General features: G+C 62.8%; 49 protein-coding genes (1 of these 49 running past the window's edge). 14 read left to right on the top strand and 35 right to left on the bottom strand.

The window, feature by feature from the left end; all coding sequences use genetic code 11:
* The 4 genes in view from HMPREF3157_RS00450 to HMPREF3157_RS00435 are tightly spaced (at most 59 nt apart) and all read right to left on the bottom strand, a layout consistent with a single transcriptional unit that may run on beyond the window.
* Positions 1 to 748, bottom strand: the 5' portion of a protein-coding gene (locus HMPREF3157_RS00450; protein ID WP_070435208.1) for a hypothetical protein. The gene continues 179 nt to the left of window position 1, outside the view; the window shows 748 of its 927 coding nt (coding positions 1–748); the start codon lies at positions 746 to 748; its stop codon lies beyond the left edge, outside the window.
* A 33-nt stretch (positions 749 to 781) separates the two neighbouring features.
* Positions 782 to 1,675 carry a hypothetical protein gene (locus HMPREF3157_RS00445; RefSeq protein ID WP_061211475.1) on the bottom strand — a complete coding sequence of 298 codons (894 nt, stop codon included), beginning with the start codon at positions 1,673 to 1,675 and terminating at the stop codon, positions 782 to 784.
* 59 nt (positions 1,676 to 1,734) lie between these two features.
* The gene (locus tag HMPREF3157_RS00440; protein ID WP_070435207.1) at positions 1,735 to 2,565 is read right to left on the bottom strand and encodes an SGNH/GDSL hydrolase family protein; all 831 of its coding nucleotides are present in this window, start codon (positions 2,563 to 2,565) and stop codon (positions 1,735 to 1,737) included.
* A gap of 1 nt (position 2,566) precedes the next feature.
* A complete protein-coding gene (locus HMPREF3157_RS00435) occupies positions 2,567 to 2,878 on the bottom strand; it encodes a cell division protein CrgA (protein ID WP_083287988.1) in 312 nt (103 codons plus the stop codon).
* Between the two features lie 199 nt (positions 2,879 to 3,077).
* On the opposite strand from HMPREF3157_RS00435, the gene HMPREF3157_RS00430 reads away from it, so the two are divergent.
* Positions 3,078 to 3,773 (top strand): class E sortase, encoded by a 696-nt coding sequence (locus HMPREF3157_RS00430; protein WP_070435206.1) that lies wholly within the window; start codon positions 3,078 to 3,080, stop codon positions 3,771 to 3,773.
* Positions 3,773 to 3,952: a hypothetical protein gene (locus HMPREF3157_RS00425; RefSeq protein WP_016663347.1), complete on the top strand. Its 180-nt coding sequence runs from the start codon at positions 3,773 to 3,775 to the stop codon at positions 3,950 to 3,952. The genes HMPREF3157_RS00430 and HMPREF3157_RS00425 overlap by 1 nt, the downstream gene beginning before the upstream one ends.
* A 64-nt stretch (positions 3,953 to 4,016) precedes the next feature.
* Here HMPREF3157_RS00425 and HMPREF3157_RS00420 read toward each other — a convergent pair whose 3' ends face one another.
* Genes HMPREF3157_RS00420 through HMPREF3157_RS00385 form a run of 8 tightly spaced genes read right to left on the bottom strand, consistent with a single transcriptional unit; the run spans position 4,017 to position 13,594 of the window.
* Complete coding sequence (locus HMPREF3157_RS00420; protein ID WP_040386722.1) at positions 4,017 to 4,706, bottom strand: anthranilate synthase component II; 690 nt, start codon at positions 4,704 to 4,706, stop codon at positions 4,017 to 4,019.
* Complete coding sequence (gene pknB, locus HMPREF3157_RS00415; protein ID WP_141740563.1) at positions 4,693 to 6,861, bottom strand: Stk1 family PASTA domain-containing Ser/Thr kinase; 2,169 nt, start codon at positions 6,859 to 6,861, stop codon at positions 4,693 to 4,695. The genes HMPREF3157_RS00420 and pknB overlap by 14 nt, the downstream gene beginning before the upstream one ends.
* Positions 6,858 to 8,186 (bottom strand): serine/threonine-protein kinase, encoded by a 1,329-nt coding sequence (locus HMPREF3157_RS00410; RefSeq protein ID WP_070435205.1) that lies wholly within the window; start codon positions 8,184 to 8,186, stop codon positions 6,858 to 6,860. Before HMPREF3157_RS00410 ends, pknB begins: the two co-directional genes overlap by 4 nt.
* Position 8,187: 1 nt before the next feature.
* Complete coding sequence (locus tag HMPREF3157_RS00405; protein ID WP_070435204.1) at positions 8,188 to 9,633, bottom strand: peptidoglycan D,D-transpeptidase FtsI family protein; 1,446 nt, start codon at positions 9,631 to 9,633, stop codon at positions 8,188 to 8,190.
* Complete coding sequence (locus HMPREF3157_RS00400) at positions 9,630 to 11,039, bottom strand: FtsW/RodA/SpoVE family cell cycle protein (protein ID WP_070435203.1); 1,410 nt, start codon at positions 11,037 to 11,039, stop codon at positions 9,630 to 9,632. The genes HMPREF3157_RS00405 and HMPREF3157_RS00400 overlap by 4 nt, the downstream gene beginning before the upstream one ends.
* Positions 11,039 to 12,325, bottom strand: coding sequence for a PP2C family protein-serine/threonine phosphatase (locus tag HMPREF3157_RS00395; protein ID WP_070435202.1), 1,287 nt, complete (start codon positions 12,323 to 12,325; stop codon positions 11,039 to 11,041). The genes HMPREF3157_RS00400 and HMPREF3157_RS00395 overlap by 1 nt, the downstream gene beginning before the upstream one ends.
* The gene (locus tag HMPREF3157_RS00390; protein ID WP_016663340.1) at positions 12,322 to 12,837 is read right to left on the bottom strand and encodes an FHA domain-containing protein FhaB/FipA; all 516 of its coding nucleotides are present in this window, start codon (positions 12,835 to 12,837) and stop codon (positions 12,322 to 12,324) included. Before HMPREF3157_RS00390 ends, HMPREF3157_RS00395 begins: the two co-directional genes overlap by 4 nt.
* Before the next feature lie 7 nt (positions 12,838 to 12,844).
* Complete coding sequence (locus tag HMPREF3157_RS00385) at positions 12,845 to 13,594, bottom strand: FhaA domain-containing protein (RefSeq protein WP_051120598.1); 750 nt, start codon at positions 13,592 to 13,594, stop codon at positions 12,845 to 12,847.
* A gap of 47 nt (positions 13,595 to 13,641) precedes the next feature.
* On the opposite strand from HMPREF3157_RS00385, the gene HMPREF3157_RS00380 reads away from it, so the two are divergent.
* From HMPREF3157_RS00380 to HMPREF3157_RS00370, 3 genes are all read left to right on the top strand, one after another.
* Positions 13,642 to 14,517, top strand: coding sequence for a serine hydrolase domain-containing protein (locus HMPREF3157_RS00380; protein WP_070435201.1), 876 nt, complete (start codon positions 13,642 to 13,644; stop codon positions 14,515 to 14,517).
* A gap of 62 nt (positions 14,518 to 14,579) precedes the next feature.
* Complete coding sequence (locus HMPREF3157_RS00375; protein WP_070435200.1) at positions 14,580 to 15,764, top strand: NAD-dependent epimerase/dehydratase family protein; 1,185 nt, start codon at positions 14,580 to 14,582, stop codon at positions 15,762 to 15,764.
* Entirely contained in the window at positions 15,755 to 16,948 is a 1,194-nt protein-coding gene (locus HMPREF3157_RS00370; protein ID WP_246816466.1) for a glycosyltransferase, read from the top strand. The genes HMPREF3157_RS00375 and HMPREF3157_RS00370 overlap by 10 nt, the downstream gene beginning before the upstream one ends.
* A gap of 6 nt (positions 16,949 to 16,954) precedes the next feature.
* Here HMPREF3157_RS00370 and HMPREF3157_RS00365 read toward each other — a convergent pair whose 3' ends face one another.
* From HMPREF3157_RS00365 to hemE, 11 genes are all read right to left on the bottom strand, one after another.
* Positions 16,955 to 17,575, bottom strand: a complete 621-nt coding sequence (locus HMPREF3157_RS00365) for a hypothetical protein (RefSeq protein ID WP_016663335.1) — start codon at positions 17,573 to 17,575, stop codon at positions 16,955 to 16,957.
* On the bottom strand, positions 17,575 to 19,701 hold the full coding sequence (locus HMPREF3157_RS00360) for an NlpC/P60 family protein (protein ID WP_016663334.1): 2,127 nt from the start codon (positions 19,699 to 19,701) through the stop codon (positions 17,575 to 17,577). Before HMPREF3157_RS00360 ends, HMPREF3157_RS00365 begins: the two co-directional genes overlap by 1 nt.
* Before the next feature lie 129 nt (positions 19,702 to 19,830).
* A complete protein-coding gene (locus tag HMPREF3157_RS00355) occupies positions 19,831 to 20,352 on the bottom strand; it encodes a hypothetical protein (RefSeq protein ID WP_016663333.1) in 522 nt (173 codons plus the stop codon).
* A 4-nt stretch (positions 20,353 to 20,356) separates the two neighbouring features.
* On the bottom strand, positions 20,357 to 21,643 hold the full coding sequence (gene hemL / locus HMPREF3157_RS00350; protein WP_016663332.1) for a glutamate-1-semialdehyde 2,1-aminomutase: 1,287 nt from the start codon (positions 21,641 to 21,643) through the stop codon (positions 20,357 to 20,359).
* A gap of 25 nt (positions 21,644 to 21,668) precedes the next feature.
* The gene (gene hemB, locus HMPREF3157_RS00345; protein ID WP_016663331.1) at positions 21,669 to 22,679 is read right to left on the bottom strand and encodes a porphobilinogen synthase; all 1,011 of its coding nucleotides are present in this window, start codon (positions 22,677 to 22,679) and stop codon (positions 21,669 to 21,671) included.
* Positions 22,679 to 23,434 (bottom strand): uroporphyrinogen-III synthase, encoded by a 756-nt coding sequence (locus HMPREF3157_RS00340; RefSeq protein WP_016663330.1) that lies wholly within the window; start codon positions 23,432 to 23,434, stop codon positions 22,679 to 22,681. The genes hemB and HMPREF3157_RS00340 overlap by 1 nt, the downstream gene beginning before the upstream one ends.
* Positions 23,431 to 24,375, bottom strand: coding sequence for a hydroxymethylbilane synthase (gene hemC / locus HMPREF3157_RS00335; protein WP_016663329.1), 945 nt, complete (start codon positions 24,373 to 24,375; stop codon positions 23,431 to 23,433). The genes HMPREF3157_RS00340 and hemC overlap by 4 nt, the downstream gene beginning before the upstream one ends.
* Positions 24,372 to 25,502, bottom strand: coding sequence for a ferrochelatase (locus HMPREF3157_RS00330; RefSeq protein ID WP_016663328.1), 1,131 nt, complete (start codon positions 25,500 to 25,502; stop codon positions 24,372 to 24,374). Before HMPREF3157_RS00330 ends, hemC begins: the two co-directional genes overlap by 4 nt.
* A complete protein-coding gene (gene hemQ / locus HMPREF3157_RS00325) occupies positions 25,499 to 26,194 on the bottom strand; it encodes a hydrogen peroxide-dependent heme synthase (protein WP_016663327.1) in 696 nt (231 codons plus the stop codon). Before hemQ ends, HMPREF3157_RS00330 begins: the two co-directional genes overlap by 4 nt.
* A gap of 34 nt (positions 26,195 to 26,228) precedes the next feature.
* A complete protein-coding gene (gene hemG, locus HMPREF3157_RS00320) occupies positions 26,229 to 27,665 on the bottom strand; it encodes a protoporphyrinogen oxidase (protein ID WP_016663326.1) in 1,437 nt (478 codons plus the stop codon).
* An 11-nt stretch (positions 27,666 to 27,676) separates the two neighbouring features.
* Positions 27,677 to 28,732: a uroporphyrinogen decarboxylase gene (gene hemE / locus HMPREF3157_RS00315; RefSeq protein ID WP_016663325.1), complete on the bottom strand. Its 1,056-nt coding sequence runs from the start codon at positions 28,730 to 28,732 to the stop codon at positions 27,677 to 27,679.
* A gap of 103 nt (positions 28,733 to 28,835) precedes the next feature.
* On the opposite strand from hemE, the gene HMPREF3157_RS00310 reads away from it, so the two are divergent.
* Entirely contained in the window at positions 28,836 to 30,269 is a 1,434-nt protein-coding gene (locus HMPREF3157_RS00310) for a glutamyl-tRNA reductase (protein WP_016663324.1), read from the top strand.
* A complete protein-coding gene (locus HMPREF3157_RS00305) occupies positions 30,262 to 30,582 on the top strand; it encodes a hypothetical protein (protein ID WP_016663323.1) in 321 nt (106 codons plus the stop codon). The genes HMPREF3157_RS00310 and HMPREF3157_RS00305 overlap by 8 nt, the downstream gene beginning before the upstream one ends.
* Here HMPREF3157_RS00305 and HMPREF3157_RS00300 read toward each other — a convergent pair whose 3' ends face one another.
* Together HMPREF3157_RS00300 and HMPREF3157_RS00295 are read right to left on the bottom strand one after the other, a co-directional pair.
* On the bottom strand, positions 30,583 to 32,682 hold the full coding sequence (locus tag HMPREF3157_RS00300; RefSeq protein ID WP_016663322.1) for an acyltransferase family protein: 2,100 nt from the start codon (positions 32,680 to 32,682) through the stop codon (positions 30,583 to 30,585).
* Between the two features lie 39 nt (positions 32,683 to 32,721).
* Positions 32,722 to 34,035 carry a M18 family aminopeptidase gene (locus HMPREF3157_RS00295; RefSeq protein ID WP_016663321.1) on the bottom strand — a complete coding sequence of 438 codons (1,314 nt, stop codon included), beginning with the start codon at positions 34,033 to 34,035 and terminating at the stop codon, positions 32,722 to 32,724.
* A 96-nt stretch (positions 34,036 to 34,131) separates the two neighbouring features.
* On the opposite strand from HMPREF3157_RS00295, the gene HMPREF3157_RS00290 reads away from it, so the two are divergent.
* Both HMPREF3157_RS00290 and HMPREF3157_RS00285 read left to right on the top strand, forming a co-directional pair.
* Positions 34,132 to 35,148, top strand: a complete 1,017-nt coding sequence (locus HMPREF3157_RS00290; RefSeq protein WP_168161666.1) for a glycosyltransferase family 2 protein — start codon at positions 34,132 to 34,134, stop codon at positions 35,146 to 35,148.
* Positions 35,149 to 35,272: 124 nt separating this feature from the next.
* Positions 35,273 to 36,283, top strand: coding sequence for a glycosyltransferase family 2 protein (locus tag HMPREF3157_RS00285; protein ID WP_083287987.1), 1,011 nt, complete (start codon positions 35,273 to 35,275; stop codon positions 36,281 to 36,283).
* Here the strand turns inward: HMPREF3157_RS00285 and HMPREF3157_RS00280 are convergent.
* The 4 genes from HMPREF3157_RS00280 to HMPREF3157_RS00265 all read right to left on the bottom strand — a co-directional run bounded on the left by HMPREF3157_RS00280 (position 36,280) and on the right by HMPREF3157_RS00265 (position 42,980).
* Positions 36,280 to 37,320 (bottom strand): hypothetical protein, encoded by a 1,041-nt coding sequence (locus HMPREF3157_RS00280; RefSeq protein WP_246816464.1) that lies wholly within the window; start codon positions 37,318 to 37,320, stop codon positions 36,280 to 36,282. The genes HMPREF3157_RS00285 and HMPREF3157_RS00280 overlap by 4 nt on opposite strands.
* Positions 37,321 to 37,573: 253 nt before the next feature.
* Positions 37,574 to 38,449, bottom strand: coding sequence for a glycosyltransferase family 2 protein (locus tag HMPREF3157_RS00275; RefSeq protein ID WP_016663317.1), 876 nt, complete (start codon positions 38,447 to 38,449; stop codon positions 37,574 to 37,576).
* A 44-nt stretch (positions 38,450 to 38,493) separates the two neighbouring features.
* Positions 38,494 to 40,470, bottom strand: coding sequence for a DUF6541 family protein (locus HMPREF3157_RS00270; protein WP_016663316.1), 1,977 nt, complete (start codon positions 40,468 to 40,470; stop codon positions 38,494 to 38,496).
* A gap of 119 nt (positions 40,471 to 40,589) precedes the next feature.
* Complete coding sequence (locus HMPREF3157_RS00265) at positions 40,590 to 42,980, bottom strand: acyltransferase family protein (protein WP_070435198.1); 2,391 nt, start codon at positions 42,978 to 42,980, stop codon at positions 40,590 to 40,592.
* 113 nt (positions 42,981 to 43,093) lie between these two features.
* On the opposite strand from HMPREF3157_RS00265, the gene tgt reads away from it, so the two are divergent.
* Positions 43,094 to 44,353 carry a tRNA guanosine(34) transglycosylase Tgt gene (tgt, locus tag HMPREF3157_RS00260; RefSeq protein ID WP_141740562.1) on the top strand — a complete coding sequence of 420 codons (1,260 nt, stop codon included), beginning with the start codon at positions 43,094 to 43,096 and terminating at the stop codon, positions 44,351 to 44,353.
* Between the two features lie 35 nt (positions 44,354 to 44,388).
* A complete protein-coding gene (locus HMPREF3157_RS00255) occupies positions 44,389 to 45,882 on the top strand; it encodes a DUF3375 domain-containing protein (RefSeq protein WP_016663313.1) in 1,494 nt (497 codons plus the stop codon).
* Here HMPREF3157_RS00255 and HMPREF3157_RS00250 read toward each other — a convergent pair.
* From HMPREF3157_RS00250 to HMPREF3157_RS00240, 3 genes are all read right to left on the bottom strand, one after another.
* The gene (locus HMPREF3157_RS00250) at positions 45,860 to 46,459 is read right to left on the bottom strand and encodes a hypothetical protein (protein ID WP_016663312.1); all 600 of its coding nucleotides are present in this window, start codon (positions 46,457 to 46,459) and stop codon (positions 45,860 to 45,862) included. The two genes, HMPREF3157_RS00255 and HMPREF3157_RS00250, sit on opposite strands and share 23 nt — an antisense overlap.
* Positions 46,456 to 47,034 (bottom strand): hypothetical protein, encoded by a 579-nt coding sequence (locus tag HMPREF3157_RS00245; protein WP_141740561.1) that lies wholly within the window; start codon positions 47,032 to 47,034, stop codon positions 46,456 to 46,458. The genes HMPREF3157_RS00250 and HMPREF3157_RS00245 overlap by 4 nt, the downstream gene beginning before the upstream one ends.
* Positions 47,035 to 47,114: 80 nt before the next feature.
* Positions 47,115 to 47,720 (bottom strand): hypothetical protein, encoded by a 606-nt coding sequence (locus HMPREF3157_RS00240; RefSeq protein ID WP_016663310.1) that lies wholly within the window; start codon positions 47,718 to 47,720, stop codon positions 47,115 to 47,117.
* 116 nt (positions 47,721 to 47,836) lie between these two features.
* Between HMPREF3157_RS00240 and HMPREF3157_RS00235 the strand changes: the two genes are divergently transcribed.
* Both HMPREF3157_RS00235 and HMPREF3157_RS00230 read left to right on the top strand, forming a co-directional pair.
* Positions 47,837 to 48,595 carry a DUF4194 domain-containing protein gene (locus HMPREF3157_RS00235; protein WP_232049678.1) on the top strand — a complete coding sequence of 253 codons (759 nt, stop codon included), beginning with the start codon at positions 47,837 to 47,839 and terminating at the stop codon, positions 48,593 to 48,595.
* Positions 48,592 to 52,011 (top strand): ATP-binding protein, encoded by a 3,420-nt coding sequence (locus tag HMPREF3157_RS00230; RefSeq protein ID WP_016663308.1) that lies wholly within the window; start codon positions 48,592 to 48,594, stop codon positions 52,009 to 52,011. Before HMPREF3157_RS00235 ends, HMPREF3157_RS00230 begins: the two co-directional genes overlap by 4 nt.
* Here the strand turns inward: HMPREF3157_RS00230 and HMPREF3157_RS00225 are convergent.
* Positions 51,995 to 53,398: a phosphotransferase gene (locus HMPREF3157_RS00225; protein ID WP_016663307.1), complete on the bottom strand. Its 1,404-nt coding sequence runs from the start codon at positions 53,396 to 53,398 to the stop codon at positions 51,995 to 51,997. The two genes, HMPREF3157_RS00230 and HMPREF3157_RS00225, sit on opposite strands and share 17 nt — an antisense overlap.
* Before the next feature lie 93 nt (positions 53,399 to 53,491).
* Here HMPREF3157_RS00225 and HMPREF3157_RS00220 point away from each other — a divergent pair, with 93 nt between their 5' ends.
* The gene (locus HMPREF3157_RS00220) at positions 53,492 to 55,474 is read left to right on the top strand and encodes an Ig-like domain-containing protein (protein WP_070435197.1); all 1,983 of its coding nucleotides are present in this window, start codon (positions 53,492 to 53,494) and stop codon (positions 55,472 to 55,474) included.
* A gap of 6 nt (positions 55,475 to 55,480) precedes the next feature.
* Here HMPREF3157_RS00220 and HMPREF3157_RS00215 read toward each other — a convergent pair whose 3' ends face one another.
* Together HMPREF3157_RS00215 and HMPREF3157_RS00210 are read right to left on the bottom strand one after the other, a co-directional pair.
* Entirely contained in the window at positions 55,481 to 56,971 is a 1,491-nt protein-coding gene (locus tag HMPREF3157_RS00215; RefSeq protein WP_016663305.1) for a beta-N-acetylhexosaminidase, read from the bottom strand.
* Between the two features lie 226 nt (positions 56,972 to 57,197).
* On the bottom strand, positions 57,198 to 57,671 hold a 474-nt coding region (locus tag HMPREF3157_RS00210), incomplete at its 5' end, for a C40 family peptidase (RefSeq protein WP_141740560.1).

Here is a 57,671-nt window from a genome sequence, read left to right as displayed (position 1 = left end):
AGGGGTGCTGGCCGAAGCTCGGCTGGGCACCCGGCTGTGCCTGCTGCCCCTGCGGCTGCGCGCCTCCGTGGGTCGAGCTCTGGAAGGATCCCTGCTGCTGGAAGTGTGCGTCGCCGGCACCGGACTTCTTCTTGCGCTTCATGAACACGAGGGCGCCGATGACAACCGCCGCAAGGACAAGGAGAAGAACAACAACGACCACGATGATGACGATGAGCCAGGGGAAGCTGCTGCCCTCGGCCTTGATGTTGATGTCTGAGAAGTATTCTTTCGTGTCGGTGATGTGGACCTTGTTGCCGTCGATCTTGCCGACGCTCGATTCGGTGACCTTGCCGGGGAAAACGAAGGTGAAATCAACCTTGAAGCCGGCAGCCGCCGCCTGGTCGCCAAACGACCCTTTGGAAGCTTCCTTGTAGGTGTAGGTGTCCGATTCCTTGTCGTACTTCAAGGCATCGCCCATGGGGTTTTTTTCATCCGTTTGGCCAGAGAAAGTGCACACGACCTCGTCGTCTTTCTCCTCTAGCTTGAGATCTGGCTTGGTCTCGCCAGTAAATTCCTCAAGAGCTTCATCGCCGCAGAACTGAGAGGGGGTCATGCCGATTTCCTCGAGCGAGGATTTCTTTATTGAGACGACACCCTCGAGGGTGATCTTTTCGGGGCTCTCGATGGTGACCGTCGCGTCGAGCTTGCCGCAGCCCGCAACGACGAGCATGAACGGGATGAGCATCAACGCTGCGATCTTCTTCAAAGGATTGGCCTTTGGTGCTGTCACAAGGAACCTCTACTTTCGTGGAATCCGGAATGTGGTGGACAAATCTGTGGGTACTTCAGCGGCCTGCGGAACCGGGGCTTGGGGGTCGCTATCGATACTGGCCTGACCTTTGTAATGTCGAGAATCGGCGCCTTCGGGACTTCGGTAGTTTGGCTCGCGTATCTCGGGCTGCTGGCCTGGCCTACTTTGTTGCGTAGATGAGCCGTTTTGAAACGTTTGGGCGTTTGCGGCAGGGCTCTTTTTCCTTTTGCGAGCGATGACAATGAGAGCCGTGATGGCGAGAGCCGCAAAGAAGAGGAGCGCAAGTGCCACCGCGATAATGATGACGACAATGAGCCACGGGAACCCGGGGCCCTCGGACTTGATCTCGTAGTCCGAGAGAAAACTCTCGATACTGCTGATTTGAACCTTGTTGCCGCTGATCCTGCCGACGTTCGATTCAGTAACCTTGCCTGGCATGACGATGGTGACGCTAGTCATGAAGGCGCCGAGAGAGAGCCGCTCGGCGATTTCAGGGGCAGGCATGATCCCCTTCAGTGTGTAGGTGTTCGAGTCCTTGTCGTAAGTGAGGATCTGCTTGAGCTGTTCGGGATCCTCTATCGTACTGGTGAATTCGCACTCGAAGATGTCGCCTGTTTCGGTCAGCTTGGTCTTGAGTGTGCCTTCGAAGGCTGGTCCACCAGCACCCGTCGTATCTTTCGAGGTACAAACATCCGCGGGTTTCATGCCGTATTTTTCAAGCACCGAACTGTACCCCCGAGCAACGCCTTCGAGGACAACTTTGTCGGCGCTTTCTACTGTCATGGTTGCTTTGAGGTCCCCGCAACCGGCGATGAGGAGGAGAAAAGGAATCACTAAGAGCGCAGCGAACTTTCTCAGGGGGTTCGACTGAGTCGTCGTCATGGGGAGACCTTGCGTGTAAAGGGACGGGCGCGACTGCACCCTATCGCACAACCATGGTCTTATTCTTCGCCTTCCCGTGAAGCCGAACCAGGCGGCATACCTTCGCCGAAGACGGGGGAGGCTTCGGGGCGTTTAGGATGCACGGCATCTCCCGAGCTTTCGCCGCGGATACGCCGCATGACCCAGGGGCCGAGGTGATCGCGCGCCCACACGAGGTCCTTTTCTGCTGCCTGGCGCCACGTGCGCTGCGGCGGGTCGTGGGGCGTAAATTCGCGGAGGCTGTTCGGGACATCGAGAACGGCGAGGACTTCGCGCGCAATCGTGTGGTGCCCAAGAGGTGAAAAATGCAGGCGGTCCTCGGCCCACATGCTTTCGTGAACAAGCTGGCGCGCAGCCCACAGGTCTACGACGAACGCGTTGTATCGTTTGGCGATCGTGCGCATGTTTTCGTTGTAGATCGCGGAGCGCCCACGGATGAGGTTGAGAACGGGGGTGTTGCCGACGTCGGGCCCGGTCCACAGGATGATGTCGGTGCCTGTTTCAGCGAGGCGCGCGACGGCGACGTCGATTTCGGAAGCGATCTCGTCGGGATCGCCGCGCCGGATCACGTCGTTGCCTCCCGCAAAGAAGCTCACGAGATCCGGCTTGAGGTCGATCGCCGGCTCGAGCTGCTCCTCGATGATTTGTTTGTAGAGCCGGCCGCGGATCGCGAGGTTCGCGTAGGCGAAATCGGGGCACGTGCGCCCGAGCTCTTCGGCGACGCGATCTGCCCAACCGCGAACCCCTCCGGGCACGTGCGGATCGGGATCACCGATGCCTTCCGTGAATGAGTCACCGATGGCGACGAATCGCCGCCACGGGTGAAGGGGGGTGGTTGGGACACTGCTCATGCTACCTCCAGAAGGTCAGGAGCCCGCCGCCCGCGAGAAGGATGCCGATGCCAACGGCGAGGTTCCAGTCGCCAATGGGGAGCGGGAACTGGGCGCTCGAAATGTAGTACACGACCATGTATAGGATTCCGAGGATGAGGAGAGTGACGGCGGTGGGCACCAGCCAGGCTGGGCTTGGCTTGTAGGCTTCCGCGGCGCTTTCTTGAGCGCGGCGCGAGCGGCGGGTTTCGGCCTCGGCGCGAGTCACTCGATCCCGTGCAGGCTGGTTCTTCTGGGTGGGGATGGTCGAGGAACGCCGAACTTTCTTGGCCATGGGGTACCTTTCACAACGGTCACGGATGCGCCGGGCCGCCCCGAGGGGTGGGTGCGGTGCCGGCAACGGCATATATTAGGGTACAGTGCGCGAAGGAATAGGTTGGTGTTATTCCGACGCCCGCCGATTAACCCCCTGCCGAATCGGAGACATTGTGCCTTCTTCCCGCCATAGGCGAGCGCCCGAGCGTAAACGGAGCGTGGTCTCGAGCATTATTGGTGTGCTCGGCGAACTGTTGATTACCGTCGGAGCTTTCCTCCTTCTTTTTGTTGTGTGGCAGCTGTGGTGGACGGATGTTATTGCTGACCGCGAGCATGCCGTCATCATCCAGGAGCTCCAGTCGAAGTGGGGCGGGCCCGCGCCGAAGAAGATCGCACCCCCCGAAAAGGGCGAACCGCCGAAGATCGAGAATGTCAAAGAAAACGAGGTGTGGGGCGAGCTCCACGTGCCGAAGTTCGATAAGGCCACGTCTCCCATGGCCGAGGGCGTGAGCATGGAGAAGGTCCTTAACGTGATCGGCAACGGGCACTACCCCGACACAGCCCTCCCGGGTGAAGTGGGGAACTTCGCGTTTGCGGGCCACCGTTCGACATACGGGCGTCCACTGCACGACATCGCGCGGCTTCAGCCCGGTGACCCGGTCATCGTTGAGGGGCCGAAGGCCTATTACGTGTACTACGTAACGGGATCGGAAATTGTGAAGCCGAACGATGTGCAGGTGATCGCCCCGGTTCCGAATAAGCCGGGGGAGGAGCCAACGGAACGGATGCTCACCATGACGGCGTGCCACCCCATGTATTCGGTTGCGGAGCGGTACATCACGTACGCGAAGTATGACCACTGGGTTGATCGCAGCAAGGGAATCCCGAAAGAGCTCGCGGAGGTTAAGAAGTAATGTACGGCTGGCTCTACCGGATTATTCCTGGCCCGTGGTGGGTCAAGGTCTTGGTGCTTTTGATCGTGTTCGCGGCGATTGTCGTGCTGCTCTTCGGGTGGGTGTTCCCCGTGATCGCACCGTACATGCCGTTTAACCAGGTCAACCAGGGTACGATTTCAGCGCTCGGCGCCCTGTAGCCGCGGCGTCGACAACGGCATAGGCAGTCCCTGCTTTACGGGGTCTACCTCCCTTTCCTCCCCCTCAGTGAGGGGCCGCAGAGGTGAGCAGCGGCGCGAGAGTGCGGGCTCGCTCGCCAGCCCCCGTTCCGTCTCGACCTTCTGCGAGTTCGAGGAAGTGCGCGAGGATCGTGTGCCCGCCGTTAGTAAGCACGCTCTCCGGGTGGAACTGGACACTGTGGAGCGGGAGGCTCCTGTGTGAAAGCCCCTGGATGCTGCCGTCGTCGGCGCGAGCCGTGATCTCGAGAACTGCCTCGTCGACCGTGTCGGGCACGACAGCGAGCGAGTGGTAGCGGGTCGCCTGAAACGGTGAGGGCAGCGACGCAAACGGCCCTTGGCCTTCGTGGTGGATGAGGCTTGTCTTGCCGTGCATGAGCTGCGGCGCATGCGTCACGGTCGCCCCGAAGTAATGGCCGAGACACTGAAGCCCGAGGCATACCCCAAACATAGGAGTCGACGTGCGGGCACATTCACCGATCACGTCGAGGCTTCGCCCGGCGGTGAGGGGGTTGCCAGGACCTGGGGAGATGAGAACGCCGTCAAATCCCGAAAGATCGGGGACGCCGGACGAGGTTTCAGATACTGCGTCGTTGCGGACAACTATGCACTCGGCACCCATCTGCTCGAGATACCCGATGATCGTGTACACGAACGAATCGTAGTTATCGACCACGAGGATGCGGCACGAGGTGCCGGTGGGGTCAGTTGCCGCCATTGCCGCGGCCTCGCCCGTTGCCGGCTCCATTTCCATTGCCATTTCCGTTGCCGTTGCCATTGCCGTTTCCTTCACCGTCGACCGGAGTGACCGAAGGCGCGGCGGGGGTTGTCGTCGCGGTCGGCGTGGGGGTAGGCGTGGGCTCAGGGCCCTTCGACACGATGATCGTGACGCTCGACCCGGACTTTACCTCGGAGTTGACCTCCGGATTCGTGCGGATCACCCGGCCCTTTTCAACAGTCGGGGAGAACTCCTCCTGCACCTGCGTGCCGAGATTAAGCTCAGGGACGCTCAAGCGTGTGCGCGCTTCCTCGAGAGTTTGACCCACGACATTCGGAATGGTCACGGGGCCGGCTTCAGCCGCGACGACGAGGCGCACGGTCGAGCCCTTCATTGCGGTGCCGTCGGCGGGCGTCTGTTCGAGAACGGTGCCGACGGTTTCCCCATCCTTTGCCTCGCGGCTCGCCACGGTGACCTCGAACCCGGCATCCTTGAGAGCCTGTTCGGCGTCGGCCTGAGTGAACCCAACCACGCTCGGGACGGTGAGCTGACCGCTCGAAATCCAGACTTTAACGGCGCTGCCTTGCGGGGCGCTCGCGCCGTCGCCCGGCTCGGAACGGATCACAACATCCTTATCGAACTCGGTTGAATCTTCGGTGCCGGCAACGGTCATCGTGAAGCCGGCGTCCTCGAGAGCCTTCTGTGCCTCATCCTTCGTGAGCCCTTCGAGCTTAGGCACGCTGGCGGAGTCCGGGCCGCTCGAGACTACAACGTTGACGGTAGAGCCCTTGACGACCTGGGCCTTTGCTTCAGGATCGGTTGAGATGACGAGCCCTTCGTCAACCTCTGTGCTCGCCTTTTCAGTGAACTTCGGGGTGAGCCCTGCTTCGGTAAGGGTGCGCTTCGCATCGTCTTCCGCCATGCCCACGACCGACGGTACGCTCACCTGTTCGGGCTCGCGATTCTGCTGCGCGATGAACCACCACGCGGCGCCCGCCACAATAAGCAGCAGGAGGATCAATCCGGCGACCCACGCGCCCACGTGGCGTTTCTTTTCCTCTTCCGGCGCAATCTCATCGAGCGCGCTTCTCGGCCCCTGCGGCGTGGGCGACGCTTCCGCCGCGCCTGCAGGAGCGGACGGGGCCATCGGAGCCGTATGCGTGGGAATGACCTGGGTTTCCTGGTCCTGGAACGCCGTCGTGTTCTCAAACTCCGTGGGGCTCAGCACCTGGGTTGCCGCTTCGGCACTAGCGGGGCCCGCAGCGCCTGCGGCAAGGGTGCCAAGAATCCGCGGCTCGCGGCCCGCCGCAGCGTCGCTAATATCCTTCGCGAAATCAGAGGCGCTTTGATACCGCACCTCGCGGTCCTTCGCGAGGCCGTGGAGCACGACGGCATCCATGAATTTGCTGATGTTCGGGTTGTAGGTCGAGGGGACCACCGGAGTTTCGCGCACATGCTGGTACGCGATCGACACCGGCGAGTCGCCCGTGAAGGGCGGGCGACCCGTGAGGAGCTCGTAGAGAACAACTGCCGCGGAGTACACATCGCTGCGCGCATCCACCTGCTGGCCACGCGCCTGCTCCGGCGAGAGGTACTGTGCAGTGCCCATGACGGCTTGCGTCTGGGTCATGGCCGCGGTCGCTTCGGATACCGCGCGTGCGATACCGAAGTCCATGACCTTGACCTCGTTGTTCTTCGTGATCATGATGTTGCCGGGCTTGATGTCCCGGTGAACGATTCCCGCGTTATGTGAGTACTGGAGGGCGCCCAGCACACCCCCCATAATCGCGCACGCGCGTTGCTCGCTCATGGGGTTTTCCGCCGAGATGAACGATCGAAGCGTGTCGCCCTCGACGTACTCCATGACGATGTAGGGGATCGTCACCTCTTCGCCCGTGGGCTCAGTGCGGTGGTCCTCGCCAGTGTCGTAGACGCCCACGATCGTGGGGTGGTTGAGACCCGCGGCCGACTGTGCCTCACGGCGGAAGCGTTCCTGGAAGTGGGGATCGCGCGCGAGGTCCGAGCGCAACACTTTGAGGGCGACCGTGCGATGCAAGCGCGTGTCGCGCGCAAGATACACCTCAGCCATGCCGCCACGCCCAAGGAGACGCCCAATCTCGTAGCGGTTACTGAGTAACATGCGGTCTTCGCTCACGATGCCACCGTAGCCTTCCTCAAGAGTGCGCTCACATCAGCGCCCGTCCATTCTAATGAGTGTGTGCTCGCACCAAGGGATACCGTTCCGGTTGCCACGAGAATCGCCACAATAATGGCGATCGCAACGACGGCGATCACGATCAGAAGTGGCAAGCTGACCCTACCGACACTCTGTCCCGTGGATGTTCCGCGCCGCGCTGCTGCCCTGTGATCACGACTTGCGCTACTCGCAGAGTTAGCGCTCGCCGCCGAACGCGCGCTCGGTGCCGACGCTGCCGTTGACGAGGACCTGATGGTGACCGGCTTTGAGCCGACGCCCGCGAGCGGCATCGCCGCCGTTCGGGTTCCAGTGGGCGAAATCGGGTTCGCCGTGCGCGAGTTGGCTTTCGAGGTGATTTTGCGGCTCGAATGGCCGCCGTCGCGCTTGGAGGCGGAGGCGGAGGCATCGGAACGCCCGCCAGAGGCGCGCACGCTGCTCGTCCCGAACCGGGGCTCCTCGCCTCGTTCGATCGAATCGAGAATGCGGGCGACAACCGCTGCCGACCTAGGGCGATTGGCGGGCGCTTTCGCGAGCATCATCATGACGAGACGGCGCAGGTCCGGGTTGATGCGCTCGGGAAGCTCCGGTGGCGCCTCCTTAACCTGGGCCATCGCAATCTCGACTTGGCTCGTGCCCGTGAATGGGCGTGAACCGGTCAGCATTTCGTAGGCGACGATGCCGAGCGCGTAAATGTCGGAAAGACTCGTAGCTTGCTTGCCCATGGCCTGCTCGGGAGACAGGTATTGGGCGGTGCCCATGACCAGACCGGTCTTCGTGAGCTTCGCCTGGTCGTTGGAGCGGGCAATCCCGAAGTCGGTGATCTTGAGCGCCCAGTCGTTCGTGTCGTCCACGAGAACGTTCTCCGGCTTGACGTCGCGGTGGACGACGCCTTTGACGTGCGCGGCATCCAGCGCTTTCGCGAGTTCCTTGAGCACGGCGATCACGCGATCTTCGTCGAGGCCGTCTGGGTTTTCTTCGATGATGTCGGAGAGAGGGCGGCCCTTCACGAGCTCCATGACGATATAGGCGCGCCCGTCAAGCTCTCCGTAGTCATAGAGGCCGGCGATCGCGTCGTGCGCGAGCGCGGCGGTATGGCGCGCCTCGGCGCGGAAACGCTTGAGGTAGCCCTCTTCGCCCGCGAACTCTTCGCGCAGAACCTTGACGGCAACGGGGCGGTCGAGCTCCTGGTCCTTGCCTTCCCAGACCTGGCCCATGCCACCCGTGGCAATGAGGCGAGTGAGTTCGTAGCGTCCTTCGAGAACGAGTCCTTTACGTGTTTTCATGCTATTCCTCGATCACTGCCTTCATGAGGTCTCGCGCGATGGGGGTGGCAACGGCGCTTCCGTAGCCACCCTCCTCGACGACAACGGCCACCGCCACCTTCTTATCGCCCTTCATGGCATAGCCAACGAACCACGAGTGCGGCTTTTTCCCTTTCGCCCACTGCGCCGTTCCGGTTTTCCCGCCGACCTCGGCGCCGTCGATCTGAGCGCGCTTTGCCGTTCCATCCGTCACCGTTGCTTCCATCATTTGCCGCATCTGCGCGGCGTGAGCGGCGGACAGCGGCTGGCTCTTCTCGCGCGGAGCGAGTGCCTTGACCTCTTTGAGGTCGCCCGTGCGAACAGACTTGACGAGCTGGGGTTCCATGACGATGCCGTCGTTGGCGAACGAGCCCGCCATCATCGCCATTTGGAGCGGAGTTACTTTGTCCTCGTATTGCCCGATCGAGCTCAGGGCGAGTTGGGCATCGTCCATATCGGAGGCCATCGACGAAGGAGTCACCGAAAGCGGGATCTGCATTCTCGTGCCAAATCCGTATTCCTCGGCCTTTTTCTTCAGAGCGTCTTCGCCGAGCTGGACGCCGAGCATCGCGAACGAGGTATTGCAGCTTTGCTGGAGCGCCGACTGCAAGCTCGACACGTCGTTCGGGCCGCACGGGGAAGTATCGCCGTTCGGGTGGTTCGACATCGACGTGGACGAGTTCGGGAGCTGATAGCTTCCGGGCCCGGGAATTTCCGATTCGGGAGTGTAGCTGCCGGATTCGAGCGCTGCCGCGGCGACGAGGAGCTTAAACGTCGAGCCCGGCGGGTAGAGGTTACCCGCAATCGCCCTGTTATTCAGAGGCTTATTTGGGTCGTCATTGAGTTTGGACCACGCCTTGCGGACAGACTTCGAATCGTGTGAAGCCAGGGCGTTCGGATCGTAGCTCGGGGTCGAGACCATCGCGAGAATCGCTCCTGTATCGGGGTCGATTGCGACGGCTGCGCCGCGGTGGTCGCCGAGGGCGTCGTAGGCGGCCTTTTGCGCCTTCGCATTGATCGTGAGTTCGACTTGCGCGCCCTGGGGGTCGTGGCCCGAAAGTACGGTCATGAGGCGGTCGTAGAAGAGAGAATCGGCCTTGCCCGAAAGCTCTTCGTTCATGGCTTTTTCCATGCCGCCGAAGCCGTACACGACGCTGTAGTAGCCCGTGACGGGTGCGTACAGGCCCGGCTCAGCGTATTCACGCTTGAGCCCGTAGCGGTTGTTGACTTTCGTGCTGGAGGCTACGGCAACGCCGTCGACGACGATCGGCCCGCGCGGCCGCCCAAATTCGTTGTAGATCGTGCGCGCGTTGCGGCCGTTCGCGTTGAGTTCTTCCGCTTTGATGACCTGGAAATAGGTGGTGGAGCCGAAGAGGAAGAGGAACAATACGGTGAGCACGAGCGAGACGTGGCGAAGCGGTTTGTTCATGCTGTGACCTCCGCACTCATCGCGTGCGGCGCGCGTTGATCGGCCGCGATGTGCTTTTCGGTTTCGCCGAGGCTGCGTGCCGCGGGTCTTCGTGCGGCGTCGCTCAGTTTCATGAGGAGCCCCACGATGATCCAGTTGGCCACGAGGCTTGAGCCACCCGCGGCCATGAAGGGAAGCGTGAGGCCGGTCAGGGGGATCACGCGCGTCACGCCGCCCACGACGATGAACGTTTGAAGGCCAAGAGTGAATGAGAGGCCGGCCGCGATGAGTTTTCCGTAACCGTCGGAAATCCCGACCGCTGAGCGTAGCCCGCGCTGCACGATGATTGCGTAGAGCGCGAGAAGCGCGAACACGCCCACGAGCCCAAGCTCCTCGGCGACTGACGCGAAAATGAAGTCGGACTGCGCGAACGGGACGGTGTCCTGGCGGCCTTCGCCGAGGCCGACGCCGAACAGGCCGCCGTTCGCGATGCCGAAGATCCCGTTGTTAATCTGCCCGCAGTTGCTGAAGTTTCCGCTGCTCATGGGGTCGAGCCAGCACTCGAAGCGGCGCTGCACGTGACCGAGCTTGAGCACGTAGTAGATTCCCGGGGGCGCGAACATGAGGGCGCCGATGATGAACCAGCTCAGGCGGTCCGTTGCGGTGTACAGCATGACGACGAAGAGCCCGAAGAACAACAGGGACGTGCCGAGGTCATTTTGGAAGACGAGGACGGCGGTCGCGCCGGCCCACGCGAACAGGAGCGGGCCGAGATCCGACCAGCGGGGCAGGGTAATGCCAAGGACGCGCGGTCCCGCGAGAGCGAGCGTGTCGCGCCTCGAGACGAGGAAGCCGGCGAAGAACATCGCGAAGAGGATTTTCGCGACTTCGGCGGGCTGGAATGAATAGCCCGCGATCCGGATCCAAATTCGTGCGCCATAGTTGGCGGCACCGATGCCGGGGGCAAGCGGCAGGAGCAAGAATAGGAGTCCGACGGCACCCGTGATCCAGGTGTAGCGACGGAGCTGACGGTGATCTCTCATGAGCATGAGAACGGCGACGACGCACGCGAGGCCGAGCGCCGTCCACATGACCTGGCGCGAGGCGAAGCCATGCCCCCAGGACGTGTATTTCTCGTAGACGAGATCCACGCTCTTGATCGTGGCGAGGCCGATGAGGTTGATCAGGAGAGCGGTGGGCAGGAGCAGCGGATCGGCATACGAGATGCGCGCTGCCGCAACGATGTACACGATGAGCGCCCCGACACCGAGCCCGCCAATCTGCCACCAGGTTGATGTGGCGATCTGTTCATTGCGCCCGAGGTCGACGAGGACGTTCGCGCCGAGACCGATCGCGAAGGCAGCCAGAATCAGAACAAGGTGCAAGATGCGCCGTGTTCGTGCCTGGTAGCTGATGACCGTCGCCATTAGCGCCCGCCGTCCGAGGGAGCCTGGCCGGTTTCGGCCCCGCCGCCACTATCGCTTGCGCCGGCCTGCGGGTCTTTCGAGAGGCGCCCCTCCGCCGCGAGCTGCGCGACGATGCGGTCGGCGTCGTCTCTGTTCTTTGCGCTGATGGTGTTTGTGACCTGGGTTTGGGTCACGGGTTGAAGGTCGCTGAGGACCACGTCGGTGACGGCCTCTTCGTGGGAGAGCGAGAGGGGGCCGAGGTCCTGCGCGATGCCCTTGTAGATGACGACCTGTGAGCCGTTGGTGCCGACGTAGTACTGATCTTGCGTCCAGTTGTAGGCGAACCAGGCACCACCGACGAGAAATGCGGCGATGAGGGTGAAGAGCGCCGCCACCGGCCAGTTCGAGCGCCGCGGGGGTTCCTCTTCGTAGTCTTCGTCTTCGTACGGCACCTCTTCGCGCGTGAGCGCGGCGGCCCGTGCGGCGGGTCCCGTCGCGGCCGTGGGGCGATGGCGGTCGCGCGCGGCGGCACCAACGACGATGCTTCCGCTCGACGGGCCGGGATCGCCCTTGTGAAGGTCGTCGATGTCGATGACGTCGGCGATGACACACGTGATGTTGTCGGGGCCGCCCGCCTTGAGGGCGAGTTCGACGAGGTGCTCGGCGCATTCATCGGGGTCGTCGATGCTCGAGAGGACGTCGCTGATGGTTTCGAACGAGACGAGCCCCGAGAGACCATCGGAGCACAGCATCCAGCGGTCGCCTGGAACGGCTGGTTTGAGGCTCAGGTCGAGTTCGGGATCGGCGTCGACATCACCGAGGACGCGCATGATCATGGAGCGCTGCGGGTGGCGTTCGGCTTCTTCCGGGGTGAGGCGCCCTTCGTCGATGAGGCGTTGCACGAACGTGTGGTCTTTCGTGACCTGGGTGCACGTGCCTTCGCGCACAAGGTAGGCGCGCGAGTCACCGATGTGGACGAGCGCGAACTTATTGCCCGCGCGCAAGAGCGCGGTGACGGTCGTGCCGAGGCCCGCGAGAAGGGGTTCTTCGCGAGCGCGCCGCAGGATGGCATCGTTTGCGTCAAGGACGGCGCCCTCGAGTGCGGCGACGATGTCGGTTCCAGGTGCGTCGGTTTCGAGCTCCGAAAGCGTGCTCACGGCGACTGAGCTGGCGACGTCGCCACCGGCGTGGCCTCCCATCCCGTCGGCGACGACGAGGAGGTGGGAGCCGGCGTAACCGGAGTCCTGGTTGTTCGAGCGTACGAGCCCGACGTCTGTTTTCGCTGCGTAGCGCAACGCGATGGTCATCGGGGGCCTCGCCTCAATTCAATCTGAGTGTTGCCGATCGTGATGGCGGCGCCTGGCTTGAAGGGAGCGGAGGCTCCTTCGAGGGGCTTGCCAGCGAGGGTCGTGCCGTTAGTTGAGCCCAGGTCCTCGACGTACCACTCGCCGTCGTGAGGGAATACGCGCGCGTGGCGGTTAGAGGCGTATTCGTCGGAAAGCACGAGGGTGCATTCCGGGGCGCGGCCGATGAGGATCGGCGAGGCCGCGAGGCGGATCGTGGTGCCGCGAAGGGGGCCTGCGGTGACGACCAGCTGGGTTTGAACGGCGTTCGGATCGGTGGTTTTTTGACCCTGCTGGAGAGCGGAAGGGTCGCTCACCGTGCGTCTCTCGGCGCCTGCTTTTCGCCCGCTTCCGCCGCGCGTGATGACCGTGGTTCCGAAGAGGTCATTGCGCAGGACGAGGAGCGCAACGATCACGAAAAGCCACAGCGCAACGACGAAACCGAAGCGCAGGACGATGAGGGTTAGCTCGCTCACGCGGACCTCACCACTCGGAGGGCGCGCCCGTAGGCAAAATGACGGTGAGACGCGTGCGCCCGATGCGGATCGTCGCGCCGTCGGGGAGCCCGGTGGGGGTCGTAATGCGCTCGCCGTTCACGAAGGTGCCGTTCGTGGAGCCGAGGTCCGTTGCGGTCATCGATGTGCCGTCAACGCGAAGTTCAAGGTGGTGGCGGCTCACGCCCGTGTCGTCGAGGATGATGTCGCTATCGCCGCCGCGGCCGATCACGGTGACGCGGCCCGTGAGGAGGTACTGCTGGCCGTCGATTTCGAGGATCGGCTGGAAGTTTTCGCCGCCCGTCGTCGCCGGTGCGAGCGAGGAGCGCTCGGTGCTCGATTCGGTTTCGAAGCGCCCGGCCTTGACGTCATCGTCGCGCTTGAGTGCGACGGTTACGTTCCCCACAAACAGGTATTTCTGCTGATCGGCGTGATCGACGAGGATCCGCTGGAGTTCATCAACGAGGGTGTCCTCCCACGAGGCGAACCGTTCGTAATCCACCGAGTTGAGGTACACGGAGTACGTGTTGGGTGCGAGCGTGCGGGCGCGGTCGAGGACCTGAATCTGATCGTCGCATTCGCGCTTAAGCCCTTGGGCGAGGTCGAGTGGCTTGATGCTGCCGCCGCGCGAGAACACGTTCGACACTCCGCGGTCGAGGCTGCGCTCGATTCGGTCGAGAAAACTCAACGTGGGTCTCCTTGGGTAAACGTCGTACGCCGCGAGTCTATCGCGTGTCATGCACGCACGATTCGTTCAGATGTAATGATGTGGTGGAGGATTGGTGTATGAGTGATGTGCACGCGAATCCCGCCCACGTTGATCCGGAGTCTCTTGAGCCGCTTCTTTCGTCCTTGAGTTTTGATTCGGCCGTTGGCCTCATCAGTTCCGACGGTCGCTTAATCACCGCGTACGGGGATCTTGACCGAGTGTTCCCGCTCGCGAGTGTCTCGAAGCTGATCGCGACGTACGCCGCGCTCGTCGCAATCGATCGCGGAGCCCTTGCCCTTGATGACGCTGCAGGTGAAGAGACTCCGCAGGGCTGCACTGTCGAACACCTGCTCGCCCACGCCGCCGGTTACGCGTTCGAGGGCGGGGAGTTCCTTGCCGCGCCGGGAAAGCGCCGCATGTACACGAATGCGGGGATCGAGCAGCTCGGGCGCGTCGTCGCGCGCGCGGTCGGAACGGATTTTGACCGGTGGGTGTGCGAGAGCGTGACGGAGCCGCTCGGGATGGAGACCGTCGAGGTAGCCGGCTCGCCCGCCAAAGATTACCGCGCAAGCATCGAGGATCTTCTTGTACTTGGCCGGGAGTTCTTGACTCCCACGCTCATTTCTTCCGAGCTCGCCGAATCAGCGCATCGCCCCCATTTCCCGGGCCTTTCCGGTGTGCTTCCCGGTTACGGCCGCCAAAGCCCGAATGACTGGGGTCTGGGTGTGGAGATCAAGGGGAAGAAGGAGCCGCACTGGACGGGCGCGCTCAACTCGGCCCGCACGTTCGGGCACTTCGGGCAGTCGGGGTCGTTCCTCTGGGTTGACCCGGAAGCGATCCCGGGTGGGCTCAGCGCGGCATTTTTGTCGTCGAAGCCGTTTGGCGAGGAGCACGCCGGCGTGTGGCCCGCTCTCAACGACACCCTCGTTCGCGCGGCGCGAGCTCGTTCCTGAACAGCAATAGTGTTCATTAGGTCACTATTGTGGAGTGACGACACGAGGCGAGAGGACGAGCAATGCAGCAGGCCATCAACGAGGCTAGGGACCGAGGGCTCCGCATTATTGTCGCGGGCGGTGACGGTTTTTGCGGCTGGCCTACGGCGCTGTACCTCTCGAAGCAGGGGCACGAGGTCACGATTATTGACTCCCTTGTGCGTCGCGACATCGATGACGAACTCGGCTCGAACTCAGTGACCCCGATTCTCCCTCTCGAGCAGCGAGTCGCCGCATGGGAGGAAGTCTCGGGCGCACGTATCGACGTTCGGATCGGCGATCTTAGCGACTACGAGTTTCTGAGCGCAGTCGTCACCGACGTGCAACCCGAGGCCTTCGTGCACTTCGCCGAACAACGAAGCGCCCCGTACTCGATGATCGACCGTGAGCACGCCATTTACACGCAGCGCACGAACGTCGAGGGGACGCTCAACGTGCTCTGGGCGATCCGCGACTACGCTCCCGAATGTCACCTCGTGAAGCTCGGGACGATGGGCGAATACGGCCAGCCCAACATTGACATCGAAGAAGGCTTCATCGAGATCGAGCATCGCGGCCGCAAGGACCGCCTGCCGTTTCCGAAGCAACCGGGCAGCTTCTACCACCTCTCCAAGGTGCACGACAGCGACAACATCATGTTCGCGTGCAAGATCTGGAATATCGCCGCGACCGACCTCAACCAGGGCATCGTCTACGGGCTCCACACGAATGAGACCCGCATGGACCCCCGCCTCGTAAATCGCTTCGACTATGACGCGGTGTACGGCACGGCGCTCAATCGCTTCCTCATTCAGGCAGCCGTCGGCCACCCCCTCACGGTGTACGGGGAAGGCTCCCAAACACGTGCGTACCTCAATATCGAGGACACCGTGCGGTGCATCGAACTCGCGTGCACGAACCCCGCGCAGCCTGGAGAGTTCCGCGTGTTCAACCAGTTCACCGAGTCCTTTAGCGTCGAGGAACTCGCCGTCAAAGTCGTCGCAGCAGCCTCGACGCTCGGGATCGATGCTCAGATCAATCACGTCGAGAACCCGCGCGTCGAGAAGTACAACCACTACTACAACGCGGTCAACACTCGCCTCATTGACCTCGGCCTTGAGCCGCACCTTCTTACGGAGGGTGTGCTCGCCGAGATTCTCGAGGTGGCCCGCACACATGCGGGGCGTGTGAGGAACGAGCTGATCCTCCCGAGCGTGACGTGGCGCTAGCAGACTCCGCCGCCCGCGGCCGGATGCGCGTGCTCCTCGTGACCGAGACGTTCGTGCCGAGCGTCGACGGGGTCGTCACGCGCCTGAGCCACCTCGTCGATCATCTCCTTAGCGAGGGGCACGAGGTGGAGATCATCGCGCCGGGGCTCGGCATCGACGAATACGAGGCAGCGTCGGACCCCAAGAACTCACGCCGGAGCCCTGGCGCCCCCATTCACGGCGCCTCAACCGTGCGCGTGCCCTTTTACCCGAGTCGGCCCTGGTCGCTCCCCACACCCTCGGTGCACCGCATGACCGAGCGAGTGGTGCGGGAGTTTCGCCCCGACGTCATTCACGCCGCTCAGCCGATCCTGCTGGGACGCGCGGCCGTTCGCGCCGCCCGCAGACACCGCATTCCTCTCGTCGCGAGCTACCACACGAATCTTCCCGCCTATCCTTCGCGCTACCGCGCATGGGCGTGGAGCGCACCACTCATCGCGCGCGCAACCCGCCGCATGCACCGCGATGCCCAGATCAATGCCGTCACGAGCGAGGCCATGCGCAGCGAGGCTCGTGCACTCGGGCTCGAGCACGTGCACGTCGTGCGCAGGGCAGTGGACACGCGCCTCTTCCACCCCGGTGATAGCCCGACGGCCGCTTTGCCTTGCGACAACCAAGATTCCAGGTTGCGGCTGCTTTTCGTCGGGCGGCTTGCGGCCGAAAAAGACCTCACCCGACTCGTGCCCCTCATGCACCGCCGCGATGATCTAGAGCTCACGCTCGTGGGCGATGGGCCACAGCGCGCCAACCTCGAACGCGACTTTCGCGGGACCCGCACGCGTTTCGCAGGAGTTCTCCGCGGCGAGAAGCTCGCGCAGACCTACCGCGAGCACGACCTGTTCATATTCCCCTCCGTGACCGAGACGCTTGGCCTCGTGCTACTGGAGGCGATGGCCTCGGGCCTGCCGCCGCTCGCCGCACGCTCAGGCCCGACGATGGAGCAAATTGTTGATGGCGACACGGGGTTCCTCTTTGGCGACGAAAATGAGCTTGAGCAGATTCTCGATGCCCTCGCACGCACGAGCGGGAAAGAGCTTCGCTTGCGCGTCGCAGCGGCGGCACGGGCCGAAGCCGAAAAGCATTCGTGGGCAGCCGCGAGCGAGGACTTTGTGAGCCTTTACCGACGTGCTATCCGGGGCGAGTAGAGGGGATTAGATCTTGGCCGCGTAGGTGATGACGTGCTGCGTATCGGTGCTTTGGGCAACCACGTAGCTCTCACCGGATTCATCGTGGAGGACGCGGATCAGCACCGAACCCTCATAGCGGTTAACGATCGCCGCCTCGGCGTCGTGTGGATTTGCCGCGGCGCGATCGGCGCTCGTCTCGACATCGGAAATGACCTCGCCGAAGGCCTTCATATATGCCGAGCCATCACCCGTCGGATCTTTGTGCAAGTCGAGCACCCCTTCCGGGAAGGTACCGCGGGCTGCGGAATCTTCCTCATACCTGCGCGCCCCGGCTGTCGCGTAGGTCTCCCACATTTCAGGGGTGTCCTGTGTGCGAGAGCCGGGCAGGCTCGCGGCCTCGGGCGTGAAGAGTGACTCGTCAAACTTTCCGTCTGGGTCAGCTTTTGAGGGCACGTATCCGTCACCCGGCGACGCTTCGGATTCGCTCACGCGCCCCTCTTCGGGGATAGTCGTAGCGCTTTGTGTTGCCGTGGCGCTTTCGGAACGCGAATCCGGTTCGGGTGCGGAGCCGCCCGAGCACGCTGCGCACGCGCTTACGAGCAGGGCGGCCGTTGCACACACGACCCGGCGAGTCACCTGTTGCACTAGAAGGGCCTCAGAACGTACGGGTCAGCGTTGCGACCGGGAAGGTTCCGGGTGTACGAGCGAATGTGAACGCCAGGACCCCAGGAATGCAGCATCTGACCATTGCCCAGATACATCGTCATGTGACGGATGGTGCCGCCGGAGTCTCGGTAGAAGATCCAGTCGCCGCGCTGAATCTGCGAGATTGGCACCTTGCGGAACTTCTTGGAGTTGTAGAAGTAGTGCGTCGAGAGCCAGTTTGCACCGGCATGTTGTTCGGGCGTTACCCCCGTCTCGAGACCGGCGGCATTCATTGCCTGGATAGCGATGCCTGAGCAGTCGTAGCCTAGTTTGTAGCCGCCGGCACCGCCCCAAGTGTAGGGCGAGCCTACCTGCGAACGCGCAAAATTCACCATGGTGTCGATGCGCTCTTGACGGCTTGCAGTGATTCCTACCTTGGGTTTCACAGTGAAGCCATCCGCGTACCAGCTCACGCCAGTGCCTAGCGAATCCCACGTGCGCTTATCCACGACACCGGTTACGGGCAGACCTCGCTTGCGCTGCCAAGACTTGACGGCTCGGATCGTTTTCGCGTTCATCGTTGCACTGTGGCCATTTGAGTAGATCCCGAGGCGTTTTTGGACAGCGGCTACGCGAACGCCGTTCCAGCCCTTGGTGAGGTTGTGCCCGCCGCGAGAGGTCGTGGGATTATTCGTGGGGCCGAAGTAGTAGGGATTCGCGGGCTCCCAGCCCACGACCCCTGTCCCATTCGAACGCGTCCAGTACAGAACTCCGTTCTCGAAGTTTTGGCGGAACTGCCCCTTGTAGGTGTACTCGTTCGAGATGGGAAGACCGAGGAAGCCCCGCTCAAAGCCGCGCTTGGCGTACTGGTTGAGCATGCCCGAATGGACGCCGTAGGCGCCCGTGCGCGGATGCCAGTACATCTGCCCGTTCTCGAAGTACTGGATAACGACTCCATTGTTGAGGGTGATTTCACCGGTGCGAGGCAACCCAAAGGCGCTCTTCGGCCCACCCAGGCTTACGTAGTTTGCGTGGATGGCATGCTTGGTGACCTCGGTGATGCCGTTGCGGGAGTTCCAATAGATCGTGCCGTTTTGGAAGTTCTGCGCGCGGCCGCCGCGTACCGAGTACTCCTCCGACGTGGGGAAGCCAAGTTCACCACGTTCGTAACCGTGCCGGGCCCAAATGCCGAAAATTGCACCCTTGCGGGAAATGGCATGCGCACCTGGGCGCCCCGAGTAGTACACGTGGCCGTTTTGGAAGCGCTGATAATAGCCGCCTCGAGTCTTGGTTTCGTTCCCCGTGGGCAGGCCAAGCCAACTGTTCGCCCCACCCAGTGAGTCGTAGTGGCCACCGATGCCGCCCTTGGTTACCCACACATTCTTCGTGGCGAAGTCGAAGTACAGGGTTCCCCCTGTGAATTTTTGCGTAACGCCGCCGGGCACTCGGATCTCATCGGTCGACGGGTATCCGAGCCATCCGCGGGTATGGCCGCTGCGCTTCCAGAACGTTTCGAAGGCGCCGCCGCGGTTGACGGCGTGTGCTCCACCGTTGCCCGGGGACCAGTAGAGGTCGGCATTCTCGAAGTGCTGGACGTAGCCACCGCCGTTGAGTTTTTGCTCGTTGGACGTGGGGTTACCAATCCAAGAATCCGCGCCTCCGGTCTCGTCCCAATAGCCGCGCATCGCGCCGACGATGGCGAAGCGTGGCGTGCGTTCGGGGGTCGCGCTGAACGTTTGGATGCTCGGCGCGGGCTTCTCTGCGGGCGCATCGGTGGTGGATTCCTCCACGGAGGTGGTTGTGGAGTCGCGTGGTGCGGGTGCCGATTCGCGAGGCGCAGGGGCCGGGGTATCGTCCGTGGATGTAGGGGCCTCGAGCGGCGCGTCGGTGTTGTTTTCGCTGGGAGCCTCCGTGCCGGGAGTTTGATCGGCCGGGGTTTCCTCAACAGGGGTTTCAGAGGAGGCCGGTTCCGAGGGGGTCGGCGTGGGGGCCTCGGTCGTCGAGAGGGTCGGTTCGTCGGCTGGATCGGAGGGAGAAGCCTGCACGGCGAGCGGGGTGAAGGTGACGCCGGCGGCGAGGAGGGCTGCCGAGATGCGTCGGCCGGTAAGAGAGGAGAGGGGGTACACGGGACCTCGCTTAGGGGATAGGAAACGTCTTTATGCTAGGTCACCGCTGCGCGTTTCCGGTATGAAGGGGTCCTTCTGGAGCAAATCGTAGTGAAATCGTAATAAACGAAAGGCGAAGAGGGGTGCGCGCTACTTCTTCGTGCCGTACAGCAGCCAGGTTGGGCGCGTGGTTGCGATCCAGCGCATTCCCGCGACCGCGAGGATTGACACGATGCCGAGCAGGATCGCTGGGGTGTAGTTTCGCGTTGCGGGCTCGGTCTCCGGTTGCAGCGCGAGCGTGAGCGCCACGGCAACCCCGACGGTGGCTACGCCAAGGACGATGCCGACGATCATGAACGTGCGCGCGAATGTGCGCAGCCACGCCTCGCCGTCTGCTGGGTACCCCACTCCCGCGCGGTGTTTCTTTGCGGCGATGCCCGCGATGCATCCCGCAACGAGCGCGCCAATCACCCATGCGACGAAAAGTCCGAGCGAAAGCCACCACGTGATTTGCGAGGCGGCAAGCCCTGCGAGGACGCCCGCGAGGGCGCCAAGCAGACCGAGGCGGGCGAGGAAAGCCGCGCCTTCGGCGTCGGTGTCGAGGTTCGGCGGGAAAGCCGCGAACGCGTCGGCACCGTAGCCTTGGGCGTTCCAGTCCTGCGACTCGCTCATGAGGTCATCCCTTCGGTGAGGCCGCTGCCTTTGCTGCGGCGGGCAATGCGGCGATGATGCGTTCAAGGATATCGGGAGTGTGGGCCCTAGAGACGAAATACGCCTCAAACGCGCTCGGCGGCATGTAGATGCCCTGGGCGAGCATCGCGTGGAAGAACCGAGCGAAGACATCGGTGTCCTGGGACTTTGCGTCCTCATAGCAGCGCACGTCGCGATCGGTGAAGAACACGGAGAAGAGGGTGCCGAAGCGGTTGATCGAGTGCGGCACGCCTTCTGTGCTCAGCGCGTCGTCGAATGCAGAAATGAGGGTTGTTGCCGAATCGTTGAGCTGCGCGTAAAGCGCGTCATCGAGCTGGCTCAACGTCGCGATGCCCGCGGCGGTTGCGAGGGGGTTACCCGAGAGAGTGCCCGCTTGATAGACGGGGCCGAGGGGGGAGAGGCGTTCCATAATGTCAGCCCGGCCGCCGAAGGCGCCTACCGGCATGCCACCGCCGATGACCTTGCCGAAGGTCACGAGATCCGGCACGACGCCATCGATCCCGTGGGCGCCCGTCGCGCTCGCGCGAAAGCCGGTCAGGACCTCGTCGACAATGAGGAGCGCATCGGCCGCGTGCGCCTCATCGAGGAGGAATGCATTGAAGTCGCCCGGGTCGATGACGCCCATGTTGCACGGGGCTCCCTCGGTGATCACCGCGGCGATGTTCTCTCCGTGTTCGGCGAACGCTTCGCGCACCGCCTCGCGGTCGCCGTAGGGAAGCACGAGAGTTTCGGCAGCCGTCGGATCCGTGACCCCCGCAGAACCCGGCAGTGAGAACGTGGCAACGCCCGAACCTGCCTCCGCGAGCAGCGAATCGACGTGGCCGTGGTAGCAGCCCGCGAACTTCACAATGAGATCGCGCCCCGTGAAACCGCGCGCAAGTCGCAGTGCGCTCATGGTTGCCTCGGTTCCCGAGTTCACCATGCGAAGCTTTTCGACCGCGGGGACGCGGTCAATCACGAGTTCGGCAAGGCGAATCTCGCCCTCGTGTGGAGCGCCGAAGCTCAGCGAGTGCGCCGCGGCTCCAGTGACGGCGTTCACGACGGTCGCCTCGGCATGGCCGAGAATCATGGGCCCCCACGAGCCCACGAGGTCCACGTATTCGTTTCCCTCAGCGTCCGTGAGGAGCGCACCGTTGCCACTCACGAGGTACGGGGGAGTGCCGCCCACGCTCCCGAAGGCGCGCACGGGCGAATTCACCCCGCCGGGAATGACGTGCTGCGCGCGGGCGAAGAGTTCGGCGTTCGTGGGCATCAAGACCTCCTATTTTGAGCGGTGATCAGGCGAATTCGCGAAGGTGAGGGGGAAGATCGGCGAGGAGCTTCGCCGCGTACGGCGCGTAATAGGTGAGCACGTGGGCGGCCCCCGCTCGCTTGAACGCGAGGAGAGATTCGAGCACTGCGCGATCTCGGTCAAGCCAGCCGTTCTCGCACGCCGCCTCGATCATCGCGTACTCGCCAGAAACCTGGTAGGTGCCAACGGGAACGGGGCTCGCAGCCGCAACGTCAGCAAGCACGTCGAGATAGGGGAGCCCGGGCTTGACCATGATCATGTCGGCGCCTTCGCCCAGGTCGAGCTCGAGCTCGCGAAGCGCCTCGCGCCCGTTCGCAGGATCCTGCTGGTAAGTCTTGCGATCGCCCGTCAGTGACGAATCGACGGCTTCGCGGAACGGCCCGTAGAACGCGGAGGCGTACTTTGCGGTGTAGGCGTAAATCGCGACGTTCGTGAAGCCTTCCGAATCGAGCGCGTCGCGGATAGCGGCAATCTGGCCATCCATCATGCCCGAGGGGGCAACAACGTGGGCACCCGCGCGCGCCTGAGCGAGGGCCATCTCGCGATAGACCTCGAGCGTCGCGTCATTGTCCACGCCACCATCCTGGTCGAGGACTCCGCAGTGGCCGTGATCCGTGAATTCATCGAGGCACAGATCGGCCATCACCAGCAGCGAATCGCCGAGCTCGTCACGCAGGCGCGAGATAGCGACGTTCAGGATCCCGTTCGGGTCGGTTGCGCCGGATCCGACGGCATCCTTCTTCTCGGGGATGCCAAACAGCATGATGCCGCCAAGACCGAGCTCGGCGGCTTCGCGGGCGGCCGTGACGAGGGAATCGAGCGAGTGCTGCCTCACGCCGGGCATCGCCGCGATGGGGCGAGTCTCGCTCGCACCCTCGCGCACGAATGCCGGAAGAATGAAATCGGCGCTGCGCAGGGTCGTCTCGCGATTAAGGCGGCGCATCGCGTCGCTCGCGCGAAGGCGGCGGGGGCGATGGAAGGGGCGCTTCACGGTCATTACTCGGTGTCCTTTCCCAGTACTTCGGCAACGGCTTCAGCGAGCGCGCGATCGCTTGGATCTTTCGCGACCGCTGCAACCGGGAGATTCACGCTGATCGCCGCTTCCTCGCTCGGCTTGCCGATCACGACGAGTTTCGTACTCTCGTGGATCGCGAGCTGTGAGAGAGCGCGCACGATCATGGGGCTCGTCGCGACGACGGCGCTGAAGCCGCCTGCGGCGAGATTGTCGATGACGTCGCGCGGTTGCGGGATCGTCTTGGGGCGGTAGGCGGTCTCGCGCTGGACGTCGTATCCGGCCATGCGGAGCGCGAGCTCGAGCTGCGGCGCGGCAGCGGAACTCACGGGATAGAAGATGCGCTGAGCGAGTCCGTCCCCACCCTGCTGATTGACGGGGAAGACATCGATGAGAGAGGCGGCGCTTCCTTGTGCGATTGTCTCGACCTCGAGGCCCGCTTCGCGCGCGGCAGCTGCCGTCGCTTCGCCGACCGCGGCGGCCTTGAATTCTTGGACGGCGGGAAGCTCCGACCATTCGGGCAATGCTCGAAGCGCCTTGACAGTCGTGACCGACGTGAGAAGGAGCCAATCGAACTCGCCGTGGGCAAGGTCGCTCAGGGCATCGCGCAGGTCGGCGTCCGTTTCGAACGAGAACTCCGTGAACGGAGAATGCACGGCCTCAAAACCGCGAGCGTTGAGCTCCGCGACGAGGCCAGCGCCGCGCCCCTCGGGGCGCGTCACAAGAACGGGTGCTGTCATGCTAGCCACTCCTCAGCAAGTAGATCTCGGGCGCCAGCGGCGAGCATGTCCTCCGCAAGCGCCCTGCCCGCGGCCTCGGCCGAGGCCGCCGTCACCGGTGTATCCGTGCGGCTTTCGCGAACAAGATGCGTGTTTCGACCGTATACCCCGGCCTTGAGAACGAGTCGATTATCGTCCGTGACCTCGGCGAATGCGGCGACCGGCGCAGAGCACCCCGCCTCGAGCGCGCGCAAGAGAGTGCGCTCGGCGATGGTCGCGAACCGGGTCGGACGGTGATCGAGCGCGTCGAGCGCGCGAGCGAGGTCGCTTTCGCGGTCGAGATCCTCGCGAACCTCAACCGCGAGCGCCCCCTGCGCGGGCGCGGGCAGAAACTGCCACGGATCAAACGATTCGGCGATGCGGTCCTCAAACCCGAGCCTATGCAGGCCCGCCGCGGCGAGAACAACCGCATCGAGCTCTCCCCGCTCGGCATACGCCATACGTGTCTCGATGTTGCCGCGGATCGGAACCACCTCGAGATCGGGCCTCGCGAGCATGAGCTGCGCTGCGCGTCGCGGGCTCCCGGTGCCCACGCGGCCGCCCCGAGGGATCGCGTCGAGGCTCGCAACCCCAGCGCGAGTGAGGAGAGCATCGGCGGGGTTTTCTCGCACGGGAACCGCCGCGAGGCGGATCCCGTCGGCTGGCAGCGTGGGAAGGTCCTTGAGCGAATGGACGACGACGTCGACCTCGCCGGCAAGAAGAGCCTCGCGGACGGCGGAGACGAACACGCCGGTGCCGCCGATGCGCGTGAGCGGGCTCGTGCGGTCGCGATCCCCGTGAGTGGAGACGTTGACGAGCTGGAAACCGTCGGAATCTCCCTCGCCCCCTGCTACCAACTGACGCGCAACCCACGCGGACTGCGTGCGAGCGAGCGCGGAGGCGCGAGTGCCGAGCCGCATCATGCGAACGTGCCTTCCGGGGTGCGCACGAGGCAGCACTCGAGTCCGCAGTCACCGGTGCGCTTCTCGTTCTCGAGCGCTCCGGGAAGGTCGATCACGGCTCGGCGTTCAAAGCCGGGCGTGACAGCTTCCTGAACGAGGTCGGCGAGGGCGCCGATAAAGCGGTCGTCGCTGCCCGAGGTCGCCACTCGCACAAAGGCGAGGCCCTTGTTTTCGGCGGTTTCCTTCGCCTCGGTGTCGAGGTCCCACACGACTTCGACGTGATCGGTCACGAACCCGATCGGCACGACAACGACAGCGGAGCGAGCTTCGAGCTCGTCGATGACGTCGTTGATATCCGGCTCGAGCCACGGCACGTGCGGCGCACCCGAACGCGACTGATAAACGAGCTGATAGTTTTCGGGGGTTTGCTCGGCCCCGAGATCCTCACGCACGCGGGCCATGACGTACTCGATCGCTGCTTCGTGCTGAGCGACGTACCAGCCGCCCGAGCCCTTCTCCCACGAACTCTTCGGGCCCGACACATCCGCCATCGTCGTCGGAATCGAGTGCGTCGAGAAGAGGATCTCGATCGCTTCGGGCTCGTGTCCGTTTGCGCGGTGCGCCTCCAGGGCGCTCTTCACGCCGTCGACGACGGGCTCGAGGAATCCCGGATGGTTGTAGTACACGCGGGCCTTATCGATCGCGAGCGTCCCCATCAGCCCGGTCTCGTCGAGGGCTTTGCGGAAATCCTCGTGGTACTGGTGGCAACTCGAGTAGCTCGAGTACGCGCTCGTCACGAGACCCACGACTTTCGTGTGACCATCGTTGTGCATGTCGCGGACGGTATCGGCGACGTAGGGCTCCCAGTTGCGGTTGCCCCAGTACACGGGAAGGTCGATGCGGCGGCGCTTCAACTCTGCTTCGAGACGCGCGATGAGGGCGCGATTTTGCTCGTTGATCGGGCTCTTCCCGCCGAGCGCGCGGTAGTGGGTCGCGACCTCTTCGAGGCGCTCATCGGGGATGCCGCGCCCGCGCGTAACATTGCGCAGGAACGGGATCACGTCCTCGTGTTTTTCGGGCCCGCCGAACGAGGAGAAGAGCACTGCCGTGTAGGCGCCGCCGTTCTCGGTCACTGCCGCCTCGGTCACAGAAGCACCTCCACGACCTCGTCGAGCTCGGCGATGCGGTGGCCCGTGTGGAAGGGGAGCTCTTCGCGCACGTGCAGGCGTGCCTTCGTGTAGCGCAGGTGGCGCATCATGTCGACGAGCTCCGGGAGGGTGTCGGCCTCAAAGCTCAGGAGCCACTCGTAGTCGCCGAGCGCAAAGGCTGCGGTGGTGTTGCCCCACACGTTCGGGTATTCGCGGCCGTACATGCCGTGCTCTTTCATCATCTCGCGGCGCTCATCTTCCTCAAGGAGGTACCAGTCGTAGCTGCGCACGAACGGGTACACGGTGATCCAGTCCTTGCGCTCCTTATCGGCCTCCATGAATGCGGGCTTGTGGCTGCGCGAGAATTCGTGGCCGCGGTGCACGCCCATCGCCTGCCATTCCTTCTCGAGGTAGGTGCCGGCGATCGAGTTCTCGAACAGGCGCAGGGCTTCCTGGAGTGCCTCGGGGCGCTCGGAGGCGAGCCACACCATGAGGTCGGCCTCCGCCCGGAAACCGGAAACATCGTAGAAGCCGAGCACCTCGACGTCTGCACCGGCGAGTGAGGCGACGGTACGCTCGAGATCCTCGAGCACCTGTTCGGGGCTCACGATGCCCTCATCGTTCAGCCCGCCGATCTTGCGGTAGACGGAATAGGCGGTGAAACGGATTTCTTCTGTGACGTCCTCGCTCATGAGTGAGTCCTTTCTTAGTTTTGTGCGTTGGTTGTTAGCGCGAGGCGAGCTCGCGTGTGAAACGGGTGATGGCCTCAAGTCCGTTGCCGGCGCGCCACGCGCCGGTCAGCTCGAGGTGGGGGAGGGCGGCGCCCGCTCCCGTATCGCGCTCGAGAGCGTTTGCGAGTGTCTCGAGGGCGGCTGTGTGGCCCGGGCCGGATTGGCGCATCGTGCCGGTCCAGTCGGTGAGGGCCCAGTCAGCAACGGTGAGGTCCGACGCCTGCAGGCCAAAAATCGCGGCCGCATCGTGAATGGCGAGCTCGGGGAACCGTTCGGCCCCTGGCAGGGTGCCGTCGGGGCCCGGGCTGTAGGAGAGCCGCACGACGTTTCGCCCTGGTTTCGAGGCCTCCGAGGCCCGGTGGATGTGCTCCCACTTGGCGCTCGCGTGAGTCAGGGCCTTAGCGCGGATCGAGGTGGCGGCGGGAGCGACGAGGACGCCGTTGCCGCGCGGCTTCGCATTCAATTCTGGGTTATCGAGCACGAGCGTGGCGAGGCGAACCGGGGTTGCAGACGCGAGAGGGATGAGGCTCGCAATGGTGGGTGCGGGTGCACTCAACAGGTGTCGCGCGATTTCGGGTCCCGTGGCGATTACGAGGCTGCGTGCCTTGAACTCGCGCGTGAAAGCTGCCGCTCGGGTCCCGGCAGTCACGGTCCAGGTGCCGTCGGTGCTCGACGCACGCAGTCCAAGCGCGGGGGTCTGGGTGAAGATCTGGCCCCCGTGCTCTTCGATGTCGCGCGCGAGTGCTTTCGGCAGCTCCGCCATCGACGGCGCGAGCGAATGCACCGCAGAACCGGAGCTTGAGCGCACCCCTCGCTTCTCGAGGATCTCCTCGATCGCTTTGCGCGCGCTCCCGAGCGCCTGCACCCTTTCGGGAAGTTTCGGCATGACGGCGCGCAGCTCGAGTTTCTCCGGGTCCGCGGAGTGCACGCCACGAATGATGGGAGCGACGAGGCGCTCGAGGACTTTTCTGCCGTAGCGCGCGGTGACGAATTCTGCGACTGTCACGGACTCTTCCGAGGCGCGAGAGGCGGGAACGAAACGCTCACACCACGCGCGCAGCGCTCCCCAGAACCCGAGGGCCTCACGCACATCCGCGGCGAGTGGGCGGGCGGGCATCCCTAGAACGGCATTGCGCGGGGAGGCGTACGCGTGCGTGTCTCCAACGATGAAGCTCGACCCCGTCGCCGGGGACACGACCTGCTTTTCGAGCCCGAGGTCTTTCACGAGCGAAAGCATGTTCCCGCCGCCGACAGCGAAGGCCTCCGCCCCCGTGTTCGCCTCGATTCCCTCGAGTGTGTGCGACCACACGGCTCCACCAACGTGGTCGCTGGCCTCGAGAAGAACAACAGTGTCGCCGCGCATCGCGCGTTCACGCGCGTAGATAAGCCCAGAAACTCCACCACCGACGACAACGGTGTCAAGCGTGCGCATTGCAGGTACTCCTACTGCTCGTGGATGAAGGCCACGAGATCGGTGAGGACATGCGGGTCCGTTTGAGGGGGTACCCCGTGGCCGAGGTTGACGACGTGCCCGGCAGCGGCGCGGCCCTCGCGCACGATGCGCTCGGCCTCGGTGAAGCGGGCTTTTTCCGAGGAGAACAGGAGGGCCGGGTCGAGGTTTCCCTGCAGGCCCGTGCCCGCCGGGAGGGTTTCAACGGCGGTGGGAATGGGGGTGCGGTGGTCGAGTCCGACGGTTGTCGCACCTGCCTCGAGGATGGCGGTGAGCATGTGCCCCGTGCCAACGCCAAAGTGGGTCCGGGGAACATCGAGGTCCTGGACGTAGGTGAAGGTACGCGTGGAAAAAGGCAGGACGTGGGTGCGGTAGGTGGCTTCGGAGAGAGACCCCGCCCACGAGTCGAAAAGCTGGACAGCGCTCGCACCAGCTTCGATCTGGGCGCGTAGAAACTCGCCCGAGATATCAGCGACCCACTGGGCGAGGCGGCCCCACAATTCGGGCTCGGCGCTCATCAGTGCGCGGGTGCGCAGGTGGTCGCGGCTCGGGCGCCCCTCAACCATGTAGCTCGCGACCGTAAATGGGGCACCGCAGAAACCGATCAGAGGGGTGGAACCGAGTTCCGCGACGGTAAGGCGCACGGCCTCACGAATCGGCTCGAGAGCGGTGCGGTAGACGTCGTCGACCGAGGGGAGCTTGTCAATATCCGCTTTTGAACGCACGGGGTGGGCGAGCACGGGCCCAACACCGGGTTCGATGCTCACGTCGATGCCCGCAAGCTTGAGCGGAACCATGATGTCGGAAAAGAAAATCCCGGCATCGACACCGTGCCTGCGCACCGGTTGAAGTGTGATTTCCGCGGCAAGCTCGGGCATGAGGCAGCTCTCGAGCATGCCGATGCCTTCGCGAACCTTGCGGTATTCGGGTAGGGAGCGCCCCGCCTGGCGCATGAACCACACACTTGGCGGCGCATCAGCAACGGCTGCCCCTCGCCCGGCTAGGCGTTGCACAAGAGCGCTCTCGCGCGGCGAAATCGAAGCTGTCATGGCATCACGTGAACGGTGAGAGAGAAGCAAAGTAGCGTGGTCATCGCCTCTATTGTGCCCGATGTCGATGAGAAAGACGTCCCAGCTGACTTAGGCTAGGTGCATGCTGATTGCCCTGAGAGCGACCCACGACAATCTCGGGCTCGATGGACTCGAGCGCGTCACCCGCGGATCGGTGCAGCTCGATGAACAGCTTGCCGCCCTTAACGAGGGCCACCCCGAACAGCCCCTCACCGGCTGGGTGTGCCTCGCGACGTGCAACAGGCTTGAAATCTACGCGGATGTTGACCTCTTCCACGACGCCATCGATCTCGTCACCCGCGCCGTTCACCACACGAGCGGCCTGCCGCGCGAGGAGGTCGCTCGCATGCTCGTTGTCGATGCCGGCATCATCTCGGCTCGGCACATGTACGAGGTTGCCGCAGGCATGAACTCCCAGGTGCTCGGTGAGGCCGAGATCACCGGCCAAGTACGGGCGAGCTTCACGAACGCCCTCGCTGCCGGGCACACCACCACGCTCCTCAACGACCTGTTTCAGGGGGCGCTGCGCACCGCAAAGCAAGTCACCTCGAAAACCAAGGTTGGAGCCGCCGGGCGAAGCTCCGTCGCGGTCGCCCTCGACTCCGCGCACCTCTTTCGGACCGAGCTCGAGGGGCGCGACGCTCTCCTGATCGGCACCGGTGCCATGGCCCGCGTGGCAAGCGCCGAGCTCCACCTCAGGGGAGTCGGCAGCCTTCACGTGTTTTCCCCCAGCGGCCGCGCCGAACAGTTTGCCGATTCGCACGGTGCCCTGCCGGTAGCGCCCGAGAATCTCGAAGCGACACTCGCAAAGGCCACCGTCGTCATTGCCGCCTCCGGCGGCGGCACGCATTCGATCGACGCTCCCATGCTCGCCCGCGCCCTTGAACAGCGGGCGACGAGCGAAGACCTCGTAATGCTGGACCTCGCGCTTCACAGCGACATCGAGCCCGCAGCGGCAACACTCCCGGGCGTGCGCGTCATCCCGCTCGAATCGATCAGAGCCGGCGAAAGCGGCCACGGCGAGATCACGCGCGCACGCGAACTGATCGACACCGGCGTCGTACGATTCGAAGAACGCCAGCAGATCCGCGCCGTCGACCCCGCCGTGAGCGCCCTGCGCCGAAGCGTCAAGGAGATGATCGTTCTCGAAGTGGACGAGGTGCGCCGAACCTCCGGCGAAGCCGCAGCCGAACAGGTGCAACGCTCGCTGGGGCGCGTCTACAACAAGTTCCTTCATTCCCCGATGGTGCGCGCGCAAGAGCTCGCCAAGACCGGCCAGGCTCATCAGTTCCTCGAAGCCGTCCACACAATTTTCGGGGTGGACGTCTCGGGAACACTAAGCGTCGATGGGACCGGGGCGCCGTCGGAACCGACCGCGCCCACAACAGACGGCCTCGAACGTCCGCCGATGACCGTTGCCACGATGGAGAACATGCGCCGCGAACTGGACGCGACGCAAGCCGCCGAGGCGCGGCAGGCCGCTCAGTCCACGACGCAGGGAGACCAGTATGTTTGACGACCGCGTTGAGATGAGCGAGGGTGCGAGCGAGCGCCTGCGCGCACTCCTGAGCGAGACGGCCGCCGCTTCAAGCGCGAGCGCCTTCGCGTCGCTTCCCGCGCTCCTCGTCCATGGGGACGACACCCCCGAGGTGATCCATGCGCGCATCGACCTGGCGCTCCTGTGTGCCGCCGAGGGGCTGCTCGATAGCGCCCTCTACCAGATCGACGAGCTCACCAAGGACGCCCGCCGCGTGCGGGACCTCTCCGGTGATGAGTCGATAGTCGAGCGCGCGGATGCGGCGCGCGACGCGATCGAAAACGCGGCGTAGCTACCAGGCGAACCCTTCGTTCGACAGCTGGTCATCCACGATGCCGGCCATTGTCGCTGCGTAGGTGGCGGTCACGTGGCGCTCGTCAAGGAACACGTATGTGTTCCCGATGATCGGTTTGCACTGTGCGTCGGGGCAGATGCTCTGGTTCAGGTCGAGAGCGAAAAACCCACCGTTTGCGATAGCTTCTCCGTCAGGCCGGTCCGAGATTATCGAGGGATCGATCTCCTCAACGCAGTTTTCGCTCGGGGCTTCCGCGTGCTCGATTGCGCACGACGAGAGATTGGTCTTGAGTCGCGGAATGTCTCGCGTGGCGATAACCGCGATCCCCGCGTCCCGCAATTTCGCCGCGATGTCGAGAGCGCCCTGATTGACGACTTCATCGCCGTTTTCATCAACGTAAGTCGTTTGAAGGGCAACCGCCGAAGGGTGAAGTGAGAGCAGGTAAGCCGTTGCCTGCGTCGTGAACGGCTCACACCGGTCGTGGTTATTCATTCCAACTGCGCAGCCAGGCGCGGTAAGTTCCATGACGTCCCAGCCGTGTTTGTGTGCAGTGGGGAGAATTGCGGCGGAAGTTTGCTCCATGCGCGAATTTCCCATGACTACGAGCATGTTGTTGCCCGTGATTCGACCTTGACGCGAAGTGTTGCACGAGGCGCCCTTCCATTCTTTGGTATCGGGTGCCCCCTCTTTTTGACAGGGCGGTCCCGCATCAAACCAGTCATTGGGAAGGTCCGCTTCGGTTGGCAAAATCGTGACATTAGGGTCGTTTGTAGGGTCGTAGAGATTTTCGTCGTTGAGTACCTCTGCACCGGGGTTGTTGATCTCGGCGGCAAGTTCAAGCTTCTTTGCCTTTGCGTCGAGAACACTTTGCGCGATGACTACGGGGGTCAGACCAATAGCTACAGTCACCAGCGCGACCGCGACCGACCTGTGGGTCTTGGCGCCAGCCCACTTCCACCGTCGGAATGGGGTGTCCACGAATTTCGTGATGAGCCACGCGAGCGCGAGGCTCGCGATCACGAGGACTACACCTAGCCAGAACGGCGCCTTGGGAATCTCGAGAACTTGTAGCGTCAGCACGAGCAGCGGCCAGTGGGCGAGGTAGAGCCCGTACGAAATGCCCCCAAGCTTCTGGAGGGGCTTTGAGCTGAGGATGGGGTTGTAGCCCATCACCATGATGAATGCTGCTGCCGAGAGTGGCCAGATCGCAAGCCACCCGGGAAATTTCCCGGCGACGTCCACGAGCATTCCCATCGAGACGAGCGCGAGAACGCCCAGCATTGACAAGGCGAACCGCCACGGCCGCCCTTTCGGGCTGTTGGGGTGGAGCGTGTCGGTGCGTTCGGCGATCAGGGGGAGAGCGATTGCCACGAGCCCGCCGAGGCCGAATTCCCAGAAGCGGGCGAACGTGTCAAAGTAGGCGGTTTGCTGGTCCGCGGAAGTTTCAATCACCGACCAAATGAAACTTGCGAGAGTAATGGCGCCGATCGCGATGCCACTTGTGCCCCACACGCGGATGTTGTGCTGGTGCTGGCTCTTTGGCGGGAAACGCCTCTCCCATGCCTTGAGGACAAGTGCCAAAAGAGCGAACAGCAGCGGCCAGGCAAGGAACACCTGCCCCTGGATGGAGAGCGACCAGAAGTGTTGGAACGGGCTAGCGGCAGTGCGGTCGGCAGCGTAATAATCGGTTGCCTGATTGATCAGCCACCAGTTCTCACCCTGAATGAGAGTGAAGAACGCATCCTTGAGCATCGGTACGTACGAACTTGGCGGCAAGAAGATGTAGGTTGCTGCCAAGATTGCGAAGGTCACGACGACCGTTGGTGGAAGTAGCCGCTTAAACGTCCTGCCCCAATACCCAACGGCAGCGATGGGCTTTCCGGTCTCCATACGGCGCACGAATGTTCCGGTGAGGAAGTAAGCGGAGATGAAGAGGAAAACGTCAACTCCGCCGGAAACGCGCCCCACGAAAACGTGGTAGATCACAACGAGGAAGACCGCGAGCCCTCTGAGCCCGTGGACGTCAGTTCGAAAGACTCGCTGTTCCTTCGGGAGGTCAGCTCGATGCGTGGGAGATGACGTTGCGGTATTAGACATGAACACGTTTCGGTAGGGAGTGGGGCTGCCCGCTTGAGATCACGGGGTGAAGAGGACCTCGGGGGAGAGGACCGCCTTTGCGGCCAGGTACAGATCATACGGGTCTGAGACCGCTGTGAGTTCGCGGCACGAGTGCATTGAGAGGATCGGAACACCGACATCGACCGTCGTCATGCCGAGACGTGTCGCGGTGATGGGGCCGATCGTCGAGCCGCACGGCATGGAATTGTTGGATACAAATTCCTGGTATTGGATGCCGGCATGGGCGCATGCACGAGCCCAAAATGCGGCGCCGTGAGCGTCGGTAGCATAGCGCTGGTCGGCGTTGATTTTCAGGATGGGGCCCCGTCCAGCAACGGGCTGGTTGGCCGGGTCGTGACGTTCGGGGTAATTCGGGTGGATCGAATGTCCGACATCTGACGAGACCACGATCGAGCGGTTGAATGCGCGCCTGCGTTCTTCATCATTTGCGCCGAGTGCGGCGTAAAGCCGGGCGAGAACGTCCTCGAGGAACGGGCCGGCAGCTCCGGATCGACTCGCTGAGCCGACCTCCTCGTGATCGTTGGCAACGAAAAGCGCAATCGGCGCGTCGTCGCGGCTTTTATGCTCAGCCATTGCGCGCATGCCGGCGAAGGTCGAAAGGAGATTGTCGAGCCGTGCGCTCGCGAGGAACTCCTTGCGTGCGCCGATGAGTTGCGGCTCCTGGGCATCGACAGTCACGATGTCGTATCCAGCGATGTCCTGTGGGTTTACGCCTGCAGTGGCGGCGAGATCGGCCAGCACGTCGTGCTCAGCGCCCTCCGCAAGCCCCGTGATGGGTTGAAGGTGTTTTTGAGGGTCGAGCTTGAGCCCTTCGCGATTCACCGCCCGATCTAGATGGACGGCAAGTTGCGGAACTCGAAGGTATGGTCCCGTGTGGACGAGGGCTTCTTCACCGTTCGTGAGAACGACGCGGCCGGCCAGTTTGAGGTCGCGATCAAGGAATGAATTGAACAGCGCCCCGCCGTATACCTCGACACCAACTTGAGTGAAACCGTGCGCGGCGATCGAGCTTTTGGGTTTGAGTTTGAGCGCCGGGGAATCGGTGTGGGCGCCAAAAATCCGCAGAGGCGTCGTTTCGGTTGCGCCCGAGGGAATATCGAAAGCGATCACCGAACCGTCGCGACGCACGAGGTATCGGCTACCACGAGCGATGCCGGCCCAATCCTCGCCTTCACTAAGTTCGGTGAACCCCGCGTCAACCAGGGATTCGCTTACGGTTGCCACAGCGTGAAACGAGCTCGGAGACTGGGTCACGAACTGTCCGAGCTCGGTGGCAAAAACAGTTGCGGCTTCAATGTTGTGGGCGGTCAAGGTTGAACTCCTTGGAGGTGGTAGGCGTGCCGGCACGGCCGAGGGTGCACAAGGCACATCGCGTCACGCATGCGGCTCTCCGGTAGACTCGCCGTCGTGCAAAAGAGTCAGCAGAATCCAGCCCCGCGCACCTCTATTATCATGCCAGTTTACGGCACCGAGGCTACGGTGGTGCGTGCGATTGAGTCTGTGCAAGCCCAGACGGATAGCGACTGGGAACTGATCATTGTGAACGACTGCAGTCCGGATAACGCCCGAAGCGTCATCCTTGACTACCTTGGTACGTGCGGTGATGAACGAATCAGGTTTATCGAGAACGAGAAGAACTTGACTCTTCCTGGCGCGCGCAATGTTGGAATTCGTGAGTCTCGTGGAGAATGGCTAGCGTTCCTAGACTCCGATGATGCGTACCGCCCGACCTTCCTTGAGCGCATGCATGAGGCTGCTTCGTCTGACGTTGATATCGTCACTTGCGCGCACACCGTTGTCGGCCTTGATGGGCAGCCAAAGCGAGATCGACTTAAAGGCGACCCGGGAATTTACGCTGGAAAGCAAGCGCAGGATCTGTTGCTCATCGATCGGTTCTCGCAGTATGCGTGGGACAAAATTTTCCGTAGATCTGCGGTTGTTGAGGCAGAGTTTCCGATCATTAACCGTCTCGAGGATGCCGGCTACACTGCGAAGGTTCTCGGATTGGCGCGAAACGTCCGTGTAATCGATGACGCGCTTCATCTCTACACTGTGAACGAGAATTCGATTACCTGGAGTTCGGTGCCGCCAATGGGTGAGTCAGCCAAGTTTCTTGACTATCTGCGGGATGTCCTCAAGAACCAGCGGGGCTCTGGCGACGTTGAGCCTGGTTATTCGACGTGCTGGGTCAATACCTACCTCAATGCAGGACACGCAGCGCTGCGCCTCCTTGAAGGTAGCGAGCAGCAGAGGTACATGAAGGAGCTCAGACAGAGGTTGAACTTCGCAGCGATCGCGAGAACCACAAGAAAACGCCCAACGTTTGCGGTAGCTGCGATGCTCATGAAGGTGAGTCCTCGACTGTATGGTTCGTTATATTCCACTTATGCGCGAAAACAGTATGGTGTTTCTCAAGAATCATGACTCGCAAGAAGGAATGAACTTTCTTTGGTTAAATTCAGACCGTAAAACATTTCTGTAGGTACTAGGGTCTTTTGGGTCCTGGATTTCCAGGTCGAGAAATTGTTCTTCTTGATAACAAGGTGTGGTGACGACGGTGAATAGTCCGCGAACCTCGATAATTATGCCCGTTTACAAAACGGGGCCGAGCGTTCTTCCCGCAATTGCCTCTGTTCAATCCCAGACGGACGAGGATTGGGAGCTAGTAGTAGTGGTTGACGCTTCTCCAGATGATGCACTTGAGAAGATCATGCAACATCTCCATGACATGCCGGATGCTCGTGTGAAGGTCATCGTGTTCGAGGAAAACCGTGGCGTGTCGGCAGCGCGAAATGCGGGGCTGAGTAATGCTGCTGGAGAGTGGGTTGCGTTTCTTGATTCAGATGACACTTATGAGCCTACCTTCCTCGCAGATCTCCACGAACTAGCTCGAGTAGCGAACGCGGATATTGTGTCGTGCGGGCATAAAGTTATTGGTGCTGACGGGGGGCAAAAGCTTCGGGAGCCTGTGGAACTGGGGGGGTGTACGGGTTTGCATGCGGCCACAAAAATGCTTAGTGGTTCGTTCACGCCATTCCTGTGGGACAAGCTGTTTAGCTCTCGCATTATTGAGGGGCTTCGGTTTTCGGAAGAGATTCATCGCGCTGAGGACGCGCTCTTTGTGCTTCAAGCGCTTATGAACGCGCGGCGAGTTAGCGTCATCGAAAACCCGCTTTATCGCTACTCGATTGATGCGGGAGGGCTCACGTGGGGGAGAGTAACCCCGGTTGCCGAAAGTGACCGTCTGATCGCGCTCATGGCGGATGCTACACGCACACGTGTAGATGCTCCGCAGCTACACGATGCGCTGACTGTCTCGAAGGTCCTGACTTACCTCAACAATGCTCAACAGGTACTCGTAGCTGCGCCGGACTCTTCCGGTACCGCACTCAAGGAAATCCGCCAGCGAATCTCCTTTCGCGAAGCGCTGACCTGCCTCAAAGTGCGCCCAGTGTTCGGTGCCGCAGCGCTACTACTCAAAGTTTCGCCGTCTCTCTACAGAATTCTCTACGGGGCCTATATTAAACGCCGCTATGGCGTAAACATGCGTTCGGTCTAACTCGCTGCTAGATCCAAGCTATGGGCGTTGCCGGACGCCCTCTTCATCGCTGCCAGATGCGTCAAAAACCCTGCCGCAGGCCCGCAATACAAGGCGACAAGAACCTTCGGGATAATGCCGACCGGCACCGCAAAAAGTAGGACCGTCGTCACGAGAGCAGCAATGACCCAGCCAGTGAGATAGATCCGGTGAAGATCGAGGGCGAGCACAGCGGTCCCAGACAGTACCAAGAGGGCCATGATCGCAGAACCGAACGCAAGCGCCGCGAGCACAGGACCGTTGGCGACCGAAAGATAAGCGGCTTCTGCCTCTGCTTTCGGTGGATAGATCAGAAGGAAAAGCCAAGGACCCAAAAAGAACGCGGCAAGCGCCCCGGCAGCACCAACACCAAGCAGCGCGCCAGCCGGACGAGCGAACGCCGCAAGCGGGCGGTGGCGCTGGCGCAAAAACGCCGCGATAGCGACACCCTGAAATGCCTGGAGCGGAATCATGATCGGAGACCGGCAAATCGACACGGCTAGGATCAGTGCCCCCATGACGAGGAACGTATGCGAACCCGTAGGTGCATCTTCGCTCGCGTTGAGAATGACCGGGAACCCAGTCATCAAGACAGCCGAAGCCGTGGACGACCCCATAGCGATGAAGACATTTCGCATGAGCCTGCCATAAGGGACATCAGCGCGCGCACGAATGATCTTTCGCGTGCCCGGATGCACCGCTGCCAGCGCGACCCACAACAGAATTGGCGAGATCGCCGCCGCCTCCATCCCAAGCAGCGAAGCAGCGAGGAGAGAGACAGCCGCGAGCGCGGCGAGGCGCCAAAGCGCTTCCCCACCACCAAAAATAGAAAAAAGGAGCCACTTCTGAGAACCCGCAGCCGCCCCACTAAACGCAGCATGAAACGCATACAGTGCGACTCCTAGCGCCAAGAGCGCGACCGATGCGGTGGTGTTTGTTGGCAGTGTGGATTTTCCCCACAACGGGGAAGTAGCTATCGTCGCGATCGCGCATAGACCGCCGACCGTTGCCGCTGCCAAAACGACAGGAGCTCCATCGGTTGATTGTGAAAGGCGCGCGGCTCCTACTGCACGAGTGACTTCCTGCTGAATTCCGGCAACGACACCAAAAATCCCAAACTGCACCGACCAAAACAGGAGGAACTCGGTGACTTCGGCCGGTTCGAGATACCGGTTCGCGAGCCATGTGGCCAGGAGAGCGGAGACTGCTGCGCACGCTGACGCGACCAGAATTGCGGCAGAATCACGCTTCGTGACAGTGGGAGTGTCGCTCTTACTTGACGGCATGCGTGGCGAGGTTCTTGACGCCCTGCCACTTTTTAGCCAAAGCGGCCTTCGGCAAGAGCCTAAGAGCGTGAAGTCGCGACGAAAGGTGTACTCGCGCTGCTCGTGCGGCCTTAGGCCAGCCCTTCGCGGTCATCTCATCAGCCATCTGGTTAAAGAACGCCCGCTCCTCGTCGAAGCGGGTACCTTCGAGGGCGCGCCACGACGAATCCGAACCGCCATGACGGCGATACATGAAAGCAACCGTCGGATCGTAGAACAGGCCACCGTTATGCATAGCGACATCAAGCACGAGAGCTGCATCCTGAACAACGTTCAGGCCCTTACGGAAGCCGATCTTGGTGATCGTACTTGCCTTCCACCCAAGCGAGGGGAAGTAGAGCCAGTTGCCACGCAGAATTGACGTGGCGAGCTCCTCGCCGCGCAGCACCACAGCCGTCGACGGGCGGTAATGGTCTTTTACTCGCTCCACGAGAGTGTTCGAGAGAGCATTGTGCTCATCGATCACCACACAGCCGGGCTGGAAAATTTCGGCGTCGGGGTTCGCAGACGCAGCTTCAACGAGCCAGTCAATATAGTTCGGGAGCATCACGTCGTCGGCACCCATGACCGTCACCAGGTCATTTTCCACGAAGCTCAAGGCCTTTGTGTAGTTCCCGTTCGCACCGAGGTTCTTCTCGTTGCGCATGTAGGTAATGCGGGAATCGTCGAGGGACTCGAACCAGCCGGGGATCGAGTCATCAGGGTAGCCATCGTCAACGACAACCAGTCGCCAGTCGGGGTTGGTCTGCCCAATGATCGAGCGGACTGCCTGCTTCATCAGCGCGACATCACCGTAGAAAGGGAACAGAATGTCAACTGTCATGTTCGACTCCAAAATGTTGTGAAGACAAAAATTCGTAGGGTGTATCAGGCATTGCAGCCGGTCACTTTATAGAGGGATGCGTTGCCGTTCTGAAGAACGAGCTCGAGTTTTTTGGCCTTCTCCAGATGCTGCAGGCCAGGATAGGCGGCGTAGGTGAAGTCAATCTCGGGACCGGAGAAGTACATGACATGAGTGTAACCGCCCGCTTTGAGGGCCTCGCACACGATTGGATCGGTATCGATTTCGTTCAGGTGTTTGACGAGGTACACGTCAGCGCGGGACTCATACGCCAATAAGTGACGCGTGGAAATGTTGACGCCGGAGAACGCGTACGAAAGGGCTTCACCGCGCCATGGATTCGCAAAGATTTTATCGTTCGGCCCCACGACTCCCGGGAGTTGAGTCATAAAAACCAGCTCTTGTCGGTTGACCGAGTTGGTTCTTGCTCCGAGGGTGTAGGTTTTTTCGACTCGATCAATGAACGAGTCCATCATCGGGTTCGCCTGCGAGGTGGTGACGAGAACGGCAGCAACGACCGCCGCGAGGCCGGTGCGTCGTAAGGGAGTGCGAGCGATGACCCGCGAAGTTCTCGCGATCCACTTGCATGCGTATCCCACGCCAATAGCGGCAGCGGGAATGAGGAAGAGCCCCATCTGCGCATACAGGCGAGGAACATCCGAATACCACACTCCAACGAGGGCGCGGCGGCCGGGACCCATAGGCCACGAAGCGGCGACAACCCAGAGGAAGGCCGAAACTGCCCAAAGCATAAGGGGGAGGTAGAACCGAGTCCGGAGCGCGCCAACAATCGCGAGCACTGTCAAGATTAAGGCGATGTGTTGGGGGATTCCGTTGACAGTGTTATGGATAAGGGTTGAACCTACCGCACCGACGGTATCAGTGATGGGGCCCCAGGTTTCGGCGGCCTCACCGGGCGGGCGAATTTTGATCCATGCAATCACGGTGATCGCCCCCAATAGTAGGGCGGTCCCGGAAAGCAATAGGGTTGGCCGCAAGGGACGACGGTTCACGGCAAAACGCACGCCTAAGTAGACGGCTATGAGTGTTGACCCCACGAGCATCATGAGTGCTGCTGTCGGGTGGGCGAACGCAGCCCCGGCAGAACCCAGCGCACCGATGCCAAAGACCTGGATTTTTGACATATTGAGACGCTTCGCCTGCCCTACAAGAGCCAGAAAGGGAACGTAGAGAGAGGGGAGCAGGCAGTAGCCCAGAAGATTCGGGTAGAGAACACCATGCTCCACGAACGTCAGAGGAAATGCCGGAAGAGCGGCGAGCACGACTCCGGTTGGCAAGAGCGTGTAACGCAGCAAGTTTCCAGGGGTGAGAACGTATACGAGGGCCATCATCGAAACTGGCCAAATGACGCACACGGTGGCGATGATCGTGGCATTGGTCAGGAGCGAGACGTGGTGGACGCCGGTGGTGAGGCCGATGAGTGAGGCAATGCCATGCCAGGCCGCAGGATAAAAGTGCGATGCCCAGCTTGCAGATGTCATCGCCTGCGCGTCGAGGCTCGAAGCATTGTGATGCTCCAGAATCCACCGCACTTCATTGAGGTGGAAGACCGCATCGAACGCCTGCGAAAAAGCGTAGGGAGTGCCGAGGATGTTCCTCACGTGGCGGAGCATGAGCGCGAACGATCCCACGATTGTGATGAGCGCGAGGATAGGTGGAGACAGCAGGCGGGTGCGCCAAGAGGCTCGAACCTTACGTCGGCTCGTCACGGGAATTCCCCGTTTCTTCTGCAGGAGAAGACGGAGGCCAAAGCCGCTTAGAGCGCACACGACGGTAAGGAGACCAACGGGGAGGGGGCCCCAGCCTATGCCGGCGAACGGCGCAAGAATTGCGGCGGCAACAATGAGTCCTACGGATGAAAGCGGGCTCAGCAAAAAGGCGGTGATACGGCGGCATCCGAGCGCGATGTTCACGAGAAAACCTGGCATGGTCACCCACAGGCACGCGACGATCGCGGGGAGCAGGAGTGGTTGCCAGGTCATGAGCCGCCTCGGATAGTGAATGTTAACGAACTGCGGGGCAAAGCCCACGCACGAGCGTACATGCTACAGGCAGCATTAATCCGTCAGCTCGAGGGTGACGTGTGTTGCTTGGGCAGAATCTATGGCCTGCTACCGTCGGCCCCTAATCCTCCCGTGTTTGATCCGAGCCGGATTCCGAGTTGCTCGAATCTGGCCGATACCTCCTTCGCGATCCCGCTTGTGAAGACGCGAGTGAGGTGGTTGTCGTCCATGTACACGTAGGCGTTGCCTTGAATGGGGGCGCAGTGCCCGTCCGGGCAGATCAGGTCGCTGATATCCATGCGGAAAACCCTGGCCCCGCCCGCGCCGCTCATGTTGTCGAGCACCTCGCTCGGGTCGGTCGATGCGAGCTTGGTGCTGAGGTCGGCGCCGCATGCTTGATCGGCGAGCTCCGGGGTGCCGCCTGCGTCAATAACGGCTTCGGCGCACGTGTAGAGGCTCGTGGGCCAGCGCGGCGCATCGCGGACGGCGAGAACGTTGACGCCTTTGTCGAGGACAGCCTGGATGCCTTCGCGAGTGCCCGGTGGGACGGTTTCCTCCGTCCCGGTCGGGGTCGCCGCGGTCGATGTCATGAGTACGAGATCGGGGTGGTGTGTATCGATGGCTTTCATGACCTGGTCGAAGTACCCCTTGCAGTATTCGCCGTCACCCAGCATGGAGTCTTCGCGGAATGGGCACGCGTTCTTGGTGAAGTTGATGATCTGCCAGTTCTTGGCCTTCGCTTCGTCGAGGATTGTGGGGATGAACTGGCGTGAGTGAGACGAGCCGACGACGAGTACGGTTGCGCTGGCTTTGGAGCCGAGCGGCCGGAGGGTTTCACACGGAATGTCCTTCGTGGCGACGAGCACTCCCGAGGGGTCATCGCACAGGTGTGGAAGGTTCGGCCACTGGCCGTCCAGCTCGAAGCCCTTCGGGCTAAGGGTATTCGGGTTGAAGGTCGCCGTGAGGGCGTTCGAGTTCTCGGTTGCACCGGCGGTGATGGGGGCCGACGTTTGCTGGCTCGCGAGGTAGCCACGGAGCCCGAGAGCGCCGCCAAGAACGAGCGCGAGGCACGTACCGATCACCGTGAGGGAGCGCCACCAGGGGGCGGTCTTCCACGCGGGCTTGCGGAAGCGTGAATCGACGATCGTCGAGAGGACCCACGCGAGGGCCATGCTCCCGAGGATGACGATGAGGCCGTCGAGGGCGCCTGCGCGCTTTTGCCCGGAGTGGGCGAGCCACAGGATGAGGATCGGCCAATGGACGAGGTAGAGGCTGTAGGAACTCGACGCGAGTGCCCGCGGCAGCTTCATCGTGAGAACGCGGTCGAATCCCCACGAGGTTCCGGAATAGCCGGCGATGATGATGAGGCCCGCGCCTGTGAGCGGCCACAGGGCGATCCAGCCGGGGAAGAGCCCCTGGACGTTGAGCACGATCCCAAGCGACACGAGCAGGGCGAAGCCGGCCCAACCGGCGAGTGCGCGCAGCGTGCGGTGGCGGGGTGCCTCGGGCGATCCGGGGCGGGCGGACCCGAGCAGACGATCGAGGGTGGGAAGGGCGAGCGCGAGCAGTGTTCCGCACGCGACCTCCCACGCGCGCGCGGGCGTGGAGAAGTAGGCTGCCGACTGGTGCGTTGCCGTGTAGTAGATAGAAAAGACGAATGACGCGGCCGCGATCACGGAGAAGAATCCGAAGGCTACGCGGCGCGGATGCGCGCTCTTTCTCGCGGCAAATTTAGCGGCGATGAACAGGAGCGGCCACGTGAGAAACACCTGCCCTTGGAGCGAGAGTGACCAGAAGTGCTGCAGCGGCGAGGCAGTCGAGGCATCAAGCGCGTAGTAGTCAACGCTCGTGATCGACAACCAAATATTTTGGACGTAGGTCGCGGACGCAATCGCGTGCGAGATCACGGTTTGCCACGAGGATTCGGGCAGGATCAGGAAGCTGCCGAGGAGCGTACCGAGGATTGCGATGGTTGCGGGCGGCATGAGCCTCGTGAAGGTCCGCAGCCAGTACCGCACCGGCCCGAAGGGCTTGCGTGCATCGAGACGCCGCGCAAACGAGGAACCGAGGAGAAACGCGGAGATGAAAAGAAAGACGTCGACCCCACCAGAGACGCGCCCGAGCCACACGTGGTAGATCACGATCATGAGCACGCTGACGGCGCGAAGGCCCTCGATTTCGGGGCGGAAGTGCGAGGGCTTGGACGCGTTCGCGGGAGTGGTCTGGGGGCGAGTGTCAGGGGCGGGGGAGTCCGACGCCTGCTCGGCAACCTGGGGTTCCTGGTACCACACGAACGGCTCGCCGGTGTCTTCGGCGGCGCCCCACGCGGCGATGTCTTCGCTTTCGCGCTCTTCGGCCTCCTGCACCCACGAGAAGTCGTCGAGGGGCTCGAGCGCGGATTCTTGCGCGTCTTGAACGAAATCCTCAAGCGAGAAGCTGGGGGCGTCTTCGCCCGGTGAATGGGCACGGTGCCCGCGTGCGTTCGCCATGTGCCCTTCCAGAGGAGTAATTGTGGAACGGTACAGCACTTTACCGGGTGCGGGCGGCGGTGCCACCTCTCGCCGTGTCGACTGCGGGCGCGGGGTCGTGGGAAAATAGCGGAATGAGCACGAGCGAAAAGGAGGGCGCGGGGTTTGATATTGCCGCGCGTCACGGAGAGAAGGCCCGCGCGGGCGTGATCCACACGCCGCATGGCGACATTCACACCCCTGCGTTTATCCCGGTCGGCACGAAGGCGACCGTTAAGTCAGTTCTTCCTGAGTCAATGGCACAGCTGGGCGCGCAGGCGATCCTCGCGAATGCCTACCACCTGTATCTCCAGCCGGGCCACGACCTCATTGATGAGGCAGGTGGGTTCGGCGCATTCATGAACTGGGATGGCCCCACGTACACCGACTCGGGCGGCTTCCAGGTCATGAGCCTCGGTGCCGGTTTTCAAAAGGTGCTCTCCGAATCCTTCGCGGGCAGTGACCGCGCGAGCACGCCCGACGGCACGGACCACGCAACCAAGATCGGCAAGGAGCGCCTCGCCCACGTGGACGACGATGGCGTGAATTTCCGCAGCTTCATCGATGGCTCCGAACACCGGTTCACCCCCGAGTTCTCGATGCAGATCCAGCATTCACTCGGCGCGGACATCATGTTTGCATTTGATGAGCTCACGACCCTCATGAACTCTCGCGGCTATCAGGAGAAGGCGCTTGAGCGCACGAGGCTCTGGGCTGAGCGGTGCATCGCCGAGCACAAGCGGCTTACCGAAGAGCGCGAGGGCAAGCCCTACCAGATGCTGTGGGGCGTCATTCAGGGCGCGCAGTACGAGGATCTTCGACGCAAAGCCGCGCGCGACCTCGGCGCAATGACCGTCGATGAATGGCAGTTCGACGGTTTCGGCATCGGTGGTGCACTCGAGAAAGAGAACCTCTCCACGATCGTCGGCTGGGTCACCGATGAACTCCCCGAGGAGAAGCCCCGCCACCTCCTTGGCCTTTCGGAGATGGACGACCTCTTCGCGGGCATTGCCGCGGGCGCCGACACGTTCGACTGCGTCTCTCCCTCGCGCGTCGCGCGCAACAGCGCCGTGTACACCGCTCGAGGGCGGGTGAACCTCACGGGCGCGAAGTACCGCACTCAATTCGCGCCGATCGACGACAACTGCGATTGCTATACGTGCACCCACTACACGGCCGCCTACATTCACCACCTGTTCAAGGCGAAGGAGATGCTGTCCTCGACCCTGTGCACGATCCACAACGAGCGCTTTGTTGTGCGTCTCGTTGAGGAGATTCGCGCAGCTATTCTCAGCGGCGATTTTGAGGCGCTTCGCGAGGAGCGCACGGGCGCCTACTACGGCGAGTACCGCTAGGCCGTACCCGGCTTCGATAGTGTTGAGGCGTGAGTGTGAGCGATCTTCAAACCTTCGGCGGGCATAGCGCGAACGAGCGCGCCGAGGCTTACGAGCGGCTTCGCCGCATGTCCACGTGGCGGCTCCTATCCGCCACGAAAGCGCCCGCGACCCTCGCGATTTTGCAGACGGTTTTCCCCGCGGGCGACCGTCGGCTCGACCGCTCCGAGCTCGTGGCCCGCGTGGCGAGCCACCTCGACCTCCTGCGCGGCGACGAGGATCTTCAGCGCGGCGCTTCGGAGTACGTCGACTCGTGGGTGCGCGAAGGCTATCTCACGCGACGCGACGACCCCACGACGGTCGAAACGACCTTCGAATTGTCGGTGTCCACCGTGGAAGCGATCAGCTTCATTTCGAGCCTCGAGGAGCATCGACCTACGACGACGGAATCCCGCCTCACGCTCGTCATGCAGCAGTTTGAGCGGCTTGCCGAGGACACCGAGGGCGATCGAGATGTGCGCCTTCGCGGCCTGCAGCTTCGCCGCGCGCAGATCGAAAGAGAGATCCAGGCGCTGAGCGAAGGCGAACTCATGCTCCCGCCGGCCGAGCATTCCGCGGAGCGCCTTCGCGATATCCTCCAGGTCGCCGACGAACTGAGCGGAGACTTCCTTCAGTACCGCGAGGACCTTCGCGCCGTTGACCTGCATCTTCGTGAGCAGATCCTTTCGCCCGAAGGCTCGCGCGGCGAAATCCTCGAGCAGCTCCTCGCGGGCGATGACCTCCTCGGTCAATCCAAGGTGGGCAAGACCTTCACGGCGTTCTTCAGGATGCTCAACGACCCCAAACAAAACGAGCGAGCCCAGGACCTCGTGGATCGCCTCCTTTCGCGCGACTTTACGCGCACTCTTACGCGCCGCGAACGCGACCGCCTCGCGAACGTCTTCAGCGACCTGTACGAGCCCGCGCAAGAGGTCCTCGACGTCAAGACCGAGCTGTATCGCTCACTTGCGCGTTTTGTGCGCAGCCAGGACTTCCGCCAGCACCGCGTCCTTCTCGACCTTCTTCAAGAGGCACAGGGCATCGCACTCGCACAAAAAGACAGTGTGAGCCACCGCAAGACCGAAGAGGTCGATCTGGGGCTTTCGCGCGCGCAGATGAGCTCTGTCGCTCAGCACCTTCTTAAGGATCCGAGCGATCCCGGCGTGCCGCCAGAGGCCGAGGTCCACGATGCCTCGCGTCTCAGCGTCGAGGTTCTGGATGAGCTTGTCCGCACGAACGACATTGACCTCGTGGGGCTCACATCGTCCGTGAACGAGGTCGTTCACGCGAAAGGTCAGGCGAGCATCGGGCAGGTCGTTCGCGAACAGGGAGCACCTCAGGGGCTTGCGAGCGTCATCGGCCTCATGTTTCTCGCAACGGCACACGCGAACGCTCGCGAGGGGGACACGGAGATCGTGCGCTGGCGCGAAGATTCCCTTGAGGCAGGTGGCACGGACTACGCAGCGCGCGTGCCCGCGTTCTTCTTCCTCAGCGAGGTACCGGAGCCATAGTGGGCTCGACTGGAGGCGCGGCGCCTCGTTGCCGCGCTCCCGCGACGGCGATACCCGCGAGCGGCATCACGAGGAATCGCACCGAATCGATCACGAATGGCACGAAAATCAACAGCAGGTTGAACCGGGGAAGTTGGTCGCGAAGCGACTCAGGATCCGGTGAAAAAGCGACAACCACCGGGGCGAGGACCAGGGCCCAGATTGCCGCGCTCACGAGTGCGCCTGCGAGAAAAAGGAGCGCCGCGATCGCCCCGAATCGGGCCGCTCCCTTTGAGGGGCAGCGTTTAAGGGCGCGAACGATGGCGGGGGTGGCCGCGAAGACGAGCACATTCGCCGTCAGCGCCGCCACGACGCACACGAGGACCGAGCGGAAAACGGTATACGTGAGGGTGTTCACGCCTCGGAAGGCCGGCATCGTGTTCGGCGGGTCCTCGATGAAGATGGGAAACGCCAAGAGGGCGAGTGCCACGCCGGGCGCGAGAACGAGAAGGGCGGCCGCGATAGACGTCATCAGAACCCACACGCGAGCGGGAGCGCGATGAGTGTCGCCTGTATACGCGTGAACCGGAGCGATCACGGCGCCTCCTCGAGCGCGGAGGGTTTGACGAGGTACACCCGAATGCTCGCGAAGAAGAGATACACGAACCTGGCGATGTCGAGAAGTGGGGGGATTACGAAAACGGCGACCACGAAAGGCAACGCGACGCTTCGCGCAGCCTCGCTTTTTGACGTGACCGCATCGACCACACTCATCACCGCGACGTCGAGAACGACGAGCGCGATGAAGCTGAGGACCACGATAATAGGGCCCAACACGAAGTATATGAGCGAGTGAATGTTCTTTTGGCGAACTTGACGTGTGCACCGCTTGAGAGCGGTGAGGGCAAAGGGGAACGAGAAAAGAGCGAGAAGGTTCGCACCAACTATCCCGATGATGAGGAGAAAGGCGACCGATTTTAAGTATTCCACGAGATAATCGAACTGCTGCGCGTAGATGGCCACACTTCCGGCGCTCTTGGGTAAGGGCGAGGCGGGATCGTCGAGCGAAAAGCTGACAAGAACAATCGGCAGCAGGGGGATTATCGCCAGTGCGAGACCGCTGAACAGTATCCATAGCGCAGTGGGGCGTCGGTGTGAGGGGGGTGCAGGCACCGTCACGCTACCTCCCTGGGATCATTGAAGGTGACGTACACAACCTTACGGCACGCGCGCGGGGTGGGGGAGGCAGACGGTTACCGCGCTAAAGCAGAGCCGGTGGGGTCAGAGCGTGGATCAGCGGAGTAAACGATGACCCCCGCAAACGACAGGACGGCGAATCGCACAAGATCGATGGCGAGCGGGACAGCGAATGTTCCAAAGACGAGCAAAGCTCTGAGCCCTTCCCACTCGGCCCTCACCGCGCCTGTGGCGGGATTGCTGGAGACCTCGGTCGGGAGGGTCAAGGAGAGGGCGACCATGGCGGCTGCGCTCAGAACGGCGAGGAGCGGCCCGAGGACGAAGACGATAATCGCCGTGAGAGCAAAACCGATGCGCCCCGCACCCTCGCACCGCGTCAGTGCCACGATCGCAAACGGGACCGCAGTAAGCCCGGCGAAGTTCCCTGCGCCGAAGAACACACCGAACACGAAGAGAAACGCGGCGGCGCGCGAGAGGAGTTCGTCGAGCCCCGCCAGTGGACTGCTGTCCCCAGGAGACGAGGGGGCGACAGGCACGAGCCACATCGCGCCAGGGGCGAGGAGCGGCCCCAAAACGACACAGACGAGCGCGATCGTCGCAAGAATGACCCAGATCCTCGCGGGGCTGCGATGGTTGTCGGCTATAAGCGAGGGCAGGGACACGGCGGCTCCTTCGAGTGAGGTGAGCGGACGTAGTCAACCTATGAACTCAAACGCAGGCCAGATAGAGGCGGGTGAAAATTGTGGATAACTCTTGTGCGGCCGGTAGGCTTGAGGGCGTGGAAAACGAGAAGGGTCCGCGCATGCGTGAACACGAGGAAACCGCCACCGACGGTCGCACTGCTCCGGCGGCAACGCCGAGCACTGACCGCGACGAATGGGCGCTCGCAAGCGACGACGAAGACCTCACCTACGCCGGCTCCACAGGGGGAGCGCTCGTCGAGGACTCCCGCCGCGTTCTCGTTGCCCTGCTTCAAGGGCCCTACCTGGACGGTCGACGCGACCCCCAGCGCTACGGCCAGCTCCTTCGCGATCGCGCCTACATCGAGCAGCGCCTCGCCGACATGTTCCTGGAACTTGTTCTCGACGACGACGCGCAGGTCGCATTCGTGCGCCAGAGCGAGGACGACCCCGATGCCCCGAAGCTTCTGCGTCGACTCACGGGCCTCAACCGACTCGACTCCGTCCTCCTCCTCGTGCTGCGTCAGCACCTCCTTACGCAGTCCTCGCGCGGCCAGCGCGCCGTTGTGAGCGAGGCGGAACTCATCGCCAACATCGCCCCGTATCGGCGCACGACCTCGACCGATGAAGCCGGCTTCACGAAGGACATCCGGGCCTCAATCGCAAAAATTCAGCGCGCGGGCCTCCTCGAGGAACAGGGTGACTCGTTCGAGGTTTCCCCCGTTCTCAAACTTATGATCAACCCCGATACGGCGCGCACCTTTATCGACCTCTACGAGCGCGCGGGCGACGACATCACGGGCGCAGCCAATGCGCTCGACAACCCCGGAGCCACGAACGAAGGGCAGGCGAAGTGAGCAACGCGACCGGCGAAGTGCCCCTCAGCGACGTGCACAACACCCTCGACGGCTTGGGCGAAGCAGGCGTCGGAACCGCCCCCGAAAACCCCCGCCGCGAGCCGAGCGACCCCGAGCACCCGCACCCGGGCCAATGGCGCCTCAACCACGTGCAGCTGAGCAACTGGGGAACCTTCCACGGCACCCACGACCTCGAGATTAGTTCGAAGGGCTACTTCCTCACGGGTGGTCCCGGCACCGGCAAGTCCACGTTGCTCGACGCGATCAGCGCGCTCTTGACACCACCTCGTGCGCTCCACTTCAACGCCGCGGCCTCCGACGCCGGGCCGCGCAGCACGAAGTACCGCCGCACCGTCGCGAGCTACGTACGCGGTGCGTGGGCGATGCACTACGACCCCGCAACCGGTGAATTCAGCCAGGAAGTTCTGCGGGAGAACTCGACACTCAGCGTCGTGAGCCTTCGCTTCGGCAATGGACTAGGTGAAACCCTCCAGCTCACACGCATGTTCTTGCTTCAATCCGGGCACAGCGCGGATTCGGACGTCAAGAGTCTTTACGTCATCTCCTCGAAACCCTACGACGTGAGCGAACTGCGCCCGTTCGTGGGCACGAGCATCGAGGGGCGCGAACTCGAAAAAACCCTCGAGGGCACCGAAACCTTCCGTCAGTTCCGCGAGTACCGCGCGCGCTTCAGCCAGATCCTTGGGATCCCCGACGAAAAAGCGCTCGGCTTGCTTCACAAAATCCAATCCGCGAAGGAGCTCGGCGACGTCAACGCGCTCCTTCGCGACTACATGCTCGACGAACCCCGCACGTTCGACCTCGCCGATCAGGCACTCGCAAACTTCCAGAACCTCTCCGAGGTGTACGACGCGCTCGTGACCGCGCGCGAACAACGCGACGTTCTCACGGGCCTCAAAAATGCCGACCAGGTATGGCGGGAGGCTCGCTCTCGCGGAAGTGAACTCGTCGACCGCCGAAACGACATCGATGTGTTCGCTGCCAGCCACCTTGTGCGGCTCCTCGCCGACGAAAAAGACCGGCTGACGCGCGACCAGGACCGCCTCCGTGCGCACCGCAACCGCCTCTCGCAGGACATTTCCGACGCCCGCGGCGACCTTGCTCAACTCAAAGAGCAGCGCAAGAGTGCCGGTGGCGGTGAGATCGATGACTGGAAAAAGCAGATCGCGGGCCTCGAGGTTGAGCGCGACCGCCGCCGCGAACGCGCGACCGAATTCTCGGGACAGCTCGCGCTCGCGGGCCTGCACACTCCCTCGAACGAAGAAACCTTCACGCAAACCCAGCGCGAGGTGGCGAAGCTGCGCGCCGCACTCGAGGAGGACGAAAAGAACGAAGCGCAAACCCAGTGGGAAGCCGAGGCCAAGGTCCGCGAGCACGCGCACGCTCTCGAAACGACCCGCCAGGAACTCGCCTCTCTCACGACGCGCGCCTCGAACCTCCACTCCGATGACGTCGCGCTTCGCGATCTCCTCGCTGAGCGTACGGGCGTCGCGCCAACCGACCTTCCGTTCGCCGCCGAGCTGCTGCAAGTGCGTGCGGGAGAGGAAGAATGGACGGCCGCCGCCGAGCAGGCGCTGCGCGGCCTCGCCCGCTCGATCCTCGTGCCCGAACGGGCCTACCGCGCTTTCGCGCGCGAGATCGACGGTATGAAACTGCGCCGGCGCGTGTCCTATAACCGCATCAACACGAACGTCAAAACCGCCCCCAAGAAACTCGATGCGCGCGCGCTCGGGGCGAAGATTGAGATCCGCGAAGGCGAGTTCCACGAGTGGCTCTCGAACGAAGTTGCCTCGCGCATGGACTACCTGTGTGCCGAAAACCTCGAGGAGTTCACCAAGCATCCTCGAGCGGTATTGCGCTCCGGCCAGATCAAGCACTCCGCGACACGTCACGAGAAGAACGCCGAGCGGCAGATCAACGACCGCTCCAACTGGGTGCTCGGCTTCGATAACCGCGCGAAGCGCGCCGTATTCGAAGCGGAGCGTACACGCGCTGAACAGGCTCTGTTCGAGGCGCAGGCCCGGCGCCGCGATCTCGAAAAGGAAGCCCAGACCCGCCGCGAAAAGCTCTTCGCGCTTCAGGCAATCCAGGCCGTGACGTGGGACGACGTGGATGCCGCGAGTGTCGCTCGCCGCATTGCCAACCTCGAGGACATGGTGCGTGCAGCCGAGGACGGCTCCAGTGCCCTTACAGAAATTGCGCGGCAGATCGATCAGGTCGAAATGTCGATCAGCGAAGGCGATGAGGAGCTTCTCGAGATCGTGGGCCAGCTTGGTCGCGTCAACGAGCAGCTCGATCAGATCAGCGAACGCCACCTCCAGGCCGAAGCCCAGCTCGAAGAGCGCACGCTCTCACCGGAAACGACGGCCGACCTCGAGGAGCGCTTTCGCGCAATCGCACCCACACTGCTCATCTCCAACATCGACCAGGTGACGCGCGATGCCTCCGCGACGCTCGACGCGGAACTGATGGCGCTCACGAAGAAAACCGCACGCGCTGAAGAAGATATGCGCACGGCCATGCGCGAATTCACGCGGCGCTGGCCCGCGGGCGGTGCCGATGTCGACACCTCGCTCGAAGCCGCCCCCGAGTACCTCGCGATCCTTCGCGGGATCGAAGAGGAAAAGCTTCCCGAAGTCGAGGACCGCTTCTTCGAATTCTTCACCTCGAACACCCTCGGTGACGTGCAGGCTCTCGCGACAGCGATCGCGCGCGAGCCCGCCCAAATCCGCAAGCGCCTCGCGAAAATCAACGAGCTGCTCGCGCAGGTTGAGTTCCATGAAGGGCGCTATCTCCAGCTGTCGATGCGACCCGTGCACCTCGCTGCGCTCGACGAGTTCAAGCGCGCGCTCAACGAGGCAACGAGCTCAAGCCTCGAAAACGACCTCACGCTCGACCGAGACAAAGCGGAAGAACGCTTCCTCGCGCTCCAAAACCTCATGGACATCATCACGAAGGCCCGCACGCGCGAAGACCTCGCCTCCCGTGCGATCCTCGACGTCCGCCGCCACGTCCACTTCCACGCCGAAGAGGTCAACGAGGCCGGCGAAGTTGTGCACGCGCACGAATCGGGCGGCCCCCTCTCGGGTGGCCAGAACGAGCGCCTGACGACGTTCTGCCTCGCTGCGGCTTTGCGCTACCAGCTCGCCGGGACCGGCGTGGATGTGCCCAGGTATGCGCCCATCATTATCGACGAGGCGTTCAGCAAGGGTGCGGGCAAGTTCATTACCGCCGCGATGGAATCCTTCCGTCACTTCGGTTTCCAGGTGGTCCTCGCGAATCCTGGAAAGAATCCGCAGGCGCTCGCGCCGTTCATCGGTGGCGTAGGCGTCGTCTCGATCCGCGAGGATCGCTATTCCTCCGTGAGCCCGATCGATTTCATTCCGGCTGCGTAGCGCTTGCGGTGAGCTCCTCGAGGGCACCGAGGGGGATCGCGAGCCACTCCGGTCGGTTTTGCGATTCGTACACGGCCTCGTAGGCGGCCTTGTCGAGCTCGAACACACGCAAGAGAACGCGCAGATCCTCCGGGTCGCCCTCGCCCCCGCGCGCGGAACGCTCGGCGAGATACGCCTCGAGGAAGGCCTCCCGCGCCTCGCGTGCCCACGCGCGTGCATCGATGCCCTCATTCAGTTCAACGTAGGCCGCTGCGTAGTCGATGCTGCGCAGGATCCCCGCGACGTCCCGGCAGGGAGAATCGACCTTCACGCGCTCCGCCATGGGTCGCAGCGGCTCGCCCTCGAAGTCGAGAAACACCCAGCCCTCGCTCGGTGAATTGAGAACTTGCCCGAGATGGAGATCGCCGTGGATTCGTTGGAACGGCGGCCACGAGATCCTCAAGGCCCGCGTGTAGAGAGCGTTTGCGGCGTCGGCGAACTCCTCGAGTGCCGGGAGCGTCTCGGCGTGGTGTGCGAAACGACGCTTCATCGACTCGAGGGTGAGCGCGAGCGTATTGGTGCTCACGCGATCGGTGGGCAGGGCGCGCGCGAGATCCGTGTGGATCTGTGCGAGGGCGGTGCCGAGGCCCGACGCCTGCTCGGAAAAATCGATGCCCTGGGCGGCAGCGATGAGGGCCTCGCGCCAGGCATCTTGCACATTCGGCAGGAACCGGTTGAGCAAGGCGACGTCGGAGCTGCCCAGAGCGTCGGCACCGCGCACGTACCCGAAGAATTGCGGGATCTGCGTATTGCCCTCGGATTGGAGCGCCTCTTGAAGTTCGGCGTCGGGGTTCGTGCCTTCATCGAGGTGGCGGAACAGCTTGAGGATGTACTCGCGGCCGCTTTCGGTATGAATGATGAGGGACGTGTTCGACTGCTCGCCCACGAGCCTCTCGGTTGCCGTGATCGCCTTGAGGTCATCCTGTACGCGCTGCGCGGTTTCAGCGATCAGCATCGGTTCGAGCGAGAGTCCCTCGCCTGAAGCCCCCTCGAAAAGGGCGCGCGCGAGAAGCGCGCGAGCACGATCAATCCCGGTGGCGTCATACACGTTGTGCTGCCCCACGGGAGTGTCGACCTGCGTGATGAGACTGTCGAGCTCACCATCGTCGACCCGACCGTCCTTGTTCCAGGCCACGGGCAAAGCGAAGCGCACGCCATCACCTGCCCCGAGCGCGACAAACGACACCACGAGGTGATCGTCCTCCGCAAGGCGAGTCCAGCCGGCAATCTGAAGCTCGGGAGCGGTGCCGTGCACACCGCCGTACCAGCGCTGTCCCATGATGAAACGCGAGGCATCCTCGAGGAACTTTTCGCGGCGAAAGTGATCGGAAAACACGATGCTGAGCATGGGACTCCCTACGCTGGGATACTTGGGCCCTCTTAGACTAACGCCGCTGGTAGTGTGGCGGGTGAATTCGAGGCATTCGTGGGAAGGAGAATCGTGCGAAAGGAGTCGATTCTCCGCCGCACCCTGGCGCGCGCCGCAACGTGCGCGCTCGTGCTTGCGGCAACCGTCGGACCAGCCCTTGCTCCCGCGCCCCACGCCCCTGGCGCTGCGTCCCTCATTCCCGCGGCGCACGCAGTCGGTGAAGACGGCCCCTTCACGCTCCCCGCGGATCCGTCCGCGCTCAAGCACACCGCAACCCTCGGCAATCCCGGTGACTTTGACCTATTTCTCATGGTGTCCGCGGAGGATCTCGAGACACTCGACACGGACTCGATGAAGCTGCTTTCGAGTACCGAATCCGAGGACGCGAAGCCCACGAACGGCGGCAAGAAACTCTCCCTCAAAGGGGTGGGAGAGTGGAAGATTTCGGACACACGCGTGAGGTTCACTCCCGAAAATCCCAAGGCGGGAGGGTCGCACAGCGTGAAGTTCTCGGTACGTTCGAAGGCCGGCTACGAATCCGCACCCGTCACCCTGACCGTGACCTATCCCGGTATTCCGAGCGTGAGCGCACGCGCCGCGGAAGGCGAAAAAGTTACGATCCCCCTAGCTATCGACGGCACGGGTGTGGACCCCGCCACGCTTGCCTTCACGCTCGAGGGGCTCCCCGCGGGCAGCACGCTCGTCGAAGACGGCACGCGTCTCATTGTCCCCGATGAAGGAACGTGGGTCCTCGCAACCGACGGCCACCCGAGTGTCACCTTTACTCCTCGACGCGAAAGACTCGGAGCCCAACCACGACCCGTGACGCTTGAAGGGCGCGACCAGAAAACGCACCCCGCCGCGAGGGGCACGGTGACGGTGAATACTCCTTCGATCAGGGACATCACGCGCGCTGCAGCCTATGGCCAACCGGTCGTTTTCGAACTCGCGAGCGCCACGTCACACGTGGATCCTTCGACGCTTAAATTAGCCCCCTTCGGCGGTGAAACCTCCTACTACACCTCCGACGACGGCCTTTCGGTGACCGTTGCCGACCAAGGCACGTGGGTTCTGGATCGAGCAGCACAAACGCTCACCTTCACGCCCTTGAGTGACCGGGTGCGAGACGTGACGCCGATGGGAGTGACGGCAGCGGACAGCGAAGGCAACACCTCCTCGGTTGCCCCCATGAACGTGGGCTACCCCCAAGTGGGTGCACGCTACACGGCCGTGAAGTGGGGGCAGGCCGCAATGTTCACTCCGCTCGACGGTTCCCTCAACGTCCAGCCTTCAACATTCGCCTTCAGCGACCACGAGATGCCCGCGGGAACGAGCCTTTCCGGTGATCGGAAGACCATGCGAGTACCGAGCGAGGGAGTGTGGAAATTCGATGCGAACGCGCGCACCGTGACGTTTACTCCCGACAGCTCCCTACGCGACTCGCCCCATGTCGCCACCTTTACGATCGACAGCGCTCTCGCTTCCAACACGACGAGCGGAACTCTCCACGCGCAATACGCGAGCGCGGTTCCCACGGCACGTGACGACGAAGCCCTCTCCAACAGCCGAGTCAACTCAGTGACCATTGACGTCCTCGGGAACGACACCCCCGCGAGCCCCGGCCAAGGGTTCGATTCCGAGACCCTCGTGCTCCACAGCGCGAGCGCGACCAACATCCAAGAACTCGTCGCAGGCTCAGGGCGCCGCCTTGAAATCCCCGAAGAGGGCGTATTCGAGGTGACGAGCGCGGGCGGCGTGCGCTTTACGCCCGCCGCCACATTCGTGGGTCGAACAACACCCATCGAGTACACGGTCGAGGACGCTTCCGGGCTCCGCACGAGCGCTCACATCGTGGTCGACGTTGAACCTCTCGTCCCCGGGTCCAGCTCCGACCGGCGAGAAGCTGGACTCAGCGCGATTTTTGGGCGCCTCATGCCCTCCTCGAGTGCGACCTTTGCTGTCTTCGCGACGAGCACAGCGCTCCTGATCTTTACGGGAATCGTGTCCCTGTGGGTCGGCGCGCAGATGCGCCACGATCGTAAAAGCGACCGCTAGAACCCCTCAGTCGAGGATCTTGCGGGACTCGACGCCCAGGTGTGCAAGCAGAGGCTCGTGCGCGCGAATCCGCTCGCGGAGCTCTTCCACCTCGATAGACGAGCCCCACGCGTGCTGTGCGATCGCCACGAGACGAGGAAAGAGCATGTACTCGAGGTGGCGAGCAGTCGGTATGTACTGGCCGAATGCCGTTGCCTCGATGCCGAGCACGAGTGCTTCGTGCTCCTTCTTCAGTCGCTTGGGGAGGGGCTCCGCTTTGAGGACGTCCTCGAGGCTCAACTCGGGACGCGCGCCCACGGGCTCGTTCCGGCCCTGCACGCGATCAAGGCCCAGAACCGATTCGGGCGCTGCAACCGTCTGAAAGCCGCGGGAAGCCGCAGACTTGGTGCCCTTCGGATCGCCTCCTGCAAGCACAATCGCGTCGTCGGGAATCCGTACGAGCCTCGACGAATCCCATACCGCGAGGCGCTTGCCCTTATCGCGCAGTACCTCGCCCGCGAACGTCATAAAGCGGCCAAGGATCTCGCTTTCGCGCGAATAACCCCACTCCTCGCGGCGCGTGCGCGCCTCGGCAGAGTGCTCCCACTCCGTCAGTGGGGCATCCTCGCCACCGATGTGTACGAACGGGGAATCAAAAATATCGGCGACTTGCTCGAGCACGTCGCGCACAAACTGGAAGGCCGCTTCCGATGTGCCAAGCACGTGGTTGCTCACGCCCCACGTCTCGCGCACGAGCAGCTGGCGTTCAGGGTAGTTCCCGAGAGACGGGTACGCGGCGATCGCCGCTTGGGCGTGACCTGGAAGATTCACGCCCGGCACGACGGTCACGCCGCGCGAACGCGCGTACTGCACAAGCTCACGCAGTTCCTCCTGCGTGTAGAAACCGCCGTGGCGGTCCTCCGCGAACGTATCCTCACCCTCAAACATCGGGGTTCCCTCGACAGTGCGTTCGCGCCATGCGCCAACTTCGGTGAGCCGCGGGTATCCACTCACCTCGAAGCGCCAGCCCTGATCGTCGGTGAGATTCATATGCAGGATGTTGAATCGGTACACGGCCATCACCGTGATGAGCCGCTTGAGATCCTCAACAGGCAGGAAGTGCCGCGCTGGATCAACGAGCAGGCCGCGCCATGCGAACGCAGGAGAATCGCTCAGGGTGAGCGCGGGGATGCGGTAGGTCGCCTCCGACGGTTGCTCGTGACCCACCGTTGCGGCTGCGGCGAGTTGGGACCGCACTGCCGAAAGGTGGACGATCTGCGCGAACGCATTGCGACCATCGGCGAGTGCCGCCTCGCTACCGGCAGTAATCGATGCGCCGTTCTTGTGGATCGCGATCGAGAAATCGGTGCGCGGCAGGTCCTTATTTACGCCGACCGTGACCTCGCCGAACGGGTCCGATGTTCGCCAGTCCTCAGCTGGAGAATCCCCCCAGCGAACCGACACCGGCTCGGGGATGAGGGGGAGGGGAGCGGTATTGAGCTCAGGTTTCGTGGACATGGCACTCCTGGGGTAGATCGGCGGCCCTGCGTGATGATGCACAAAGATACAGTTCAACCCTGTCACGCGGGGATAGGTGCACGCTGGAAAAGGGATGGCCGATGCCTGCCGGGAGGTGTCGGACAGAAAAACGGGCAGCCCCGAGGGGCTGCCCGCATGAACTGACCGGTGTGGCCTCGATCCTCTTCCCACGACGCAGAGCGTCAGGATCGAACCCCTCTCCCGATCAGCGGTAGGTGACGAAGATGACCTTCGACGTCCAGATATCGCGGTGGACGACCTTCTGGCGCGAACGGCTCGCGTCGACAACCTTGCCGTCGCCTGCGTAGATGCCCACGTGACCGTAGTTGTTCTGCGTGAACACGACGAGATCGCCGGGGCGAGCCTCGCTTTCCGAAATGATCGTGCCGGCGAAGGCCTGCTTGCGTGCCGTGCGAGGAATCGAGATGCCGTGTTCGCGGTACACCGTCGAGGTGAGGCCCGAGCAGTCGAGGCCGGAGGGCGACGAGCCGCCCCACACGTACGGGGTGCCGAGGTATTTCTTGGCGCTTTCGACGATCGCCTCGCCCGAGACATCAGACTGGGCCGACGTCTTCGGAGCGGGAGCAGGAGCCGCGGTGCTTGCGGCGCGCGATGTCGAGATCTCGACCTTACCCGAGTTGAGTTTGTCCCAGGTGCGGGGGCCTACGACGCCGTCGAC

The sequence above is a fragment of the Dermabacter sp. HMSC06F07 genome (genome assembly GCF_001807345.1).
In the GTDB taxonomy this organism is placed as follows: Bacteria; Actinomycetota; Actinomycetes; order Actinomycetales; family Dermabacteraceae; genus Dermabacter; species Dermabacter hominis.
The sequence above is the reverse complement of the archived record's forward strand: the minus strand, read 5'-3'. Positions and strand labels throughout refer to the sequence as shown.

Bases quoted from the DNA above. Each gene is read 5' to 3' on its own strand.
- HMPREF3157_RS00270 (WP_016663316.1), bottom strand. From the start codon at position 40,470: ATGACCTGGCAACCACTCCTGCTCCCCGCGATCGTCGCGTGCCTGTGG.
- hemE (WP_016663325.1), bottom strand. From the start codon at position 28,732: ATGACAGCTTCGATTTCGCCGCGCGAGAGCGCTCTTGTGCAACGCCTA.
- hemL (WP_016663332.1), bottom strand. From the start codon at position 21,643: ATGCCCACGAACGCCGAACTCTTCGCCCGCGCGCAGCACGTCATTCCC.
- hemC (WP_016663329.1), bottom strand. From the start codon at position 24,375: ATGATGCGGCTCGGCACTCGCGCCTCCGCGCTCGCTCGCACGCAGTCC.
- tgt (WP_141740562.1), top strand. From the start codon at position 43,094: ATGAGCACGAGCGAAAAGGAGGGCGCGGGGTTTGATATTGCCGCGCGT.
- HMPREF3157_RS00405 (WP_070435204.1), bottom strand. From the start codon at position 9,633: ATGAACAAACCGCTTCGCCACGTCTCGCTCGTGCTCACCGTATTGTTC.
- HMPREF3157_RS00435 (WP_083287988.1), bottom strand. From the start codon at position 2,878: ATGGCCAAGAAAGTTCGGCGTTCCTCGACCATCCCCACCCAGAAGAAC.
- HMPREF3157_RS00225 (WP_016663307.1), bottom strand. From the start codon at position 53,398: ATGCTCAGCATCGTGTTTTCCGATCACTTTCGCCGCGAAAAGTTCCTC.
- HMPREF3157_RS00340 (WP_016663330.1), bottom strand. From the start codon at position 23,434: ATGACAGCACCCGTTCTTGTGACGCGCCCCGAGGGGCGCGGCGCTGGC.
- HMPREF3157_RS00380 (WP_070435201.1), top strand. From the start codon at position 13,642: ATGAGTGATGTGCACGCGAATCCCGCCCACGTTGATCCGGAGTCTCTT.
- HMPREF3157_RS00420 (WP_040386722.1), bottom strand. From the start codon at position 4,706: ATGGCGGCAACTGACCCCACCGGCACCTCGTGCCGCATCCTCGTGGTC.
- HMPREF3157_RS00215 (WP_016663305.1), bottom strand. From the start codon at position 56,971: ATGTCCACGAAACCTGAGCTCAATACCGCTCCCCTCCCCCTCATCCCC.
- hemQ (WP_016663327.1), bottom strand. From the start codon at position 26,194: ATGAGCGAGGACGTCACAGAAGAAATCCGTTTCACCGCCTATTCCGTC.
- hemB (WP_016663331.1), bottom strand. From the start codon at position 22,679: ATGACCGTGAAGCGCCCCTTCCATCGCCCCCGCCGCCTTCGCGCGAGC.
- hemG (WP_016663326.1), bottom strand. From the start codon at position 27,665: ATGCGCACGCTTGACACCGTTGTCGTCGGTGGTGGAGTTTCTGGGCTT.
- HMPREF3157_RS00265 (WP_070435198.1), bottom strand. From the start codon at position 42,980: ATGGCGAACGCACGCGGGCACCGTGCCCATTCACCGGGCGAAGACGCC.
- HMPREF3157_RS00355 (WP_016663333.1), bottom strand. From the start codon at position 20,352: ATGAGCGAGTCGCAGGACTGGAACGCCCAAGGCTACGGTGCCGACGCG.
- HMPREF3157_RS00275 (WP_016663317.1), bottom strand. From the start codon at position 38,449: ATGACAGTTGACATTCTGTTCCCTTTCTACGGTGATGTCGCGCTGATG.
- HMPREF3157_RS00375 (WP_070435200.1), top strand. From the start codon at position 14,580: ATGCAGCAGGCCATCAACGAGGCTAGGGACCGAGGGCTCCGCATTATT.
- HMPREF3157_RS00440 (WP_070435207.1), bottom strand. From the start codon at position 2,565: ATGAGCAGTGTCCCAACCACCCCCCTTCACCCGTGGCGGCGATTCGTC.
- HMPREF3157_RS00400 (WP_070435203.1), bottom strand. From the start codon at position 11,039: ATGGCGACGGTCATCAGCTACCAGGCACGAACACGGCGCATCTTGCAC.
- HMPREF3157_RS00385 (WP_051120598.1), bottom strand. From the start codon at position 13,594: ATGACACGCGATAGACTCGCGGCGTACGACGTTTACCCAAGGAGACCC.
- HMPREF3157_RS00300 (WP_016663322.1), bottom strand. From the start codon at position 32,682: ATGTCTAATACCGCAACGTCATCTCCCACGCATCGAGCTGACCTCCCG.
- HMPREF3157_RS00310 (WP_016663324.1), top strand. From the start codon at position 28,836: ATGCTGATTGCCCTGAGAGCGACCCACGACAATCTCGGGCTCGATGGA.
- HMPREF3157_RS00425 (WP_016663347.1), top strand. From the start codon at position 3,773: ATGTACGGCTGGCTCTACCGGATTATTCCTGGCCCGTGGTGGGTCAAG.
- HMPREF3157_RS00445 (WP_061211475.1), bottom strand. From the start codon at position 1,675: ATGACGACGACTCAGTCGAACCCCCTGAGAAAGTTCGCTGCGCTCTTA.
- HMPREF3157_RS00410 (WP_070435205.1), bottom strand. From the start codon at position 8,186: ATGAAAACACGTAAAGGACTCGTTCTCGAAGGACGCTACGAACTCACT.
- HMPREF3157_RS00395 (WP_070435202.1), bottom strand. From the start codon at position 12,325: ATGACCATCGCGTTGCGCTACGCAGCGAAAACAGACGTCGGGCTCGTA.
- HMPREF3157_RS00305 (WP_016663323.1), top strand. From the start codon at position 30,262: ATGTTTGACGACCGCGTTGAGATGAGCGAGGGTGCGAGCGAGCGCCTG.